This window comes from Streptomyces sp. NTD107 (assembly GCF_059510435.1).
Map to the genome: position 1 here is coordinate 1 of NZ_JCAJZV010000009.1, position 56347 is coordinate 56347.

The 56347-nt window shown below is 71.5% G+C and carries 52 protein-coding genes (1 of these 52 cut by a window edge); 28 read left to right on the top strand and 24 right to left on the bottom strand.

Going from position 1 to position 56347, the window contains the following annotated elements:
* Positions 1 to 159: 159 nt before the first annotated feature.
* Together AC5WRL_RS18775 and AC5WRL_RS18780 are read right to left on the bottom strand one after the other, a co-directional pair.
* A complete protein-coding gene (locus tag AC5WRL_RS18775) occupies positions 160 to 489 on the bottom strand; it encodes a hypothetical protein (RefSeq protein ID WP_496089745.1) in 330 nt (109 codons plus the stop codon).
* A complete protein-coding gene (locus tag AC5WRL_RS18780) occupies positions 437 to 1828 on the bottom strand; it encodes an MFS transporter (protein ID WP_496089746.1) in 1392 nt (463 codons plus the stop codon). The genes AC5WRL_RS18775 and AC5WRL_RS18780 overlap by 53 nt, the downstream gene beginning before the upstream one ends.
* Positions 1829 to 1902: 74 nt before the next feature.
* Here AC5WRL_RS18780 and AC5WRL_RS18785 point away from each other — a divergent pair, with 74 nt between their 5' ends.
* From AC5WRL_RS18785 to AC5WRL_RS18795, 3 genes are read left to right on the top strand one after another with little or no spacing between them, the layout of a single operon-like run.
* Positions 1903 to 2586, top strand: a complete 684-nt coding sequence (locus tag AC5WRL_RS18785) for a TetR/AcrR family transcriptional regulator (RefSeq protein ID WP_496089747.1) — start codon at positions 1903 to 1905, stop codon at positions 2584 to 2586.
* A gap of 51 nt (positions 2587 to 2637) precedes the next feature.
* Entirely contained in the window at positions 2638 to 4497 is a 1860-nt protein-coding gene (locus AC5WRL_RS18790) for an ABC transporter ATP-binding protein (RefSeq protein ID WP_496089748.1), read from the top strand.
* The gene (locus tag AC5WRL_RS18795) at positions 4494 to 6368 is read left to right on the top strand and encodes an ABC transporter ATP-binding protein (RefSeq protein WP_496089749.1); all 1875 of its coding nucleotides are present in this window, start codon (positions 4494 to 4496) and stop codon (positions 6366 to 6368) included. Before AC5WRL_RS18790 ends, AC5WRL_RS18795 begins: the two co-directional genes overlap by 4 nt.
* A gap of 178 nt (positions 6369 to 6546) precedes the next feature.
* Here the strand turns inward: AC5WRL_RS18795 and glgP are convergent, their stop codons facing one another.
* The 6 genes from glgP to AC5WRL_RS18825 all read right to left on the bottom strand — a co-directional run bounded on the left by glgP (position 6547) and on the right by AC5WRL_RS18825 (position 15082).
* On the bottom strand, positions 6547 to 9090 hold the full coding sequence (gene glgP, locus AC5WRL_RS18800; protein ID WP_496089750.1) for an alpha-glucan family phosphorylase: 2544 nt from the start codon (positions 9088 to 9090) through the stop codon (positions 6547 to 6549).
* A gap of 151 nt (positions 9091 to 9241) precedes the next feature.
* Positions 9242 to 10327, bottom strand: a complete 1086-nt coding sequence (locus AC5WRL_RS18805; RefSeq protein WP_496089751.1) for an ABC transporter ATP-binding protein — start codon at positions 10325 to 10327, stop codon at positions 9242 to 9244.
* Positions 10324 to 11346, bottom strand: a complete 1023-nt coding sequence (locus AC5WRL_RS18810) for an ABC transporter ATP-binding protein (protein ID WP_496089752.1) — start codon at positions 11344 to 11346, stop codon at positions 10324 to 10326. The genes AC5WRL_RS18805 and AC5WRL_RS18810 overlap by 4 nt, the downstream gene beginning before the upstream one ends.
* A 5-nt stretch (positions 11347 to 11351) precedes the next feature.
* Positions 11352 to 12302, bottom strand: a complete 951-nt coding sequence (locus AC5WRL_RS18815) for an ABC transporter permease (RefSeq protein ID WP_496089753.1) — start codon at positions 12300 to 12302, stop codon at positions 11352 to 11354.
* Complete coding sequence (locus AC5WRL_RS18820) at positions 12302 to 13306, bottom strand: ABC transporter permease (protein ID WP_496089754.1); 1005 nt, start codon at positions 13304 to 13306, stop codon at positions 12302 to 12304. The genes AC5WRL_RS18815 and AC5WRL_RS18820 overlap by 1 nt, the downstream gene beginning before the upstream one ends.
* A gap of 102 nt (positions 13307 to 13408) precedes the next feature.
* Complete coding sequence (locus tag AC5WRL_RS18825; protein WP_496089755.1) at positions 13409 to 15082, bottom strand: ABC transporter substrate-binding protein; 1674 nt, start codon at positions 15080 to 15082, stop codon at positions 13409 to 13411.
* Positions 15083 to 15338: 256 nt separating this feature from the next.
* On the opposite strand from AC5WRL_RS18825, the gene AC5WRL_RS18830 reads away from it, so the two are divergent.
* The 7 genes from AC5WRL_RS18830 to AC5WRL_RS18860 all read left to right on the top strand — a co-directional run bounded on the left by AC5WRL_RS18830 (position 15339) and on the right by AC5WRL_RS18860 (position 27048).
* Positions 15339 to 17384 carry an alpha-1,4-glucan--maltose-1-phosphate maltosyltransferase gene (locus AC5WRL_RS18830; RefSeq protein ID WP_496089756.1) on the top strand — a complete coding sequence of 682 codons (2046 nt, stop codon included), beginning with the start codon at positions 15339 to 15341 and terminating at the stop codon, positions 17382 to 17384.
* Positions 17371 to 19077, top strand: coding sequence for a maltose alpha-D-glucosyltransferase (gene treS / locus AC5WRL_RS18835; protein ID WP_496089757.1), 1707 nt, complete (start codon positions 17371 to 17373; stop codon positions 19075 to 19077). The genes AC5WRL_RS18830 and treS overlap by 14 nt, the downstream gene beginning before the upstream one ends.
* Before the next feature lie 202 nt (positions 19078 to 19279).
* A complete protein-coding gene (locus AC5WRL_RS18840) occupies positions 19280 to 20728 on the top strand; it encodes a maltokinase N-terminal cap-like domain-containing protein (RefSeq protein ID WP_496089758.1) in 1449 nt (482 codons plus the stop codon).
* 53 nt (positions 20729 to 20781) lie between these two features.
* Complete coding sequence (gene glgB / locus AC5WRL_RS18845; protein ID WP_496089759.1) at positions 20782 to 22956, top strand: 1,4-alpha-glucan branching enzyme; 2175 nt, start codon at positions 20782 to 20784, stop codon at positions 22954 to 22956.
* A 111-nt stretch (positions 22957 to 23067) separates the two neighbouring features.
* Entirely contained in the window at positions 23068 to 24636 is a 1569-nt protein-coding gene (locus AC5WRL_RS18850; RefSeq protein ID WP_496089760.1) for an SLC13 family permease, read from the top strand.
* A gap of 142 nt (positions 24637 to 24778) precedes the next feature.
* A complete protein-coding gene (locus AC5WRL_RS18855) occupies positions 24779 to 26368 on the top strand; it encodes a sensor histidine kinase (RefSeq protein ID WP_496089761.1) in 1590 nt (529 codons plus the stop codon).
* Positions 26365 to 27048, top strand: coding sequence for a response regulator (locus AC5WRL_RS18860; protein ID WP_496089762.1), 684 nt, complete (start codon positions 26365 to 26367; stop codon positions 27046 to 27048). Before AC5WRL_RS18855 ends, AC5WRL_RS18860 begins: the two co-directional genes overlap by 4 nt.
* A 7-nt stretch (positions 27049 to 27055) precedes the next feature.
* On the opposite strand, the gene AC5WRL_RS18865 is transcribed toward AC5WRL_RS18860, so the two are convergent.
* Positions 27056 to 28294, bottom strand: coding sequence for an epoxide hydrolase family protein (locus AC5WRL_RS18865; protein ID WP_496089763.1), 1239 nt, complete (start codon positions 28292 to 28294; stop codon positions 27056 to 27058).
* Positions 28291 to 28782 carry an ArsR/SmtB family transcription factor gene (locus AC5WRL_RS18870; protein WP_496089764.1) on the bottom strand — a complete coding sequence of 164 codons (492 nt, stop codon included), beginning with the start codon at positions 28780 to 28782 and terminating at the stop codon, positions 28291 to 28293. Before AC5WRL_RS18870 ends, AC5WRL_RS18865 begins: the two co-directional genes overlap by 4 nt.
* 68 nt (positions 28783 to 28850) lie before the next feature.
* Here AC5WRL_RS18870 and def point away from each other — a divergent pair, with 68 nt between their 5' ends.
* The 3 genes from def (at position 28851) to AC5WRL_RS18885 (ending at position 30443) form a co-directional block, all read left to right on the top strand.
* On the top strand, positions 28851 to 29456 hold the full coding sequence (gene def, locus AC5WRL_RS18875; protein WP_496089765.1) for a peptide deformylase: 606 nt from the start codon (positions 28851 to 28853) through the stop codon (positions 29454 to 29456).
* 320 nt (positions 29457 to 29776) lie between these two features.
* Positions 29777 to 30022, top strand: a complete 246-nt coding sequence (locus AC5WRL_RS18880; RefSeq protein WP_496089766.1) for a DUF7848 domain-containing protein — start codon at positions 29777 to 29779, stop codon at positions 30020 to 30022.
* 40 nt (positions 30023 to 30062) lie between these two features.
* A complete protein-coding gene (locus tag AC5WRL_RS18885) occupies positions 30063 to 30443 on the top strand; it encodes a VOC family protein (protein WP_496089767.1) in 381 nt (126 codons plus the stop codon).
* Here the strand turns inward: AC5WRL_RS18885 and AC5WRL_RS18890 are convergent.
* The 6 genes from AC5WRL_RS18890 to AC5WRL_RS18915 all read right to left on the bottom strand — a co-directional run bounded on the left by AC5WRL_RS18890 (position 30401) and on the right by AC5WRL_RS18915 (position 34494).
* Positions 30401 to 31309 (bottom strand): Vgb family protein, encoded by a 909-nt coding sequence (locus AC5WRL_RS18890; protein WP_496089768.1) that lies wholly within the window; start codon positions 31307 to 31309, stop codon positions 30401 to 30403. The genes AC5WRL_RS18885 and AC5WRL_RS18890 overlap by 43 nt on opposite strands.
* 90 nt (positions 31310 to 31399) lie before the next feature.
* A complete protein-coding gene (locus tag AC5WRL_RS18895) occupies positions 31400 to 31798 on the bottom strand; it encodes a PIN domain-containing protein (RefSeq protein WP_496089769.1) in 399 nt (132 codons plus the stop codon).
* The gene (locus AC5WRL_RS18900) at positions 31795 to 32097 is read right to left on the bottom strand and encodes a ribbon-helix-helix protein, CopG family (protein WP_496089770.1); all 303 of its coding nucleotides are present in this window, start codon (positions 32095 to 32097) and stop codon (positions 31795 to 31797) included. Before AC5WRL_RS18900 ends, AC5WRL_RS18895 begins: the two co-directional genes overlap by 4 nt.
* A 99-nt stretch (positions 32098 to 32196) precedes the next feature.
* The gene (locus AC5WRL_RS18905; protein WP_496089771.1) at positions 32197 to 33420 is read right to left on the bottom strand and encodes an amidohydrolase; all 1224 of its coding nucleotides are present in this window, start codon (positions 33418 to 33420) and stop codon (positions 32197 to 32199) included.
* An 88-nt stretch (positions 33421 to 33508) separates the two neighbouring features.
* Positions 33509 to 34126 carry a TetR/AcrR family transcriptional regulator gene (locus AC5WRL_RS18910; protein WP_496089772.1) on the bottom strand — a complete coding sequence of 206 codons (618 nt, stop codon included), beginning with the start codon at positions 34124 to 34126 and terminating at the stop codon, positions 33509 to 33511.
* Positions 34127 to 34197: 71 nt separating this feature from the next.
* Positions 34198 to 34494: an ArsR/SmtB family transcription factor gene (locus AC5WRL_RS18915; protein ID WP_496089773.1), complete on the bottom strand. Its 297-nt coding sequence runs from the start codon at positions 34492 to 34494 to the stop codon at positions 34198 to 34200.
* An 83-nt stretch (positions 34495 to 34577) separates the two neighbouring features.
* Between AC5WRL_RS18915 and AC5WRL_RS18920 the strand changes: the two genes are divergently transcribed.
* On the top strand, positions 34578 to 34955 hold the full coding sequence (locus AC5WRL_RS18920; protein WP_496089774.1) for a VOC family protein: 378 nt from the start codon (positions 34578 to 34580) through the stop codon (positions 34953 to 34955).
* A 117-nt stretch (positions 34956 to 35072) separates the two neighbouring features.
* Here the strand turns inward: AC5WRL_RS18920 and AC5WRL_RS18925 are convergent, their stop codons facing one another.
* Positions 35073 to 35750, bottom strand: coding sequence for an alpha/beta fold hydrolase (locus tag AC5WRL_RS18925; RefSeq protein ID WP_496089775.1), 678 nt, complete (start codon positions 35748 to 35750; stop codon positions 35073 to 35075).
* A 62-nt stretch (positions 35751 to 35812) separates the two neighbouring features.
* On the opposite strand from AC5WRL_RS18925, the gene AC5WRL_RS18930 reads away from it, so the two are divergent.
* Complete coding sequence (locus AC5WRL_RS18930; RefSeq protein ID WP_496089776.1) at positions 35813 to 36178, top strand: MerR family transcriptional regulator; 366 nt, start codon at positions 35813 to 35815, stop codon at positions 36176 to 36178.
* 19 nt (positions 36179 to 36197) lie between these two features.
* Here the strand turns inward: AC5WRL_RS18930 and AC5WRL_RS18935 are convergent, their stop codons facing one another.
* The 3 genes from AC5WRL_RS18935 to AC5WRL_RS18945 are packed head-to-tail and all read right to left on the bottom strand — an operon-like array spanning position 36198 to position 37446.
* On the bottom strand, positions 36198 to 36380 hold the full coding sequence (locus AC5WRL_RS18935) for a DUF397 domain-containing protein (RefSeq protein WP_496089777.1): 183 nt from the start codon (positions 36378 to 36380) through the stop codon (positions 36198 to 36200).
* A gap of 14 nt (positions 36381 to 36394) precedes the next feature.
* Positions 36395 to 36583: a DUF397 domain-containing protein gene (locus tag AC5WRL_RS18940; RefSeq protein ID WP_496089778.1), complete on the bottom strand. Its 189-nt coding sequence runs from the start codon at positions 36581 to 36583 to the stop codon at positions 36395 to 36397.
* A gap of 11 nt (positions 36584 to 36594) precedes the next feature.
* Positions 36595 to 37446 carry a helix-turn-helix domain-containing protein gene (locus AC5WRL_RS18945; protein ID WP_496089779.1) on the bottom strand — a complete coding sequence of 284 codons (852 nt, stop codon included), beginning with the start codon at positions 37444 to 37446 and terminating at the stop codon, positions 36595 to 36597.
* A 141-nt stretch (positions 37447 to 37587) separates the two neighbouring features.
* On the opposite strand from AC5WRL_RS18945, the gene AC5WRL_RS18950 reads away from it, so the two are divergent.
* From AC5WRL_RS18950 to AC5WRL_RS18990, 9 genes are all read left to right on the top strand, one after another.
* Positions 37588 to 37905 (top strand): hypothetical protein, encoded by a 318-nt coding sequence (locus AC5WRL_RS18950; protein WP_496089780.1) that lies wholly within the window; start codon positions 37588 to 37590, stop codon positions 37903 to 37905.
* 62 nt (positions 37906 to 37967) lie between these two features.
* Positions 37968 to 38198 carry a DUF397 domain-containing protein gene (locus tag AC5WRL_RS18955; protein WP_496089781.1) on the top strand — a complete coding sequence of 77 codons (231 nt, stop codon included), beginning with the start codon at positions 37968 to 37970 and terminating at the stop codon, positions 38196 to 38198.
* 92 nt (positions 38199 to 38290) lie between these two features.
* On the top strand, positions 38291 to 39187 hold the full coding sequence (locus tag AC5WRL_RS18960) for a JmjC domain-containing protein (protein ID WP_496089782.1): 897 nt from the start codon (positions 38291 to 38293) through the stop codon (positions 39185 to 39187).
* Between the two features lie 39 nt (positions 39188 to 39226).
* The gene (locus AC5WRL_RS18965) at positions 39227 to 39712 is read left to right on the top strand and encodes a hypothetical protein (RefSeq protein ID WP_496089783.1); all 486 of its coding nucleotides are present in this window, start codon (positions 39227 to 39229) and stop codon (positions 39710 to 39712) included.
* 86 nt (positions 39713 to 39798) lie between these two features.
* Positions 39799 to 40014, top strand: coding sequence for a hypothetical protein (locus AC5WRL_RS18970; protein WP_496089784.1), 216 nt, complete (start codon positions 39799 to 39801; stop codon positions 40012 to 40014).
* Positions 40004 to 40513, top strand: a complete 510-nt coding sequence (locus AC5WRL_RS18975) for a DUF6879 family protein (protein WP_496089785.1) — start codon at positions 40004 to 40006, stop codon at positions 40511 to 40513. Before AC5WRL_RS18970 ends, AC5WRL_RS18975 begins: the two co-directional genes overlap by 11 nt.
* A 4-nt stretch (positions 40514 to 40517) precedes the next feature.
* A complete protein-coding gene (locus tag AC5WRL_RS18980; protein ID WP_496089786.1) occupies positions 40518 to 41381 on the top strand; it encodes a helix-turn-helix domain-containing protein in 864 nt (287 codons plus the stop codon).
* A 97-nt stretch (positions 41382 to 41478) separates the two neighbouring features.
* Positions 41479 to 42447 carry an ATP-binding cassette domain-containing protein gene (locus tag AC5WRL_RS18985; protein ID WP_496089962.1) on the top strand — a complete coding sequence of 323 codons (969 nt, stop codon included), beginning with the start codon at positions 41479 to 41481 and terminating at the stop codon, positions 42445 to 42447.
* Complete coding sequence (locus tag AC5WRL_RS18990; RefSeq protein WP_496089787.1) at positions 42444 to 43217, top strand: ABC transporter permease; 774 nt, start codon at positions 42444 to 42446, stop codon at positions 43215 to 43217. The genes AC5WRL_RS18985 and AC5WRL_RS18990 overlap by 4 nt, the downstream gene beginning before the upstream one ends.
* Here the strand turns inward: AC5WRL_RS18990 and AC5WRL_RS18995 are convergent.
* The 3 genes from AC5WRL_RS18995 to AC5WRL_RS19005 all read right to left on the bottom strand — a co-directional run bounded on the left by AC5WRL_RS18995 (position 43155) and on the right by AC5WRL_RS19005 (position 49223).
* Positions 43155 to 46403, bottom strand: a complete 3249-nt coding sequence (locus tag AC5WRL_RS18995; RefSeq protein WP_496089963.1) for an ATP-binding protein — start codon at positions 46401 to 46403, stop codon at positions 43155 to 43157. The two genes, AC5WRL_RS18990 and AC5WRL_RS18995, sit on opposite strands and share 63 nt — an antisense overlap.
* Before the next feature lie 86 nt (positions 46404 to 46489).
* Positions 46490 to 48016, bottom strand: coding sequence for an alpha/beta hydrolase (locus tag AC5WRL_RS19000; RefSeq protein WP_496089788.1), 1527 nt, complete (start codon positions 48014 to 48016; stop codon positions 46490 to 46492).
* A 181-nt stretch (positions 48017 to 48197) separates the two neighbouring features.
* Positions 48198 to 49223 (bottom strand): 6-phosphofructokinase, encoded by a 1026-nt coding sequence (locus tag AC5WRL_RS19005; RefSeq protein ID WP_496089789.1) that lies wholly within the window; start codon positions 49221 to 49223, stop codon positions 48198 to 48200.
* A gap of 221 nt (positions 49224 to 49444) precedes the next feature.
* Here AC5WRL_RS19005 and pta point away from each other — a divergent pair, with 221 nt between their 5' ends.
* The 4 genes from pta to AC5WRL_RS19025 all read left to right on the top strand — a co-directional run bounded on the left by pta (position 49445) and on the right by AC5WRL_RS19025 (position 55708).
* Complete coding sequence (gene pta / locus AC5WRL_RS19010) at positions 49445 to 51589, top strand: phosphate acetyltransferase (RefSeq protein ID WP_496089790.1); 2145 nt, start codon at positions 49445 to 49447, stop codon at positions 51587 to 51589.
* A gap of 86 nt (positions 51590 to 51675) precedes the next feature.
* Positions 51676 to 52890, top strand: coding sequence for an acetate kinase (locus AC5WRL_RS19015; RefSeq protein ID WP_496089791.1), 1215 nt, complete (start codon positions 51676 to 51678; stop codon positions 52888 to 52890).
* 60 nt (positions 52891 to 52950) lie between these two features.
* The gene (pyk, locus tag AC5WRL_RS19020) at positions 52951 to 54381 is read left to right on the top strand and encodes a pyruvate kinase (protein WP_496089792.1); all 1431 of its coding nucleotides are present in this window, start codon (positions 52951 to 52953) and stop codon (positions 54379 to 54381) included.
* Positions 54382 to 54475: 94 nt separating this feature from the next.
* Complete coding sequence (locus tag AC5WRL_RS19025; protein ID WP_496089793.1) at positions 54476 to 55708, top strand: DUF418 domain-containing protein; 1233 nt, start codon at positions 54476 to 54478, stop codon at positions 55706 to 55708.
* A 39-nt stretch (positions 55709 to 55747) separates the two neighbouring features.
* Here the strand turns inward: AC5WRL_RS19025 and AC5WRL_RS19030 are convergent, their stop codons facing one another.
* On the bottom strand, positions 55748 to 56347 hold the 3' portion of the coding sequence (locus AC5WRL_RS19030; RefSeq protein WP_496089794.1) for a hypothetical protein. 840 nt of this gene lie beyond the right edge of the window; the window shows 600 of its 1440 coding nt (coding positions 841–1440); its start codon lies off the right edge, out of view; its stop codon occupies positions 55748 to 55750.

Sequence of the window (56347 nt, forward strand, 5' to 3'; positions counted from 1 at the left end):
GGACCTGCCGGACGGCGCACGCCGGTACGGTGCGGACGCCGTCGCAACGCACCGCTGGGCCGCGGCCTCCCGGAAGAGCGGAGCGCGCGCGAGCATGCCGGCTCCCCCAACGGACAGCCACCGCGCGGCCGGATGGCGTACCCGGGGCGGTGTCGCCGGTCAGGCGCGGCCCGGGGCGGGGGTGGGGGTCGGGGGGCGGCGGCGGGTGGCGGCCCGGCGGCGGCGGTCGTTGCACAGCAGGCACTTGCCCCAGCCCGGCGGCAGCGGGTCGTCGCGGTCCCCGTGCAGCGGATCGACCGCGCCACGCGGATGCTCGCGGCAGCCCGTCTCGCCCGGGCCGTCCGTCAGCGACTGCGCCGCCGTCAGCGCCCGGCGCAGCGCGTCGACCAGCACCTCGGCCTGCTCGCCAGCCGGGCTCTCCTGGTCGAAGGCGATGTCATTCGCGGTGCGCAGCGCCGCTTGCAGCTCCCGGACTTCGATTCGGCTCATGCCCGCCACCGTAGCGGTCGCCACTGACAGGGACGGCCCGCACCAGCGGCACCGCCCCCGCCGCCAGCGCCGCGAACACCGTGAAGGCCAGCGCATAGCCGTGCTCCGCTCCCCCGGCCACCACCAGCGCGGTGGCCAGCTGCGCCCCGATCGCGCCGCCGACCGTGCGGGCGACGGTGTTCACGCCGCCCGCCGCGCCGGTCTCGGCCGGTGTCACCGCCTCGACCACCAGCGCGCCGAGCGCCGCGAACGCCAGCCCGTAGGCCACGCCGGTCAGCGCCCCGGCCAGGACGAGCTGCCACACCCGCTCGTGGGCCACGGCGAGCAGCGCCAGGGTGAACGCCGCCAGCGCCACGCCAGCCGTCAGCGGCGCCCGGGCGCCGTACCGGCCGCGCAGTCGCGGCGCGAGCGGGGTCACGAGCACCGTCAGCAGCACGGTCGGGATCATCATCAGCCCCGTCTCGGTCGGCGAGGCGCCGACGGTCCCGCTCTGCGCGAGCACCGGGACCAGGGTGATAGCGCCGAACATCGCGGCGCCGATCACCACCGCTGACGCGTGGGTGAGCGCCACCGCGCGCCGCCCGTGCAGCGCGAAGTCGACCAACGGCTCCCGTACCCGGTGTTCGGTCAGCACGAACGCCGCCGCCAGGGCCACCGCGCCGGCCGCGACGCCGAGGGTGGCGGGCGCGGTCCAGCCCCAGGCGCGGCCCTGGCTGATCACCAGCAGTCCGCCCACCAGCGCGCCGGCCAGCAGCAGCGCGCCGCCGATGTCCACCCGCCCGCCGGCCGGTGCGGTGGTACGGGGCAGCCCGGCGGCGAGCAGCAGCGCGAGGGCGGCGAACGGCAGCAGCGGCCAGAACAGCCCGGCCGCGCCCCAGCTCCCGGCCAGCGGCCCGGAGATCACCATGCCCAGCGCGCCGCCCATGCCGGTGAGCGCCGACATCAGGGCGATCGCCCGTGGCAGCCGCTGGGCGGGCAGCGCCGCCCGGGCCATGCCGAAGGTGAGCGGAAAGGCACCGCAGCCCAGGCCGGCCAGTGCCCGCCCGGCGAGCAGCAGCGGGTACGAACCGGCACCGGCGCCGAGCGCGCACAGCAGGGTGCCGGCGGCGAAGGCGGTCAGGCACGCCAGCAGGGTCCGCCGGTAGCCGAACATGTCGCCGAGCCGGCCGGCGATGGGGGTGGTGATCGCCCCGGTCAGCATGAAGACGGTCAGTGTCCAGGTGGCCGCCGAGGGGGTGATTCCCAGTTCGGTGCCGAGCACCGGCAGCGCGGAGATCACCACGGTCTGCGCCGTGGCCACCGTCAGCGCGCCGGTGAACAGTCGTCCGGTCACGGACATGGCATGCCCCTTTCCTGGTCGGGCAGGGCCACCCTAGACACTTGCGGACACTGTCCGCAAGTACGGTCGGCGCCATGACCTCCACCCCGCAACGCCGCCCCTGGGGCAGCCTGGACCGCGCCCGGATCATCACCGCGGCCCTCGAACTGGCCCGCGCCGAAGGGATCGACGCCGTCACCATCCGCCGCCTGGCCGCCGAGGTCGGCGCCTCCCGAATGGCCCTCTACCGCCACATCCCGGACAAGGACACCCTGCTGGAGCTGATCAGCGGCGCCGTCATCGAGCAGGAACTGCTCCCGGCCGCCGACCTCACCGGCCCCTGGCAGCACCGGCTGCGCTCCCTCGCCGCCGCCATGCGCGCCACGCTCGTCGCCTATCCCGGCCTGTCCGAGAGGACCATCGGCCGCCCCAACACCGGCCGCCGCGGCGGACTGCTGCTCGCCGAAACCCTGCTCGCCACCCTCGGTGAGGCCGGCCTGGACGAACCCGCCACCGCCACCTGGTACCTGGTCTTCATCGACCTCGTGCAGGGCCGCGCCCGCAGCGAGTCCGCACGCGGCGCCGGCGGCGATCCCACCACCCCCGAGCGCAACGCCCAGCTCTTCGCCGCCGCCGCCCGCCCCGGCAGCGAGGCAGCCCGGCTGCGCGCGCTCGCGCCGCTGATCGACGCCATCGGCCCGGAACAGGTCTTCGAGGCGGAGATCGCCATGCTGATCAGCGCGATCGAGGCCCAGGCCGCGCTCCGCCCCCGGTCGTAGGACCAAAAACCGGGTGGGAAGTGTCAGTGCCTGAACGTAGGCTCGATCCTGATGTCTGCCACCGCCCCCGCCCCCGCCCAGGCCGCGCCTGCCGCCAAACGTTCCGTCGTCCGTTCACTGCTGCGGCTGTGGCCCTATGTACGGCCGGTACGGGTCCGGGTCTTCGGCGCCGCCGCCGTGGCCATCGCGGCGGCCTCGCTGGGGCTGAGCATGCCGCTCATCCTCAAGTGGATCGTGGACGGCCCGGTCGCCGACGGCGACACCGGCGGAGTGTGGATCGGCGGCACCGTGCTGCTGGTGGTGGGGCTGTTCGAGGCCCTGCTGTTCGGGCTGCGACGCTGGCTGGTGGCCCGCCCCCTCACCCGCGTCGAGGCCGGGATGCGCGCGGACCTCTACCAGCACGTCCAGCGGCTGCCGGTCGCCTTCCACGACCGGTGGGCCACCGGCCAGCTGCTCTCCCGGGGCACCGGTGATCTCCAGCTGCTGCGCATGTGGCTGGCCTTCGGGCTCACCTTCCTCATCGTCAACAGCGCCACCATCCTCATCGGCTGCGTCATCCTGCTCTCCCAGCAGTGGGTGCTCGGCCTCATCCTGCTGGCGCCGGTGCCGGCGCTGATCATCCTGTGCATGGTCTTCGAGACCAGGTACTCGGTGGTCGCCCGCCGCGCCCAGGACCAGATGGGCGACCTGACGACCCTGGTGGAGGAGTCCATCCTCGGCATCCGGGTCATCAAGGGCTTCGGCCGGCACCGCAGCCAGGCGCAGGCGTTCCAGGCGCTCTCCCAGCGGCTGGTGGATACCGAGATCCGCAAGGCCAAGCTGCTGGCCTGGATCTGGACGTTCATCATGACGCTGCCCGAGCTGTTCATGGGCGCCGCCCTGGTGGTCGGGGTGCTCCAGGTCGCGGACGGCACGCTCACCGCCGGCACCCTGGTGGCGTTCATGGCCACCGCGATGGCGCTGCGCTGGCCGGTGGAGTCCATCGGCTTCCTGCTGGCCATGACCAATGACACGGCCGCCGCCACCGACCGGTTCTTCGAGGTGATGGACGTCAAGGCGCCGCCGGAGCGCATCCGCGAGGCCGGCCCCTCCGACGCCGCCGCCGGTACGGACGAGGGCATCCGCTTCGAGCAGGTGGTCTTCCGCTTCCCGGACTCCCCGCCCGACACCCCGGCCGTGCTGGACGGCATCGAGCTGCACATCCGCCCCGGCGAGACGATGGCCCTGGTCGGCGCCACCGGCAGCGGCAAGACCGCGCTGACCGCGCTGGTCCCCCGGCTGCACGAGGTGACCGCCGGGCGGATCACCCTGGACGGTACGGACATCGCCACCCTCCCGCTGCACGAGGTGCGCGAGCGGGTCGCGGTCGCCTTCGAGGAGCCGACCCTGTTCTCGGCCTCCGTGCGGGAGAACATCCTGATGGGCGCCCCGGACCACGGCACCCCGGACCACGGCGCCGACCCCGACGCCGAGCTGGTGCGGGCCCTGGGCATCAGCCAGGCGGACGGCTTCGTCGGCGCGCTGCCGCAGGGCGCCGGGACCGAGGTCGGCGAGCAGGGCCTGAGCCTGTCCGGCGGCCAGCGACAGCGGCTCGCGCTGGCCCGCGCCGTCGTCGGCCGGCCGCGCTTCCTGGTGCTGGACGATCCGCTCTCCGCCCTCGATGTGCACACCGAGGCCCGGGTGGAGGCCGCCCTGCGCGACGTACTGGCCACCACCACCGCGCTGGTGGTCGCCCACCGGCCCTCCACCGTCCAGCTGGCCGACCGGGTCGCGCTGCTCTCCGGCGGCCGGATCGCCGCCGTGGGCACCCACACCGAACTGCTGCGCGACAACGCCGAATACCGGCTGCTGATGACCGGCACGGCCCACAGCGGACCGTCCGAGGAGCCCGAAGAGGTCACCGTCCGATGAGCGCCACCAGCACCGCCACCAGCACCGCCGAAGAGACCGCCGGCGATCCGCAGCGGCGGCAGCAGTCGCCGCCCGCCCCCGACCCGATCGCCCAGGACAAGCTGCCCGCGCCGCGCGGCGCGTCCCGGCAGCTGCTGTTCTCGCTGCTGCGCCCGTACCGGGTACGGGTCGCGCTCGCCGCGCTCCTGCTGCTCGCCCAGCAGGCGGCGGTGCAGGGCACCCCGCTGCTGGTCGCGTACGCGATCGACCGGGGCGTCCCGGCCATCCGCGACCAGGACAACTACGGCCCGCTGATCGCGGTGGCCGTCGCGTACCTGCTGTGCGCGCTGGGCGGCGGCGCGCTCCAGCACGTCTTCATCCGGGTGGCGGCCCGGATCAGCCAGCGCGTCCTGCTGGAGCTGCGCGGCCGGATCTACCGGCACGCGCAGGCGCTCAGCCTGGACTTCCACGACCGCTACACCTCAGGGCGGCTGATCTCCCGCGCCACCACCGATGTGCAGTCGCTGCGCGAGCTTCTCGACGAGGGGCTCCAGGAGATGCTGATGGTGCTGGTGTCCGTGGTGTACATCGGGGCGCTGCTGTTCTATCTGGACCTGGGGCTCGGCGGGGCGGCGCTGCTGTCGTTCATTCCGCTGGTGTTCCTGGTGCAGAACTACCGGCGGCGGTCGGCCGAGCGGTTCAGCCGGCGGTCCACCGCGATCGCCAAGGTGATCGTGAAGTTCTCCGAGACGCTGAACGGCATCCGGCCGGTGAAGGCGTTCCGCCGTGAGGCGGTCAACGACGCCGGGTTCGACGCGATCAACCGGCAGCACGAGCGGGTCAACGGCGACACGATCCTGGAGATGGCGCGGTTCGTGCTGCTGTCCCGGCTGCTGGCCGCCACCGGGGTGGCGGCGATCGTGATGTGGGGCGCGTACCGGGTGGCGTCGGGCGAGCTGGAGCTGGGCGCGCTGGCGGCGGGTGCGCTGTACATCCGGCGGCTGTACGACCCGATCGACCGGTTCGCGATGATCCTGAACAACTACCAGTCGGCGGTGGCCTCGCTGGACAAGATCGCCGGGCTGCTGCACCAGCGGCCGGACGTACCGGAGCCGGAGCGTCCCGTGACGCCGGCGCAGCGGGCGGCCGGGCAGCCGGGGCGCGAGGTGGTGTTCGAGGGCGTGCGGTTCGCGTACCGCACCGGTGGCGAGGTGCTGCCCACCTTCGAGCTGACCTTGCCCGCCGGGCAGACGACGGCGCTGGTGGGGGCCACCGGGGCCGGGAAGTCGACGCTGGCGAAGCTGCTGGCGCGGTTCTACGACCCGACCGATGGCCGGGTGCTGCTGGACGGTACGGATCTGCGCGAGCTGAGTCCGGCGGAGCTGCGGCGCGGGGTGGTGATGGTGACCCAGGAGGCGTTCCTGTTCTCGGGCACCGTCGCGGAGAACATCGCGATCGGCAAGCCGGACGCCGACCGGGACGAGATCGAACGGGCGGCGAAGGCGATCGGCGCGCACGACTTCATCACGGCGCTGCCGGACGGCTACGACACGGATGTCCGCAAGCGCGGCGGCCGGATCTCGGCGGGGCAGCGGCAGTTGGTGGCGTTCGCCCGGGTGCTGCTGGCGGACCCCTCGGTGGTGATCCTGGACGAGGCCACCTCGTCGCTGGACATCCCCGGTGAGAAGGCGGTGCAGGACGCGATGGAGACGGTGCTGCGCGGCCGTACGGCGGTGGTGATCGCGCACCGTCTGTCCACGGTGGAGATCGCGGACCGGGTGCTGGTGATGGAGGCGGGAAGGATCGTGGAGGACGGCCCGCCGGCCGACCTGATCGCCGGTACCGGCCGCTTCGCGGACCTGCACCGGGCCTGGCGCGACAGCCTGGCCTGACCCGACCGGCGGCCGGAGGCGGAGGCCGCGGTGCCGAGGACAGGGCGGGGCGGGGTGCGGGGCACAAGCCCCGCACCCCGCCCCGGTGGACCCGGCCCCCATCGGGGTGGCGGCGTCACCACGACCGACCGGACCCCGGCCGCGGGCGCGGGCGCGGCCGGGGTCCGGTCGGTGTGGGTCAGCGCAGCAAAATGCCCGCTTCCTCGGTCCGGGCCTCGGACGGGAGGGCGGTCAGGCCCAGTTCGGCGGTGGTCGCCAGCAGGCGGTGGGTGGGCAGGACCCGGACCGTGTAGCCGAAGGGGCCCGGGTGGGGCAGCGGGAGGTCGGCCGTGTAGGTCCAGTGGCCCTCCAGGTCGGGGCCGCCGTCCGGTTTCAGGGTGACCGGCTCGGCGTCCAGCAGCCGGTCGCTCTCATCGACCCGGCCGGTGATCGCCTGGACCTCCACCTCGGCCGGCTCCAGCTCGCCGAGCCGGATCCTGGCCCGCAGCGGCAGCGCGCCGCCCAGCACCGGCGGTTCGTCGCCGGTCTCGACGTGGTCCACGCTCACCTTGGGCCACTCCCGCCGTACGCGCTCGGCGTACGCCGCGAGTTCGCCGGCCGCCGCCGCGTCCATCGCGCGGTGGGCGTGGGCGGCCGGCGTGTACAGGCCGGTCACATACTCCCGTACCATCCGCTCCGCCAGCACCTTCGGCCCCAGCCGCCCCAGGGTGGCCCGCACCATCTCCAGCCACCGGCCGCGCCCGCGCGTGTAGAAGCACGGCGCGACCTGCTCCTCCAGCAGCCGGTACAGCGCCGCCGCCTCCACCGTGTCGCGCCGCTCCGGGTCGCCGCCGGTGAGTCCGTCCGCCGTGGGGATCTCCCAGCCGAAGTCCGGCTCGCACCACTCGTCCCACCAGCCGTCGCGCACCGACAGGTTGAGGCCGCCGTTGAGCGCCGACTTCATGCCGGAGGTGCCGCACGCCTCCAGCGGGCGCAGCGGGTTGTTCAGCCACACGTCGCAGCCGGCGTACAGGCCGCGGGCCATCGCCATGCCGTAGTCGGGGAGGTACACGATCCGGTGCCGTACCTCCGGGTCGTCGGCGAACCGCACCAGGTCCTGGATCAGCCGCTTGCCGCCCTCGTCCGCCGGGTGCGCCTTGCCGGCGACCACCAGTTGGACGGGGCGTTCGGGGTGCAGCAGCAGCGCCTTGAAGCGTTCGGGGTCGCGCAGCATCAGGGTGAGCCGCTTGTACGAGGGGACGCGCCGTGCGAAGCCCAGCGTCAGCACGTCCGGGTCGAGGACCTCGTCGATCCAGCCCAGCTCGGCGTCGCCCGCGCCGCGCTGCCGCCAGGAGTGGCGCAGCCGGGCCCGTACCTCGTGCACCAGCGTCTCGCGCAGCCCGCGCCGCAGCTCCCACAGTTCGGCGTCGGTGAGCCGGCCGGGGTCCTCGGCGCGGGTGAGCGCGTCGGCGGTCCAGGTGGGGGCGTGCACGCCGTTGGTGACGGAGGTGATGGGCACCTCGCCGGGGTCGAAGCCGGGCCACAGTCCGGCGAACATCTCCCTGGCCACCGCCCCGTGCAGGGTGGAGACCCCGTTGGCGCGCTGCGCCGTGCGCAGCCCGAGCACGGCCATGTTGAACTGCGGCTGGTGCCCGGGCTCGGGCCCGTCCGGTTCGCGGCCCAGTGCCAGCAGCGCGCCGGTGTCCAGCGGCTCCAGTTCGCCGCCGGGGCCGAGGTGCCTGGCCACCAGTTCCTCCGGGAAGCGGTCGATGCCGGCCGGGACCGGGGTGTGGGTGGTGAAGACGGTGCCGGCCCGTACCATCCGGGCGGCGGCGTCGAAGCCGATGCCGAGGGCGTCGAGTTCGCGGATGCGTTCGGGGCCGAGGAATCCGGCGTGGCCCTCGTTCATGTGGAACACCTCGGGCTCGGGGTGCCCGGTGATGCGGCAGTAGGCGCGTACCGCCCGCATGCCGCCGATGCCCAGCAGCATCTCCTGGAGCAGCCGGTGTTCGCTGCCGCCGCCGTACAGCCGGTCGGTGACGTCGCGTTCGGCGGGGGCGTTGCCGTCGACGGCGGAGTCGAGCAGCAGCAGCGGGACGCGGCCGACCGCCGCCTGCCACACCCGGGCGGTGAGGGTGCGTCCGCCGGGCAGGGCGAGGGTGACGCGGACGGGGGTGCCGTCGGGGCCGGTCAGTTCGGTGAGCGGCAGTTCACGGGGGTCGAGCACGGGGTAGCTCTCGCACTGCCAGCCGTCCGCGTCCAGGGACTGCCGGAAGTAGCCGTGCCGGTAGAGCAGGCCCACCCCGATCAGCGGGGCGCCGAGGTCGCTGGCGGCCTTGAGGTGGTCGCCGGCGAGGATGCCGAGGCCGCCGGAGTACTGGGGCAGGGCGGCGGTGATGCCGAACTCGGGTGAGAAGTAGGCGATGGCGCGGGGCAGTTCGCCCTCGGCGTGCTGGTACCAGCGGGGTTCGGTGAGATAGTCGCGCAGATCGCCGGCGGCGACCTCCAGGCGGCGTACGAAGCCCCGGTCGGCGGCGAGGGCGGCGAGCCGGTCGGCGGTGACGGATGCCAGCAGCCGTACCGGGTCGGCGCCGGCCCGCCGCCAGCCGTCCGGGTCCACGGATCTCAGCAGCTCACGGGTGTCGGGGTGCCAGGACCAGCGCAGGTTGAACGCCAGTTCCCGCAGCGGTCGCAGCGGCTCGGGGAGGACGGCTGTCACGGAGAAACGACGGATGGCCTTCACGGATCCGAAGGTATCCGGGCAGGAGAGGCACAAGGGGTGGTTTCCGGCGCATGACGCAGGAAACCGTCACCAAACCACCCCCGGGGACCATCAGGAACGTGCGGGGGCCGCCGCGCCGGCGTGGCGCGGCGGCCCCGTGTCCCGGCCGCCGTCAGGAGACGGCGGCCGGTGTTTCCTCCCCTGGCTCCTTGGCCTGCTCCACCTCGACCAGCACCGGCGGCGCCAGCTGGGAGGTCGGCCGCAGCGAGCCGTCGGCGATCCCGGCCGCGAAGTGGCAGGCCACCCGGTGGCCGTCGCCGGTGTCGGTCAGCTCGGGCCGCTCCGTGTCGCACCGGGTCGGCTGCCGCCACGGGCAGCGGGTGTGGAACCGGCAGCCGGTGGGCGGGTTGGCCGGCGAGGGCAGATCGCCACGCAGCAGGATGCGTTCGCGCCGGTCCTCCACCTCCGGGTCGGGCACCGGCACCGCCGACATCAGGGCGCGGGTGTACGGGTGGCGCGGCTCGGCGTACAGCGCGTCCGAGGGCGCCTCCTCGACCAGCGCGCCCAGGTACATCACGCCGATGACATCGGAGATGTGCCGCACCACGGCCAGGTCGTGGGCGATGACCAGATAGGTCAGGCCCAGCGACTCCTGGAGTTCCTCCAGCAGATTGATGACCTGGGCCTGGATGGAGACGTCCAGCGCCGACACCGGCTCGTCGCAGATGATCACATCGGGTTCCAGGACCAGCGCCCGGGCGATGCCGATGCGCTGCCGCTGCCCGCCGGAGAACTCGTGCGGGTAGCGGGAGAGCGCGCTGTGCGGCAGCCCGACCCTGGTGAGGATCTCCTTGATCTTCTCGCGGCGCTCCGTCCGGTCGGCGCCGATGCCGTGCGCGGCCATGCCCTCGGCGAGGATCGACTCGATGTTCTGCCGGGGGTTGAGCGAGCCGAGCGGGTCCTGGAAGACCATCTGGAGCCGGCGCCTGGCGCGCCGCATCTCCTCCGCCGGCAGCTGTGCCAGGTCCGTACCGTCGAAGACGACCGAGCCCGAGGTGATGTCGGTCAGCCGCAGCACGGCCCGGCCCAGGGTGGTCTTGCCGCAGCCGGACTCGCCGACCAGGCCGTACGTCTGACCGGCGGTCACGGACAGCGAGACGCCGTCCACCGCGTACACGTGTCCCACGGTGCGGTCGAAGAGGACGCCGCGTTTGACGGGGAAGTGGACCTTCACGTCGTCGAGTTCGAGCAGGCTCACCGGTCCGCTCCTTCCTTGCCGAGCGTTACGGCGGGTACGGGGTGGACGCAGCGCACCCGGTGGCCGGCCGTGTGCGGTTCGGTCAGTTCGGGGGTGCCGCTCAGGCACTGCTCGGAGTAGAAGTCGCAGCGCGGCGCGAAGGCGCAGCCGTCCGCCCAGGCGATGGTGTCGCTGATGGAGCCGCGGATCGGGTTGAGCGGTTCGCCGCGCGGCGCGTCCAGGCGGGGGATGGAGCCGAGCAGGCCGTGCGCGTACGGGTGGGTGGGTGCGGCGAACAGCGGACGGCGCTCGGCCGCCTCGACGACCTTGCCCGCGTACAGCACATTGACCCGGTCGCACAGCCCGGCGACCACCCCCATGTCGTGGGTGATCATCAGCAGCGCGGTGCCCTGCTGGTCGACGAGTTCCTTCAGCAGTTCCAGGATCTGCGCCTGGATGGTGACGTCGAGTGCGGTGGTCGGCTCGTCCGCGATGAGCAGCCGGGGCGCACAGGCCACCGCCATGGCGATGAGCGCGCGCTGCCGCATGCCGCCGGAGAGCTGGTGCGGGTACTCCTTGAGCCGCCGGGTGGGGTCGGGGATGCCGACCCGTTCCAGCAGGGCGGCGGCCTCGGCGCGGGCGGCGGCGCCGCGCAGACCGCGGTGCCGGGTGAGGATCTCGGTGACCTGGAGGCCGATGGGGATGACCGGGTTGAGGGAGGACAGCGGGTCCTGGAAGATCATCGCCAGCTGGCTGCCGCGCAGGTCGCGCAGTTGGTCGCGGCCGAGGGTAAGCAGGTCGGTGCCTTCGAAGTGGGCGTGGCCGCCGACCCTCACGCCCTTCTTGGGCAGCAGCCCCATCAGGGCGAGGGAAGTGACGCTCTTTCCGCAGCCCGATTCGCCGACCAGGCCGGTGACCTGGCCCCGCGCCACCTCGAAGGAGACTCCGGAGACGGCCCGGACGTCGGTGCGACCGCGCCCGGTGAAGGTGACGGTGAGGTCTTCCACGCTCAGCAGTGGGGGTTCCGGTTGCCTGGGCATGGTCATCAGCTCCGCAGTTTCGGGTCGAGTGCTTCGCGCATCGCCTCGCCCAGCAGGGTGAAGCCCAGTGCGGTGATGATGATGCCGAGCGCCGGGTAGAGCGCCATCATCGGCGCCTGGTCGAAGTACGGCTGGGCCTGGACGAGCATGACGCCCCATTCGGGCTGGGCGGCGTCGGGGTTGCCCAGCCCCAGATAGGACAGGGCGGCGGCCTCGATGATGGCGGTGGCCAGCGCGAGGGTGCACTGCACGATCACCGGGCCCAGGGAGTTGGGCAGCACGTGCGCGGTAACGATGCGCCGCCGGCGCACGCCCAGCGAGCGGGCGGCCAGTACGTAGTCGGAGCCGGACTGGGCGAGCATGGAGCCGCGCAGCAGCCGGGCGAAGATGGGGATCTGGGCCACCCCGACCGCGATCATCACGGTGGTGAGGGACTGGCCGAGGATGGCGGCGACGGAGACGGCGAGCAGCAGCGAGGGCAGCGCCAGCACCATGTCGATGAAGCGCATCACGGCGGTGTCGATGCGCCGGCCGGTCTTGCCGCCGAAGGCGAGGGCGGCGCCGGACAGTCCGCCGATCAGGGCACCGGCGGTGAAGCCGAGCAGGGTGGCGATGATCCCGACCAGCAGCGTCTGGCGGGCGCCGACCAGCATCCGGGAGAGCTGGTCGCGGCCCAGGTGGTCCAGGCCCAGCCAGTTCCCCGAGCGGGAGCCGACGAAGGTGTTCTGGTTGGGGAACACCTCGCCGCGCCACTGCTGGATCGGGTTGTGCGGGGCGATCCAGGGGCCGATGATCGCCAGCACGATGAAGACGGCGATGATGACGCCGCCGATCAGGGCCATCTTGGAGGAGCGCAGCCGGCGCAGCGCCTCGGTCCACAGGCTGGCGCCGGTGGTGGATTCCCGCTGGGCGGTCAGCTCGGCGAGCCGGTCGATCTTCGTGGTCTTGGTACTCATCAGTGCACCCGCACCCTCGGGTCGATGAGGCTGTACGCCAGGTCGACCAGCAGATTGATGACGACGTAGAGCGTCGCGATGAACATGATGAAGCCCATGAGGACGGGGTAGTCACGACCGTCGATGGCGGAGCGCAGGAAGTGGCCGATGCCGTTGAAGGCGAAGACGGATTCGGTGAGCACCGCACCGGACAGCAGGGAGCCGGTGAGCAGGCCGATGGTGGTGACGACCGGCAGCAGGGCGTTGCGCAGGACGTGCCGGGCGCGTACCACCTGCCGCTTGAGCCCCTTGGACTCGGCGGTGCGGACGTAGTCCTCGCCCAGGACTTCCAGGACGGAGGCGCGGGTCATCCGGACGATGATCGCCAGCGGGATGGAGGCCAGGGCCGTGGCGGGCAGGATCAGATGGATGATCGCGTCCCAGGAGGCGTCGAACTCTCCGGTGAGCAGCCCGTCCAGGATGCGGAATCCGGTGATCTCGGTGGCATTGATGTCGTTGGACTGGCGTCCGACACTGGGCAGCCAGCCGAGCCGGACGGCGAAGACGGCCTTGAGGAGGAAGGCGAGGAAGAAGACGGGGATGCAGATGCCCAGCAGCGAGCCGGAGACGGCGCCGATGTCGAGCCAGGTGCCGCGCCGGGCGGCGGCCAGGTAGCCGAGCGGGATGCCGACGATGACGGCGATGAGCAGGGCGCTCAGGCCGAGTTCGACGGTGGCGGGGAAGCGGGTGGTGAACTCCTCCCACACCGGGCGGCCGGTCTGCACGGAGGTGCCGAGGTCGAGGGTGACGAGCCGGCGCAGGAAGCGGCCGTACTGTACGAGTACGGGCTGGTCCAGGCCGAGGGCCGCCTCGATCTGGCGGCGGTCGGCCTCGGTGGCCCGCTCGCCGAGGAGGGCGGCGGTGGGGCCGCCCGGCAGCCGGTTCAGCCACAGGAAGAGCAGCACCGACAGGCCCGCCAGCGTGGGTATGAGCTGGAGCAGCCGGCGCACGATGAGACGCAACACCTTTGGGTCAACGCCCCTTTCTTGCTTGTCGGACCACACCGCCGCCCGGCCACGGGGGGTGCCCCGGGGCCGGGCGGCGGGAGGATCCGGCTGTCGGGTCCCCTACTTGAAGGACGCTTCGGAGAATTTCTCCTGCGTCAGCGGGGAGACGGTGGGCGGGTTGACGTCGGGCGAGAAGGCGATGGACGGCGGCGAGGAGGAGATCGGCACGCCGGGCAGGAAGTCCATCACGAACTCATTGGCCTCCCGGTAGAGGGCGGTGCGGGTGTCGACGTCCGGCTCGGTGGAGGCGCGGTCCAGCAGGTCGAACAGCTCTTCGTTCTCGAAGCCCCACTCCTTCTGGTACTTGGCGAACCAGGTGCCCAGGAAGTTGTAGCCGTCGTTGAAGTCGCCGGTCCAGCCGAGCAGGTACAGGTTGCAGCCGCCGTCGCGGGTGACCTCGGTGTAGTCCGGGTTCCACTTGAGGGCCTTGGGCTCGACGGTGATGCCGACGGCCTCCAGGTCGGCGCGCAGCAGCTCGTACAGGTCCGCCGGGGAGGGCATGTACGGGCGGGTGACCTCGGTCGGGTAGCAGAAGGTGAACTTCAGGTCGTCCTCGCCGGAGTCGGCGAGCAACTGCTGGGCGAGTTCGGGGTCGTACGCGTAGGTGGTGACGTTCTCGGAGTAGCCGTCGACCGTGTCGGGCATGAACTGGGTCGCGACGACGCCGCCGGCGGGCAGCTGGCTGTCGACGAGGTTCTGCCGGTCCAGCGCGTGCGCGATGGCGGTACGGACCTCAAGGCTCTCCAGGGCCGGGTGGCTGTCCTGGGTGAACCCCAGATAGAAGATGTTGAAGACGTCCCGGGTGGGCACCTGGAATCCGGCGTCGGACAGGGTCTTCACATCGGCGGGGGCGACCAGGTCGTAGCCGTGGATGTCACCGCTCTGGAGTGCCTGGCGGCGGGCGGCTTCCTCGGGGATGGTCTGGAAGACGAGCTTCTCGACGCCCGCCTTCTCGCCCCAGTAGTCGTCGAAGCGGGTGAGGGTGACCTCGCCGTTGCCCTTGTTCCAGCCGGTGGCCCGGAAGGGGCCGCTGCCGGCGACGGTGCCGGCTTCCTGGCTGTACTTCGGGAAGGTGATGGAGTCGCCCCCGCCCCCTGCCTCGTCGGCGGCGTACGCCTCAAGGGCGGGGCCCGAGTGGATGCCGAAGGCGGCGAGGGAGAAGCCGCCGGGGTAGTTGGCGGAGGGCTTGACGACCTCGATGACGGCGGTCAGCTCGTCGGGGGCGGTGCAGCCGACGTAGTTCGGCTCGGCCGTCTCTTCGCTCTCGTTGTTGGCGAAGCCACCGAAAATCGTCTGCCAGTAATAGGACAGTGTGGTGTTCTGGTAGGCACCGGTCCAGTTGTACCAGCGGTCGAAGTTGGCACAGACGACTTCGCCGGTCAGGTCGGAGCCGTCGTGGAACGTCACCCCCTCCTGGAGATTGAACGTCCACTCGGTGCCCGCGTCGTTGCTCTCCCACGTCTTGGCGAGGCTGCCCTCCATCTCGGAGGTGCCGGACTTGTGGTCGATCAGCGTTTCAAAGACCTGCCGGGTGATCCGGAAGGACTCGCCATCACTGGCCAGCGAGGGGTCGAGGGAGGCGGGGTCGCCCGCGGCGCCGAAGACAAAGGTTTCCGTGGAGCCGGACCCCTTGGAGTCTCCGTTGTCGCGGTCGCTGGAGCAGCCGGTCGCGATCACGCTGATCGCGAATATGGCCGCAAGCATCCGCACGGCCTTGGGTCTTGCTATGGACATCGTCCACCTCGAAGGGTCGGTGGTGGTCTGGTGTTTCGGTGGACGGCACATTACTGCGCTGGTGCATAGCTGTGAACAGTGGAATGAACGGCGATACAGAGCTGAGACTTCACGTCCACTCACCCCCACACGGGTGAACGCGCCCCGGGGGCCACACCCGACAAACCCCTCAGTCAGTCGTGAAACATATAGAAAGGACAAAGTCACGAAGAGAACAGCAAATAGCCACCTCCGACGCCTATGAGGTGATCCGCACATGATCGGTCGAATTCCCGTTCTTGATGTCCAGCCGCGCATCGACTGCGGCCGGCGGCCCGTCAAGGCCGTGCCGGGCGAGACGTTCCAGGTCAGCGCCACCGTCTTCCGGGAGGGCGCCGGCGCCGTGGGGGCCAATGTGCTGCTGCGCGACCCGGCCGGGCGCGGCGGCCCGTGGATCCCGATGCGCGAACTGGCGCCCGGCTCCGACCGCTGGGGCGCGGACATCACCCCGGACGCGGAGGGCCGCTGGACGTACACCGTGGAGGCGTGGTCGGACCCGGTGGCCGGCTGGCGGCGCGTCGCGAAGATCAAGATCCCGGCCGGCATTGACACCGAGCTGACGTTGCTGGAGGGATCGGCGCTGCTGCGCGAGGCCGCCACCGGGGTACCCAAGAGCGAGGGCCGCGAGATCATCGCGGTGGCCGCCGACGCGCTGGCCGACACCACACTGCCCGGCGCGGCCCGGCTCGCCGCCGCGCTGGCCCCGGAGGTGACCGCCGTACTGGCCCGGCATCCGCTGCGCGAACTGCTCAGCTCGGCGCGCCCGATGCCGCTGATCGTGGAGCGCGAGCGGGCGCTGTACGGGGCGTGGTACGAGATGTTCCCGCGCTCGGAGGGCGCGGTGGTGCGCCGGCACGCGCCGCCGGTCTCGGGCACGCTGCGCAGCGCGGCGCGGCGGCTGCCGGACATCGCGGCGATGGGTTTCGACGTGGTGTATCTGCCGCCGGTGCATCCGATCGGCACGGCGTTCCGCAAGGGCGCGAACGGGGCGCTGACGGCGGGCACCGATGATGTCGGCTGTCCGTGGGCGATCGGTTCGGGGGACGGCGGGCACGACGCGATCCATCCGGAGCTCGGCTCGCTGGAGGATTTTGATCATTTCGTGGCCACGGCGCGCTCGCTGGACATGGAAGTGGCCCTGGATTTCGCACTCCAGTGCAGCCCTGATCATCCGTGGGTGAAGCAGCATCCGGAGTGGTTCGCCAAGCGGGCGGACGGCTCGATCGCGTTCGCCGAGAACCCGCCGAAGAAGTACCAGGACATCTATCCGATCTCCTTCGAACAGGATTTCCGCGGCCTGGTCACCGAGACGCTGCGGATTCTGCGGTTCTGGATGTCGCACGGGGTGCGGGTGTTCCGGGTGGACAATCCGCACACCAAGCCGGTGGTGTTCTGGGAGAAGGTCATCGCCGAGATCAACCGCACCGATCCGGATGTCATCTTCCTCGCCGAGGCGTTCACCCGGCCCGCCATGATGCGTACCCTCGCGCAGATCGGCTTCCAGCAGTCGTACACCTACTTCACCTGGCGCAACACCAAGGCGGAGCTGACCGAGTATCTGACCGAGCTGAGCGGCGAGTCGGCGCCGTACATGCGGCCCAATTTCTTTGTGAACACCCCGGACATCCTGCACGCCTATCTCCAGGAGGGCGGGCGCCCCGCCTTCGAGATCCGCGCCGTGCTGGCCGCCACGCTCTCCCCCTCCTGGGGGATGTACGCCGGCTATGAGCTGTGCGAAGGCACCGCCGCCGGTCCCGGCTCGGAGGAGTACGCGGACTCCGAGAAATACCAGCTGCGGCCCCGCGACTGGGCGGCGGCCCGTAAATCGGGCAACAGCATCATCGGCTTGATCGGCGCGCTCAATCGGCTGCGCCGCGCCCACCCCGCCCTGCGCCAACTGCGCGATCTGCACTTTCACCGCACCGACAACGAGCACATCCTGGCGTACTCCAAGCGCACCCGGACACCGCACGCCGACACCGTGATCATCGTGGTCAACCTCGATCCGCACCACACCCACGAGGCGACGGTCTCGTTGGACATGTCGGAACTCAAGGGGTGTGGCCTCACTTTCGCTCAGGAGAGTGGTGCCGAGCCCTTCCCGGTGTGCGACCAGCTCACCGGTGAGACCTATTACTGGGGCAGGGACAATTATGTGCGTCTCGGACCTGGCCGTGCGGACGCGCACACCTCGTCGGCGCACATTTTCGCCCTGCGACCGTCCTCACAGACCGGAGGGTCACCCAAACATGAGCGTCAATGAGCCGGTCCTCGACACCTTCGAGGACACGCCAGCCCGCGACCGGGACCCGCAGTGGTTCAAACGCGCGGTGTTCTACGAGGTCCTCGTCCGCTCCTTCCAGGACAGCAACGGGGACGGAGTCGGGGATCTCAAGGGCCTGACCTCGAAACTGGACTATCTCCAGTGGCTCGGGGTCGACTGCCTGTGGCTGCCGCCCTTCTTCGCATCACCGCTGCGCGACGGGGGCTATGACGTCTCCGACTACGGCGCGGTGCTGCCGGAGTTCGGCGACCTGGCGGACTTCGTGGAGTTCGTGGACGCGGCCCACAGCCGGGGCATGCGCGTCATCATCGACTTCGTCATGAACCACACCAGCGATCAGCACCGCTGGTTCCAGGAGTCGCGCCGCGACCCGCAGGGCCCGTACGGCGACTACTACATGTGGGCCGACGACGACAAGGGATATCCGGACGCCCGGATCATCTTCGTCGACACCGAGTCCTCCAACTGGGCCTTCGACCCGGTGCGCAAGCAGTACTACTTCCACCGCTTCTTCTCGCACCAGCCGGATCTCAACTACGAGAATCCGGCGGTGCGCAAGGAGATGATCGCGGCGCTGCGGTTCTGGCTCGACCTGGGCATCGACGGCTTCCGCCTGGACGCGGTGCCCTATCTGTACGCCGAGGAGGGCACCAACTGCGAGAATCTCCCGGCCTCGCACCACTTCCTCAAGGAACTGCGGGCCGAGATCGACCGGGACTACCCGGACACGGTGCTGCTGGCCGAGGCCAATCAGTGGCCGGAGGACGTCGTCGACTACTTCGGCGACTACGCGGCGGGCGGCGACGAATGCCACATGGCGTTCCACTTCCCGGTGATGCCGCGCATCTTCATGGCGGTGCGCCGCGAGTCCCGCTACCCGGTCTCGGAAATCCTGGCGAAGACCCCGCAGATCCCCGCCGGCTGCCAGTGGGGGATCTTTCTGCGCAACCACGACGAGCTGACCCTGGAAATGGTCACCGACGAGGAGCGCGACTACATGTACGCGGAGTACGCCAAGGACCCGCGGATGCGCGCCAACATCGGAATCCGGCGCCGGCTGGCCACCCTGCTGGACAACGACCGCAACCAGATCGAGCTGTTCACGGCGCTGCTGCTGTCGCTGCCCGGCTCGCCGATCCTCTACTACGGGGACGAGATCGGGATGGGGGACAACATCTGGCTGGGCGACCGGGACGCGGTGCGTACCCCCATGCAGTGGACGCCGGACCGCAACGCCGGCTTCTCCACCTGTGACCCGGGGCGGCTGTTCCTGCCGGCCATCATGGATCCGGTGCACGGGTATCAGGTCACCAATGTCGAGGCGGCGATGAGTTCGCCGTCCTCGCTGCTGCACTGGACGCGGCGGATGGTGGAGATCCGCAAGCAGAATCCGGCGTTCGGCCTGGGCACGTACGCCGAACTGCCCTCGTCCAACCCCGCGGTGCTGGCCTTCTTGCGCGAGCACGGGGACGACCTGGTGCTGTGTGTGCACAACTTTTCCCGCTTCTCGCAGCCCACCGAGCTGGATCTGGGGATGTGGCAGGGGCGGCATCCGGTGGAACTCATCGGCGGGGTGCGTTTCCCGGCGATCGGGGCGCTGCCGTATCTGCTGACCCTGGCGGGGCACGGCTTCTACTGGTTCCGGCTGCGGCAGGGGGCGGAGAGCGGCTGAGCCGGCGCCGATCGGGCGCTGATCCGGCCGAGCCGGGCCGTACGGGCGGGGGCGCGGTGCGTCTCCGCCCGGCGGCGGTTCTGGCACCCGCACGGCTGTTCCTTTCAGGTCCTTTCGCGACACGTCCCGCACCATCCCGGCAACAAACGCGTCAATACGGGACACTTCAGCACATAATCCAGTGTGCTCGGGGAAGGGACCCATGTCGGAAAGCTCCTCGCCCCGTGCCGCGTCGTTCCCCTTCGATCCCGGCTCGCTCCGGGACGATTCCCCGCAGGGCGGGGCGCTGCTGCGTTCGCTGACCGGGCCGCTGGCGCGCTGGCTGCCCAGGCAGCGCTGGTTCGCCGGCAAGGGAAGACCGCTGGCCGGGCTCAGCCTTCTGTCCGTCACCGAACTGCTGCCGTGCGACGCGCCGGGGTACGCGCCGGGGCTGCTGCATCTGCTGGTGCGCACCCGCCAGTCGGGGCCGATGGCGGCGGCCGGCGACTGCTATCAACTGCTGCTCGGGGTACGCGCGGCACTGCCCCCCGAACTGATGCCCGCGCTGGTGGGCCGCCCCACCGAGGGCCCGCTGGCGGACCGCGCGGTGTACGAGGCGCTGTACGATCCCCGGCTGGCCGCCGTGCTGCTGGAGCGGCTGCGGGCGCCGGGCCGGCTGGGCGCGCTGCGCTTCGACCGGGCGCCGGGCGTCCACATCCCGGCCGGGCTCAGCGCCCGGGCGCTCACCGGCGAACAGACCAACTCCTCGGTGGTGTACGGCGAGACCCACATCCTCAAGCTCTTCCGCCGGGTCTCCCCCGGGCTGCATCCCGATCTGGAGCTGCCGCGCGCGCTGGCGGCGGCAGGCTGTGCCCGGGTGCCGGCCCCCTCCGCGTGGTTCGAGGCGTCGTGGCCGGGGGACGACGCGGAGCCGGTCACCCTGGGGGTGCTCCAGCCGTATCTGGCCGGGTCGAGCGACGGCTGGCAGCTGGCGCTGCGGTCGCTCAGCGGTCGTGCCGACTTCAGCTCGGCGGCGCACGCGCTGGGGCGCGCGATGGCGGAGGTGCACACCGCGCTGGCGCAGACGCTGCCCACCTCGGTGCTGGACCGCGGGCAGTTGGAGCAGACCGCCACCGCGATGAGCGAGCGGCTGGCGGAGGCCGCGGCGGCGGTGCCGGCGCTGCGCCCGTACCGCACCGGGCTCGGGCGGGCGTACGACGCGCTGACGGCGTACGCCCGGCGCGGCGGCGACTGTGTGGCACAGCGGCTGCACGGCGATCTGCATCTGGGCCAGGTGCTGCGCCGCGCGGACGAGGCGCACTGGTCGGTCATCGACTTCGAGGGCGAGCCGGCCAGGCCGCTGGCGGACCGGCGGCGCCCGGGGCCGCCGGTGCGGGACATCGCGGGCATGCTGCGGTCCTTCGACTACGCGGCCTGCCAGCAGCCGGACGGCGGCTCGTGGGCGACGGACTGGTCGCGGGCCAGCCGGGGCGCGTTCTGCCGGGGTTACGCGGCGGCCAGCGGATCCGATCCGCTGAGCACTCCCGAACTGCTGCGCGCGTACGAGACGGACAAGGCCGTCTACGAGGTGCTGTACGAGGCCAGGCACCGTCCGCACTGGCTGCATGTGCCGATGACGGCGGTCCGCCGGCTGGCCGCGGTCACCCCTTGATCCCTGTGACCCTTTTCATCCCTTGATCCCGCTGTCTCGGAGGAGCACTCGCCGTGGAACGTGACCGCCTGCTGACCGGCGCGCACCATGATCCGCACGCGGTCCTGGGGGCGCACACGGCGCCTGGTGGGGTGGTGATCCGGGTGCTGTGCCCGGGCGCACGCGCGGTGACGGTCCTGGGGCCGGGGTTGCGCAACCTGCTGAAGGACACCGGTGGCGGCCTGTTCGAGGCGCTGCTGCCGCTGTCCGAGCCGCCCGCCTACCGGCTGCTGATCACCCCGGCGGGTGGCGGGCCGCCGGTGGAGAGGGAAGATCCCTACCGTTTTCTGCCCGCGCTCGGCGAGCTGGATCTGCATCTGATCGCCGAGGGCCGCCACGAGCGGCTGTGGGAGGCGCTGGGCGCCCGGGTGATGACGCATCAGGGGGTGCGCGGCACCCGGTTCACGGTGTGGGCGCCGCACGCCCGCGGGGTGCGGGTCGCCGCCGACTTCAACGGCTGGGACGGCACCGGGCATCCGTTGCGCTCGCTGGGCGCGAGCGGGGTGTGGGAGCTGTTCGTGCCGGGGGTGCGGGCCGGCAGCCGCTACAAGTTCGACATCTGCCGCCCGGACGGCGGGCACACGCTGCGCGCCGACCCGCTGGCGCGGCGCACCGAGTGCCCGCCGGCGAACGCCTCGGTGGTGCACGAGAGCCGCTATGTGTGGGGCGACGGCCGGTGGATGAAGCGCCGCGCCGGGCACGCGGCGCCCGGCGCGCCGATGTCCGTGTACGAGCTGCATCTGGGGTCGTGGCGGCCGGGTCTTTCGGCGCGGCAGCTGGCGGAGCAGCTGCCGGCGTATGTGAAGGACCTCGGCTTCACGCATGTGGAACTGATGCCGCCGGCCGAGCATCCGTACGGCCCCTCCTGGGGCTATCAGGTGACGGGCTATTACGCGCCGACCGCGCGGCTGGGTACGCCGGACGACTTCAAGCGGCTGGTGGACGCGCTGCACCGGGCGGGGATCGGGGTGCTGATGGACTGGGTGCCGGCGCACTTTCCCAAGGACGACTGGGCGCTGGCGGTCTTCGACGGGGAGCCGTGCTACGAGCATCCGGATCCGCAGCGGGCCGAGCATCCGGACTGGGGGACGCTGGAGTTCGACTACGGGCGGCGGGAGGTATGCAACTTTCTCGTGGCGAACGCCGTGTACTGGTGTGAAGAGTACCACATCGACGGGCTGCGGGTCGATGCGGTCGCTTCCATGCTGTATCTGGACTATTCACGCGGGGAGGGCGAATGGACACCCAACGAGAGCGGCGGGCGGGAGAATCCGGACGCCGTGGCGTTCCTCCAGGAGATGAACGCCGCGATCGGCCGGCACTGCCCGGGGGTGGTGACCGTCGCGGAGGAGTCCACCGCCTGGGACGGGGTCACCCGGGCCACCGATCAGATCGGGGAGTCCGGGTTCGGGGGGCTGGGCTTCGACTTCAAATGGAACATGGGGTGGATGCACGACTCGCTGCTCTACATGTCCAAGGACCCGGTGCACCGGGCCTATCACCACGACGAGATCACCTTCTCGATGGTCTACGCCTACGCCGAGAACTATGTGCTGCCGATCTCCCACGACGAGGTGGTGCACGGCAAGCGCGCCCTGGTCAACAAGATGCCGGGCGACTGGTGGCAGCGGCGGGCCGGCCATCGCGCGTATCTGGGCTTCATGTGGGCCCACCCGGGCAAGCAGCTGCTGTTCATGGGGCAGGAGTTCGCGCAGGGCGCGGAGTGGTCCCAGGACGAGGGTCCGCAGTGGTGGACGCTGGATCCCGGCTATGTGGCGGCCGGGGATCACGGTGGGGTGCGGGATCTGGTGCGCGAGCTGAACGGGGTCTACCGGGCGACGCCGGCGCTGTGGGAGCGGGACACCGATCCGGCGGGGTTCGCGTGGATCGAGGCGGGGGCGGCGGTGGACAACGTAGTGGCGCATCTGCGGTTCGCGGCCGACGGCGACCCGCTGATCTCGGTCAGCAACTTCTCCCCGGTGGTCCGCGAGGGCTATCGGCTGGGCGTGCCGGGGCACATTCCGGCCTGGTCGGAGGTGCTCAACACGGACGAGCGGCGGTTCGGCGGCAGCGGGGTGGTCAACACCGAGCCGCTGAAGGCGGAGGCGCTGCCGTGGCACGCCCGGGAGTCCAGCATCGCGCTCACCCTGCCGCCGCTGGCCACCGTCTGGCTGCGGCCGGCTCAGTAACAACACCGACAACTTTAAGAACAGATGTGCGTCAACTCCCGTGCGGTGGGGCACAGTCCCCTGCACGCGATCACAGCGGAGTGATCGTCGGCTGGTGTGGAGGGCTGAGGCATGACGGCGTCCGGTGAGGTCACGGCACCATCCGGCTCGGCTCCGGCCGGGCCGGGCGCGAAGACGGACAAGGGTACGGGCACCCCGCGCGGGGTGTGGATCGGCCGGTTCCTCGGCCCGTTGCTGGCGCTGCTGACGTATGCGCTGCTGTCCGGTGACGACTCGTTGCCCACCCCGGCGCGCACCACGGCGGCCGTGGTGGTGCTGGTGGCCACCTGGTGGATGTCGGAGGCGCTGCCGCTGCCGGTCACCTCGCTGGTGCCGATCGTGGCGTTCCCGCTGCTGGGGGTGCTGGAGGTCGGGCAGGCCACGGCACCCTTCGCGCATCCCACGGTCTTTCTCTATCTGGGCGGCTTCATCATCGCGCTGGCGATGCAGAAGTGGAATCTGCACAAACGCATCGCGCTGCTGACGATGCGGGCGATCGGCACCCAGCCGTCCCGGCTGATCCTGGGCGTGATGGTCGCCACCGCGTTCATCAGCATGTGGGTCAACAACACCGCCACCGCGCTGATGATGCTGCCGATCGGCATCAGCGTGCTGTCCATGGTGATGGCGCAGAACGACGACGGCGATGAGCAGGCCGCCAGGGACCGGGCCAACTTCGCCACCGCGCTGATGCTGTCGATCGCCTACTCGGCCTCCATCGGCGGGCTCGCCACCCTGGTCGGCAGCCTGCCCAACATGATCCTCAAGGGTTTTGTCGAGCAGACCTACGGCATCGAGATCGGCTTCGTGGACTGGATGAAGGTCGGCGTTCCGGTCACCGTGCTCTTCCTCATCTTCACCTGGATCTATCTCACCAAGATCGCCTTCCGGGTGAAGCTGAGCAATGTGGCCGGCGGGCGGGACGCCGTCCGGGAGGAGCTGGCGAAGCTCGGGCCGATGTCGCGCGGCGAGTGGTCGGTGCTGGTGGTGTTCGGGTGCACCGTACTGCTGTGGCTCTTCCGGGATCAGCTGACCGACTGGACCGCGCTGCACGAGGTGCTGCCGTTCATGGCGCATCTGACGGACGAGGGCATCGCGATCACGGCCGCCGTGGCGCTGTTCCTGATCCCGGTCGAGCCGCGCACCGGCGAGCAGGCCATGGACTGGCGCCGGGTGCAGGAGGGCATCCCGTGGGGCGTGCTGCTGCTGTTCGGCGGCGGTCTTTCGCTGGCGCTGGCGGTGCAGGAGACCGGGCTGAGCGCGTACATCGGCGACCAGCTGAACGGCCTGGAGGTGCTGCCGACCGTGCTGCTGGTCGGCGCGGTGTGCGGGATCGTGCTGGCGGTGACCGAGTTCACCAGCAACACCGCCACCGCCTCCACCTTCCTGCCGGTGATCGGCGGGGTGGCGGTGTCCATCGGCGTCGATCCGCTGCTGCTGCTCGTCCCCGCCGCCCTGGCCTGCACCTGTGCCTTCATGCTGCCGGTCGGCACCCCGCCGAACGCCATCGTCTTCGGCTCCGGCTACATCACCATTCCGCAGATGGTCAGGGCCGGCATCTGGCTGAACATCTTCGGGGTGGTGATGATCACCGCGATGATCCTGCTGGTGGGCCCCTGGGCCATGGGCATCCAGCTGTAGGGCCGCGTCCGGCGGCCGGGCCGGGTGCCCGCCCGGCCGCCGGGCGGGCACGGATGGGTGAATCCCTGCCTACACTCATTCGGAGGTTCGCTATTTCGGCAGGTGCACCACCATGCGCGTTTCCCGTGCCAGACGCTCACGGATGAGCCTGGCGCGACAGCTGTTCACGCTACAGATCGTGCTGATCCTGCTGCTGGTGGTCACCAGCGCGGCCCTCGTCTTCCTCCAGGTGCGCAACGACAACCGCACCGACACCGAGCACCAGGTGGCCACGCTGGCCGCCGGGCTGGCCGAGCTGCCCGAGGTCAAGCGGGCGGTGGTGAGCGATGACCCCTCCGCGTCGCTCCAGCCGCTGGCCGAGGCGGTGCGGAAGTCCACGGACACCAATTTCATTGTGTTCATGGCGCCCGACCGCACCCGCTACTCGCACACCGACCCGACCGTCATCGGAGGCAAGTTCCTGGGCAACATCGACCGGGCGCTGGCCGGCCGGCCCTTCACCGAGAGCTACGAGGGCACCCTGGGCCCGTCCATCCGGGCCGTGGTCCCCATCACCGACGACCGGGGCGAGGTCACCGCGCTGGTGTCGGTCGGGGTACTCCAGAAGGAGATCGGCGCCGAGCTGCGCCGCCGGCTGACCCCCGTCGTCCCCATCTCGGTCGGCGCCCTGATGCTCGCCGGCGCCGGCTCCTGGGCGATCAGCCGCCGGCTCGACCGGCAGACCCTGGGCCTGGGGGCCGAGGAGATCACCCGGCTGTACGAGCACCACGACGCCGTGCTGCGCACCGTACGCGAGGGGCTGCTGATCGTCTCCCCGCGCGGGAAGCTGATCCTGGTCAACGACCACGCCCGGCAGTTGCTGGGGCTGCCCGCCGATGCCGAGGGCCGGCCGGTGCGGGAGCTGGCGCTGCCCTCCCCCGTCGGCCCGCTGCTGACCTCCGGATCCCCGGTCAGCGACCGGCTGTGCGTGCACGGCGATCGGGTGCTGGTGCTCAGCCAGGAGCGGATCGAGAAGAACGGCCGCTGGCTGGGCACCGTGACCACGCTGCGCGACCACACCGAGCTGGAGGAGCTGGCCGGCGAGCTGGACTCGGCACGCGGCTTCGCCGAGGCGCTGCGCTCCCAGGCGCACGAGTCGGCGAACCGGCTGCACACCGTCGTCACCATGATCGAGCTGGGCCAGCCCGAGCGGGCGGTGGAGTTCGCCACCGTGGAGCTGGCCTCCGCGCAGGCGCTGGCCGACCGGCTCACCAGCGAGGTCCAGGAGCCCGCGCTGGCCGCGCTGCTGCTGGGCAAGGCGGCGCAGGCGGCGGAGAAGGGCGTCGAGCTGGAGATCACCGACGACACCGCCGTCACCGAGGCCGGCTTCGCGCCGCGCGACCTGGTGACGCTGGTGGGTAATCTCGTGGACAACGCCATCGACGCGGCGCTGGCCGCCCCGCCGCCGCGCCGGGTCACCGTGACCGCCAGGACCGAGGGTGACACCCTGCTGGTGCGGGTCTCCGATTCGGGCGCCGGCCTGGACGGGGCGGCGCTGGAGTCCATGTTCACCCGTGGCTGGACCACCAAGCCGGCCAGCGGCGCGCGCGGGCAGGGCCTGGGGCTCGCCCTGGTGCGTCAGGTCATCGACCGGTACGGCGGGGACGTCGAGGTCAGCGGCGACGCCGGGGCGGTCTTCACCGTACGTCTGTACCGAGGAATCACCGGAACCACAGGAACCACATCATCATGATCAGCACCCTCGTCGTCGAGGACGACCCCCGTATCGCGGACGCGCACACCCAGTTCGTGGCGCGGGTGCCGGGCTTCGCGGTGGCCGGCACCGTACACCGGGGGTCGGAGGCGCTGGACTTCGCGGAGCGGCACCCGGTGGATCTGGTGCTGCTGGACTTCTATCTGCCGGACATGACCGGCCTGGATGTGTGCCGGGGACTGCGGGCGCACGGGCAGCTGGCGGACATCATCGCGGTGACCTCGGCGCGCGATGTGCAGATCGTCCGGTCGGCGCTGGCGTACGGGGTGGTGCAGTATCTGCTCAAGCCGTTCACCTTCGCGGCGTTCCGCGACAAGCTGGAGCGGTACGCGGAGTACCGCCGGCAGTTGGTGGGGCACGGGCGGACCACGGCGCAGCAGGATCTGGACCGGGCGTTCGGGGCGCTGCGCGGTTCGGTGGGCGGGCCGCTGCCGAAGGGGATGAGCAATCAGACGCTGTCGGCGGTGGTGGACGCGCTGCGCGAGCACGCGCCGCGCGGGCTGACGGCGTCCGAGACGGCGGACCGGCTGGGGATGGCCCGGGTGACGACCCGCCGCTATCTGGAACACCTGGCGGATCAGGGCCTGGTCACCCGGCACCCGCGCTACGGGACGCAGGGCCGTCCCGAGCACGTGTACCACTGGAGCGAGTCCGCCTAGGAACCGCTCATCGGGGCCGGCGGTCGTGGAAGGTGCGGCGCAGGTCGCCGACCCAGGCGTCGGGGTTCTCCCAGGGGATGAAGTGGCCGCCGTGGTCGTGGGCGTTGACGTTGACGTGGTGGAACCAGGCGCCCTGCGGGCCGTTCTTGAACGCCTGGACGCGTTCGTCGGCGGTGTGGATGCCGGGCGGGTTCTCGTGGGTGACGAGGGTGAGGCCGACCGGGGCCTGGACGACCGGGGTGCGGTCGTGGGCGGGGGTCCAGGGGTAGCGGTTGGCGTTGGCGTAGTAGCGCATGGAGGTGGCGATGGAGTTGTTCACCCAGTAGATCGTGGCGTGGGTGAGCAGGTCGTCCTTGGTGAAGACGGATTCGAGGTCGCCGCCGTTGTCGCTCCAGGCGTTCCAGCGTTCCAGCAGCCAGGCGAGGAGTCCGGCGGGTGAGTCGCTGAGCCCGTGGGCGAGGGTGGCGCCGTCGAGCATGTGCACGGTGAGGTGGGACGCGAAGCGGTGGTCCTGGTCGATGACGCGGGCGCGGATGTCGGCCGGCTGGTCGTCGGTGAGGGGCCGGTTGCGGGCGAAGTCCCAGGCGCGGGGCCCGTTGAAGAAGTTGAGCGGCAGCCCGGAGCCGATGTGGATGCCGTACAGCTCGTCGGGGTACTTGTGGCCGAGCTGGCTGGAGACGATGCCGCCGATGTCGCAGCCGCCGGCGGCGTACTTCTCGTACCCCAGGGTCTGGGTCATGAGGGTGTGCCAGAGGTCGGAGACCTTCCAGAAGTTGACGTCGGGAAAGCCGGTGAGCGGGCCGGGGAAGCCGAAGCCGGGCAGGGACGGCACGATGACGTCGAACGCGTCGGCGGGGTCGCCGCCGTGCGCGGCCGGGTCGGCGAGCGGGTCGATCACCTTCGACCAGTGCCAGAACGTCCAGGGCCAGCCGTGGGTGAGGATCAGCGGGATGGGGCGGGGGCCGCGGCCGGGCTTGCGCATGAAGTGCACGGGGACGCCGGCGACATCGACCCGGTAGTGCTCGTAGGCGTTGATGGCGGCCTCGGCCGCGCGCCAGTCGTAGCCGTCCCGCCAGTGGGCGACCAGTTCGCCGAGATAGCCGGCCGGTACGCCGTAGGACCAGTCCTCGTTGCCCTCGTCCAGGGGCGGGCGGGTCAGGGTGAGCCGGGTGCGCAGGTCGTCGAGGGTCTCGTCCGGGACGTGGAGCGGGGAGGGCTCCAGCGGGAAGGCGGGCAGGGTGGTCATGGCGCGGTTCCTTGCCGGGTGTGGGCGGGCGGGGCCGGTGGTGCCGTCCAGCACAGGGCGGCGGTGAGGGGGACGGCGGCGGCGGGCCGGCCGCGCGGGTCCTGGTACGGGGCGAGGAGGGCGCGTATCCGCGCGGTCAGCTCCCGGGTCTCCTCGGGGGTCACATGGACGAGGGTACTGAGCGCGTCCTTGTCCTCATCCGGGACCACCTGGGGGAACCCCTCCCAGTTCTCCCAGCGCAACCGCCAGGGCCGGGCCCGGCCGCCGGTGTGCGGGGCCTCCTCGATCAGCCCGTAGCGGGCGAGCTGCCGCAGATGGAACGAGCACAACCCCGAGCTGTGGCCGAGGCGGTGGGCGGCCTCGGTGGAGGTGAGGGTGCCGGCTTCGGCCAGCAGGTCGAGCAGGGCGATCCGTACCGGGTGGTCGGGGAGGGGCGAGGCGGGAAGCGGGGAGGCGGCGGGGTGCCGGCCGTTGTCACTGGTGCTCACTTTGCAAAGTCTGCTACTTTGCAAAGTCCTGGGTCAAGTCATCGGACGGCGAAGGGGAATGACCTGCCATGACAGGGAGAACGGTGCGCAGGATCACGGTGCTCGGCGAGGAGATCCTGCGCCGCGCCTGCCGGGAGGCCACCACCGAGTTCGGCACACCGGAGCTGGACCGGCTGATCGAGGACATGTTCGCCACCCTGGAGGTGGCCGAGGGCGCCGGGCTGGCGGCCAATCAGGTCGACGTGGATCTGCGGCTGTTCATCTGGGACATGGAGGACGAGTGGGGCACCCGGCACCGGGGCCACATCCTCAACCCCGTACTCGCTCACCTGCCGGCCGCCCGGCGGCGGCTCGCCGAGGAGCCCGAGGGCTGCCTGTCGGTGCCCGGCCCCTACATGACGGTCGCCCGGCCCGATCTCGCCACCGTGCACGGCAAGGACAAGAACGGCGACGCGCTGACGGTCGAGGGGCGCGGCTACTTCGCCCGCTGCCTCCAGCACGAGAGCGATCATCTGTCCGGCCGGCTGTATGTGGACCGGCTCTCCCAGCGGGAGCGCAAGCGGGCGCTGCGCGCGATGGCGGAGCAGCGCGAGGGCGTATTCGCCCGCCGGGCGGCGCGGGAGGCGGCATTGCGGGCGGAAGGGCGCACTCAGGAGGGGCGGACGCACACATAACAGCGCCCCCACACGCCCCCTCTTCACAACCTGTTCGCCACCAAACGGCTCCCGCGCTTCGTACGGTCGCGGTACGGTTGCTGAGCGCCACCACACATGGCGCCCTCGCGAGGCCGCTTCCCCCCGCTCAACCGGAGAAGGGCACCCCACCGCATGACCCCCGCACCAACCCCACCCCCCGCATCGCCTCCGGCCGCACCCCCGGCCGCTCCCCCTGCCCACCCCCGTACCGTGACCGCCTCCGACAAGCTGCGGGCCGAGGTGCGGAAGGCCAACGCCCTCAGCGCCGCCAACCGGCTGAGCAAGGAGGGCGGTGCCAAGTGACCCGTGCCCTGTTCCAGTTCCAGGCGTGGACCGTCGCCCCGGACGAGGAGCCCGACGCCGAGCCCATCACCTTCGGGGCGCAGTGCGCGGTGTGCCTGCGCGTCTCGCCGCGGTCCACCCTCCAGGAGGACGTGGCGGTCTGGGTACGCGGGCACGCCGGCCGCAACCCGTCCCACCACAGCTACCGGGAGCTGATCCAGCGCCCGCTGCGCGCCTGGATGCCGGACGCCGTCAACCCCTGACGCCCTGGACGGGTGCGGGTGGCGCTGTCAGGCTGACCCGATGCTGCTGCGACTCACCGCCACCGTCCTTGAGGCTCCCGACGCCAATGAACTGGCGGCGTTCTACCGCCGGTTGCTGGGGTGGGAGACGGCGCAGGAGGAGCCCGGCTGGGTCCGGCTGGTGCCGCCGGGAGGCGGCGCCGGGATCTCCTTCAACTCCGACCCCGACTTCGTACGGCCGGTGTGGCCGGCGGCGGCCGGGGATCAGCGGATGACCCAGCATCTGGACATCGAGGTGGACGACCTGGACGCCGCGGGGGCGCACGCCCGCTCCTGCGGCGCGGTGCCGGCCGAGTATCAGCCGCAGGACGACGTACGCGTCTACTTCGACCCCTCGGGTCACCCCTTCTGTCTCTGGGTGGAGCACAGCCGGGCCAGCTGACCGCTCTCCAGGGCGACCCAGATGTCGCCGCCGGGGGCGGCGGTGAGACCGTGCGGCTCGGACGCCCGGTCGGGCAGCGGGTGGTGGCGGAAGTGCCCGGTGAGATCGATGTGTCCGATCCGCCCGGCGCCCCACTCGGTGAACCAGCATCCCCGGCCGGCGGGGTCGGCGATGATGGCGTGCGGCTTGGCGCCGGGATCGGGCAGCGGGAACTCGGTGATCTCCCCGCCGGTGCCGATCCGGCCGATCCGGCCGGCGGCGATCTCGCAGAACCACAGCGCGCCGTCGGGCCCGGCGGTGATCCCGACGGGGCCGGCGGCGGGGGTGGGCAGCGGGTAGCGGGTGACGGCGCCGTGGGTGGTGATCCGGGCGATGGCGTTGTCCTGGTTGAGGGTGCACCACAGCGCGCCGTCCGGCCCCGCGGTGAGGGCGGAGGGGTAGCCGCCACGGGTGCCGAGGGGGTACTCGGTGAGCTGACCCTCGGTGGTGATCCGGCCGATCAGATCGGCGTTCATGGCGGTGAACCACAGCGCCCCGTCCGGGCCGGCGGCGATCCCGTACGGTCCGCGGTCGGGGGCGGGCAGGGCGTACGAGGTGGCCTCGCCGCCGGTGGTGATCCGGCCGATGCGATGGTCCCGGCCCCGGCTGAACCAGAGCGCGCCGTCCGGCCCGGGCGTGATGATCATCGGCCCGGAGGCGGCGGAGTCGAGCGGATGGCGGACGAGTTCGCCGGTGCCCGGATGGTAGCGGGCGATCTCCCCACTCCCGGCGAGCGTCACCCACAGCGCGCCGTCCGGCCCGGCGGTGATCCCGTACGGCGCGGTGCCGGCGAGGCCGAGGTCGAACTCCTCAACGGGCCCAGACATGCACGATCCTCGGACGACGGCCGCGAGCGGCGACGGAAAGGACAACCACCGCCGCACCCTCCCCCGCCCACCCCACCCACCGCAACCGCATTACGCCCGGGCGGCCCCCGGGGGGATGGGCAGGACCGGGACGCCGTACCCCCGGTACTCCCCCGGCTCCGTGGTCGCGATCTCCCAGCCGGAGGTGAGGCTCGCGGCGACCGCGTGCAGCTCCGGCCAGGCGGGAACGGGCTGCGGGAGGGCCGCCGCCAGCCGGCCCATGGTGTCGGCGGAGATCCGGTCCTGGGCCGCCACTTCCACCGCGGGAAGATGTGCGAGGTGGGTCGATATGCCGGCACGGTGCCGGACCGCCTCGGCCATGCACAGCGCGGGAACGCTCAGGGTGAACAGCGGATCCTCCTGCGCCGCCACCACGAACCCCGACAGCTGACGGTGCCCCCGGCCCAGGGTGAGCAGCGCGTGGTGGTCGAAGACGATGCCGTGGCTCACGCGGCCGACGCCCCCGACGCGCGACGGGCGGCGGCCCGCGCCCGGACGGCGGCCAGCATGCCCCGCCCCTCGATGAGCTCCCGCTCGGAGAGCGGCTCGCCACCGAGCAACTGCTCCTCGACGTACTCCCGCGCCTGCCGCGCCTGCCGCCGCCGTTCGATGCGGCTGCGCAGCGTCTCGTTGATCACGCTGGAGAGCGAGGACGCCTCGCCGGCCTCGATGAGCTTCTGCAACTCATCGAGCACTTCGGCATCGAGCGTGACGGAAATGGGCTTCTTATTCGCCTTTTTGGGAGCCACGATGCGATGCTATCGCATCCGAATGCGAGGAGATCACAGCAAAAAGGCCGCCCCGGGACCCCGGCCCGAAGGCCGGAATCCCGGGGCGGCCCACCGGGCTCAGGCCGTGGCCGGCTCGCGGTAGTAGGGGTCGGTGACCGTGCCCGTCGAGGTGGTCTCGTCGTACGAGTAGACCTCGCGGCCCTCGATGAAGACCCGCTGGGCGCGGCTCAGGACGTCCAGGGGGTCGCCCGACCAGATCACCACGTCGCCGTCCAGGCCAGGGGTGAGCGAGCCGATGCGGTCGTCCAGGCCCAGGATCTCCGCCGGGTGGGTGGTGATGGTGCGCAGCGCCGTCTCCCGCGCCAGGCCCTCCTTGACGCACAGGGTCACCTGGTGCACCAGAAAGTTGATCGGCACCACCGGGTGGTCCGTGGTGATCGCGACCTTCACGCCGGCCCGCTCCATGATGCCGGGGCCGGCCAGCGTACGGTGGCGCAGCTCGACCTTGCTGCGGGTGGTGAACAGCGGGCCGGTGATCACCGGGACGTCGCGGCGGGCGATCTCGTCGGCGATGAGGTGGCCCTCGGTGGCGTGGTTGATGACGACCTTGTAGCCGAACTCGTCCGCCAGCCGCAGCGCGGTCATGATGTCGTCGGCGCGGTGCGAGTGCTGGTCCCAGGGCAGTTCGCCGTCCAGGACGCGGGCCAGGATCTCCAGGGTCGGGTCGCGGTCGAAGGGCGTCCCCTCGGCCTGCGCGTGCGCGCGCTTGGCGGCGTAGTCCTGCGCCTTGGTGAAGGCGTCCCGGATGACGGCGGCGACGCCCTGCCGGGTGGAGGGCAGCTGCTTCTTCTCGCCGTAGACCCGCTTGGGGTTCTCGCCCAGCGCGCTCTTGACGCTGACCGGCTCGCGGATCAGCATCTCCTCCACGGTGCGGCCCCAGGACTTGAGGGCGACGGTCTGGCCGCCTATCGGGTTGCCCGAACCCGGCTTGATGACGGCGCTGGTGACGCCGCCCGCGAGGGCGTCGGCGAAGCCGGTGTCGGCCGGGTTGATGGCGTCCAGGGCGCGCAGCCGGGCGCCGTTGGGGTCGGTCATCTCGTTGGTGTCCTGGCCGGCCCAGCCCTCGGCCTCCTCGTGGACGCCGAGGTGGCCGTGCGCCTCGACGAAGCCGGGCAGCACCCAGGAGCCGGCCGCGTCGACGGTGGGGACGCCCTCGGGGACGGTCACTTCGGCGTCGGGGCCCACGGCGGCGATCTTGCCGTCGATGATGAGTACGGTGCCGCCTTCGATGGGCTCGGCGGCGACGGGGACGACGTATCCGGATCTGATCGCGATATCCATGGGTCATGAACCTATCTCATGGGGCAAGCGTCTCCGGGCCGCGAGGATGAGCAGGTCAGGACGGTACGGGGCGGGGTGGCGTGGGGCGTCAGATCATGGCGCGCCGGTCCACGAGCAGTTCCACGAGGAGTTCCACTCGCCGCTCGGCGTACCGGGGTGGCTGCCGTCCCGCCCGGGTCAGGGTCGCCAGCCCGTGCAGCGCCGCCCAGAACACCTCGGTGAACAGTGCCGGTTGGGTACCCTCCCCGGCCACCTCACCGAGGCATTCCAGCAGGGCGGCGAAGGCGTCCTTCAGCGGCTCCGGGGCGTCCTCCCGCGACGCGAACGCCAGGCCGCCGTCGAGCTGGAACATGGCGTCGTAGACCGCCGGGTTGCGCTCGGCGAAGCCGAGGTAGGCACGGGCGAGGGCGGCGACCTGGGCGCGGGGGCCGTCCGCTGCGGCGGTCGCGGCGGCGGTCGCGGCGTCGGTCGCGGCCCGCAGCGCGGCGGCCATCTCGGCGGCTCCTTCGAGCGCGACGGCGCCGATGATCTCGCGCTTGCCGCGGAAATGGCTGTAGAGGACGGGCTGGCTGTACTCGATGCGCTCGGCGAGCCGGCGGGTGGTGACCGCGTCCCAGCCCTGCTGCTCGGCGAGTTCGCGGGCGGTCGCCACGATCAGGCGCTCGCGACCCGCCCGTTCACGCTGCTTGCGTTCCTGTACCGACATGACCCGGATTCTAGCGTCGCTAGATAATCAAGCGGCAGCAGGACAGCTGCCGGGAGGGCCTTGCCCATGGCTCACCGCCCGCCTTCGGCCAACACGGCCGCCAGGAGTCCCGGGAAGCGGGCGTCGAGATCAGCGCGGCGCAGAACCATCAGACGAGCCTTCCCCAGCCGGCGGGTCCGAGTGATTCCGGCTTCGCGCAGAATCCGCCAATGGTTGGACAGCGTCGATCTGGGCACGTCCACGCCGTCCGGGCTGCATGCGCTCTCGCCCTCCTCGGCCATCCGGCGGACCAGCGCCAGCCGAACCGGATCACCCAGGGCATGCAGCACCACTGCCAAGTCCAGGTCCGCATGGTCAAGCTGCCCCACTGGCCCTCCTCATCCTCACCCACATCACACACGTAGTATGCAGATCACTTCGACGTTTCGGGAAAGTCGAAATGATCTAGGAGATGACTGTGTCCGTACTCGCCACCCTCGCCCGCGTCTACGTCGACGACCTGGACACGGCACTGCCCACCTTCGTCGGGCTCACCGGAGAACAGCCACGACTCCGCTTCACCTACCGCGACCTGAACCTCGCGAGCATCGGCGGCTATCTGCTGCTCGCAGGTTCGGAAGAAGCCCTCGCCCCGTACCGCGGCACCCACGCCACCACGATCGTCGAGTCCCTCGACCAGGTCCTGCGGCTCACCGGGCAACACGGCGGAGAGATCCTCGACGGCCCCAACGAGGTCCCCACCGGCCGCAACATGACCGTGCGGCACCCCGGCGGCGCGACCATCGAGTACGTGCAATTCAACGCAACCGCACGATCAGCACTCGCATGAGTCGACCAGCCGCCCAACCGCCGCCCAGGCTTGTCGACAACCCCTGTCGCGAGAGAAGAACGAAGCCGGCGCGGGGGCCGGCGACCGCGCTCTCGCCCGGCAGGACCACCCCCGGTGTCATATGCGCTCCTTGTGCCGTTCCAGGAAGGAGATCACCGTCTTGAGCCAGCCCTGCGGATCTTCCACCATGACGACGTGATCGGTGGCCAGCTCGGCGTACTCGGCGCCGGGGATACCGGCCGCCAGCACGCCGGAGTTGGCGGGCAGCACCATGCCGTCCCGGGTGGCGGCGATCACCAGCGTGGGGACGGTGACGCGGGGCAGGTCGGCGGTGGTGTCCAGGGAGGGGATGAGATCGACGTGCGGGCGCAGCTGCGGCGGCTCGGCGGCGCGCCAGTCGGGCAGCAGCCCCAGCAGATGATCGTCGGCACGGGCCAGCCCGGCGGTCAGCACCAGGGCGCTCACGCGGTGCGGGTGCCGGACGGCGGCCCGTACGGCGACGGTGGTGCCGAGCGAGAAGCCGAGGACGGCGAACCGCTCCGCGCCCCGGCTCACCGCCGCCTCGACCACGGCGTCGGTGAGGGAGTCGAGGTCGAGGGGTGTGGGGGCGGGCTCGGTGTCGCCGGAGCCCGGGAAGTCCGGGGCGATGACGGTGTGGGCGGCGGCCAGCGCCGGGATGACCGGCGCGAAGTTCCCGGCGATGGAACCGGTCGCACCGTGCGCCAGCAGCAGGGCCGGGCCGTGGCCGGTGACGGAGGTGGACAGCCGGGGGAAGGCGGGGAAGGAATCGCTCATGTGGATACGTTGACTCCTGACATCAGTGTCAATGTCAAGGAGCGAGGAGGGGCGGGGCCGCCATGCTGATCGGGGAACTGTCACGCCGCACGGGGGTGCCGGCCCGGCTGCTGCGCTACTACGAACAGCGCGGCCTGCTGGAGTCCAGGCGGGACACCAACAACTACCGGCAGTACGCGGCGGACGCGCCCCGTACGGTCCTGCGGATCCGCGAGATGCTCGACGCCGGACTGCCCACCGAGGCGATCCGCGCGCTGCTGCCCTGCACGGACGGCGCGGACACCGGGGCGGACCCGTGCCCCGAGGTGCTGCGCACCATCGCCGCCGAGCTGGACCGGATGGAGACCACGATGGCCACCCTGCACGACCGCTACACGGCCCTGACCGCCTTCCGCACGGCGTCCCTGAACCGGGCCCCGGCGGACTGACCGGCCCGGCCACCAGCGCTTATCGCGGCAGGGGGCCGCGGTCGCTCTTGATCGCCAGCAGAAGGCTACGGAGCGTGGCGGGGTGTGCGGCGAGGACGGTGCCCGGGTCGGTGCTCTCGCGCAGCCGGAGGAGGCCGTCCGCTGCGGCGGCGATGTTGACGCAGTTGGCGCCCTGGGCGCTGTAGGACGACTTTTGCCACATACTCTCCTCCTGGCTCAGAGCTGGAGACGGCCGGTCTTGATCGCTATCAGCAGCCGGGCCAGACGGTCCGGCCCGGCCGTCAGGATCTCCTCGGGAACAGTGCTCTCCCGCAACCGCAACAGGCCATCCGATGCGGCGACGACACTGACGCAGTTGGCGCCCTCGGCACTATAGGACGACTTCTGCCACTCACACGCCTTCAAGCGAACTCCTGTCATACATCTTTGGCAATGCGTCGCAGTGCGTCTCGGCTCCGCTTGGGGCTGAGAGCACAGCTCTCCATCCGATCGAGTACCGAACGGTACTTCGCCAGCTGCGCCTCGGCATCAAGAAAATCACACCCGTAGTCCGAGTCGAGAATGACTGTGTCGAGTTGCGGAACTGGGCCCTGCACGTACGTGATCGGCTGTCCCGAGGCCGGGAAATCAGCGACACCGAACGGCACAACGAGAACGGTCACATTGTCCCTCTCGCTCATGGTGAGCAGATGCTCCAACTGTCCGCGCGCAACCCTTGAACCGCCGCCTCCCATCCGGAGGGCAGCCTCATGCACAGTGACCGCGTACGGCACGGGAGGCTCCCGGTAAAGGATCTCCTGCCGCTTGATACGAAAGGAAACACGGTGCTCGATTTCGTGAGGCAGCAGCGCCGGGGTCGACTGACCGAACGTGGCCCGCGCTTGATCAAGAGTCTGGAGCAAACCGGGCATGGCCACCACTACCGCGACCCGTAGGGCTGTCGCGTGGTGCTCGGTCTCCGCGACATCGACGAATGAAGTGGGCAACCGCTCCCGGTACTCGTCCCACCAACCACGAGACCGCCCACCCGTCAATCCGGCCAGCGCTTCCACCAGGTCGGAGTCATCGCACGTGTACACGCGGGCCATGGCCCGCACCCGCTCCGCGCTCACCCGGTAGCGCCCGCCCTCGATCATGCTGATGCGGGCCTGCGGAACGCCGATCTCGGCAGCCGCCGCCGTTGAGGAAAGGCCCGATCGCTCGCGGAGTTTGCGGAGTTCGGCCCCGAGTCGTTTCTGACGCAGAGTCGGCGTCTGCGCTGCGGCCATGGTTTTCGTCTCCCGTCCACGGAGGACACCGGCGTGTCACCCACACCAGCGAATCCTCTGCTTCCCTCTTGCATGAGGGTAGTTCTACCCCTCACAGTGATGAGCGGATACCTTCCAGCCGTTCAGAGCAGGAGGCTCATCATGACTACCGTATCGCTGCACAAAGCAATCGATCTGCCACGACCGGAGTACTTCGAGCCAGAAGTGAAGGCCCTGGTCCAGGGCTTCGCGCCCAGGATCTACGCCTTGGTGGAGGAGTTCGCCACCGAGTCCGGGGAGTTGGATGCCGAGATCGCCGGGTGGGGGCTGGCGTTCGAAGAGGGGCCGACGCAGGTGATCCGCGAAGGGAGCGTCAACGTCACCGTCGCACAGTCACCGGAGTCCGCCGCGCGGATGTACTCGATGCTGCGGCGCAATCCGGTGCGGGTGGTCTGGCCGGACGACAAGGCGGTCGAGTGAATCCGCACAAGTCCCCGCAAGTTCGTTGAGGGCGCGCTCCGCCGATCCCTACCGTGCTGGCCATGTCAGAGCAAGAGAACCTGTATGACCAGGCCATCGCCGGTCCGTTCCACGCGTTGTGCGGGGGCGGCGACGACAACGACGGGACCATGGAGGACTGCCTCACCGTCGCCGAACTGGCCGGCGGCGGGTACGCCGTCCGCGACACCAAGCTCGGGGCGGAAAGCCCGGAGCTGCGGTTCACCAAGGCCGAACTGATCGCGGCGGCCCAGCGGCTCGCCACCCTCGACTGACAGCCGTCATGGCAGCGGGAGGGGATGTCCCCGTTAGAGGCAGGGACATCCCCTCCCGGAGAGTACCGCCCTTCTCACTCCGGAGTGCTCCCATGGCCCTGGCGGACCTTGTCGACGATGCCGAGAAACATCTCGGTGCCTGGCCCACCACACCCCACCTCAGCCACCGCCCGCCGGACGGTTTCCGCTCCCTGCTCACCCGGGAGGAGGTGGACGGCCTCATCGACCACGACTGCCTGAGCCTGCGGCACATCGCGCTGCTCAAGGAGAACCGGCCGGTCGAGCCGTACCGGTACGCGGACGGGGACGGGGACGCCCCGCGACGCGGCCTGCTGCGGCAGCACCTCGACGAGGGCGGCACCCTCTCGCTGCGCCGGCTGGAACGGCTCAAACCGTCCCTCGCGGCGCTGCGCCGCGAACTGGTGGAAGAGACCGGGTACGCGGTCCATCTGAACGCCTACTACACCCCGGCGGGCGGGCAGGGGCTGAAGTACCACTACGACCCGTATCTGACCCTGATTCTCCAGCTCTCCGGCAGCAAGGCATGGCCCACCCACCGCCCGTTCGTCGCCCATCCGGTGCGCGAGCATCTGAGCTTCCACCAGGTGGGGTTCACCCCCGAGCAGCGGCACTACCTGGAACACACCCCGCCCGAGCGGACGTACACCCTGCGGCCCGGCGATGTGCTGTGGCTGCCCCGGGGGTACGTCCACTCGCCGCACACCATCGGCGACGAGCCCTCGCTCCACCTGACCATCGCGCTGAAGGAACGCACCTGGCACTGGGTGGCCGGGCAACTGGCCGGTGCGGTGCTGGACCGGGCGCTGTACGACCCGGCGATGCGGGCCGCCGTCGCGCCGAAGGAGATCACCGGGGATCCCGCGCGGGCGGTGCGGGAGATGCGCGCCTATCTGATCGGGGCGCTGCTGACGCTCGACCAGGACGCCATGGCCGAGGTCATACGCGAGGCCGCGCTGCGTACCGACTGACCTCCCCACGACGAATGAGAAAGCTGAGCGGCCTCCCCGATGAACCGCGTTGACATCGACTGGCGTGCCCTCCTGCACGGCGGCCCACCGGCCGACCGGCCGGGGCTGCACTGGCACGGCTACCACTGGATCGGCAACGGCAACGATCTGTTCTCCTACAAGCGGCAGCCGGAACGGACGGCCGGAACGGAGGAGTTCCGTACCTCCGCACTGCCACCGGAGACCACCGCGCACTATCTGCTCAAGACTCAACTCCTCAAAGGCACGTGGACGACGGCAGCCGCCGCCGCGGACTGGATGCGGCGGCAGTGGGACGCGAACACCCCGTCCGTCACCCACGAGGACCCGGACAACCGCCGCCAGTACAGCGAGGTCACCCTCTCCCACGGCGAGGACGACGTATGGCGCTGGTGGCATCCGACCCCGCCCGGGCCGGGGATGGTCCATGTCGCCGTCGTCTGCTGCCCGCACAAGTCGGCGGCGGGGCGGGCCATCCCCTGCCCGCAGGATCCGTCGAACATGTAGAAGTCCGCGCAAGTAGCTGGACCTGGAAGGATGACACAACGCAAGATCGTGCCTACCAATCGTCACTTGGCGCAGTGGAGGGAATCATGGCCTTGCGCATGCTGGGCAAGGATCCGGAGAGTCCCGACGGCGGATCTCCCACGGTGTACATGGATGAGGAGAGCGGGAACTACATCCTTCAAGGCTGGCGGGTCGTTGACGCCAATCGGCTCGCGCAACTGGACATCCCCAGTCACGAGACGGTGATCGAGTTCCCGAAACGCATGATGAGGTTCTTCCCGGAGGTGAGCGGTGACCGCTGAGCCGTCCATTGAAAAGCTGCTGAACAACGCTCAGCACAGCGCTTACCACCTGGAGATGCGCGACGGCTACATGCTGAACGCGGACTACAGAGATTGGACGGAAGGCCGTCGGTACGACCCGGCGGAGCGCTGGTCCGCGTGGTTCGACCTGGTGAGCAGCACGGTGGCCCGGGGGGTGGAGGTACAGCGGGCGCGGATCGTTTCCGAACCGGTCTCCAGCTACATCCGGTTCGAGTACGAGGTCACCCAGGGACTCAACGTAAACGCCGGTGAAGCCGTGCGCTGGCTGCCGCGCGAGCAGGCATCCGGCATCGCCCTGCCGGGGAATGACTTCTGGCTGTTCGACGGGACCACGCTGCTCATCAACCACTTCGACGGGGAGGGGAACATGACCGGTACGGAGCTGGTCGCGGACCCCGGCACAGTGACCCTGTGCGCCGAAGCGTTCGCCGCCGTGTGGCGGCACGCGACTCCGCACCAGGAGTATCGGCCAGACTGACCGCGTGACCACATCAGCGAACGCTCGGCAGGCCCGTGCGGCATTGGCGCAGCGGCTGCGGGAGATCCGGAAGGATGCCGGTCTCACCGCGCGCGAGCTTGCCGGGCGGGCCGGCTGGCACGAGTCCAAGTGCAGCCGCCTCGAAAACGGGCGCACCCTGCCATCCGACAGCGATCTGCGGGTGTGGGCTCTGCACTGTGACGCCGTGGATCTGACCGCCGATCTCATCGCCGCATCGCGCAATGTCGAAGGCGCGTATGTGGAATGGCAGCGGTTCGAGCGATCGGGGCTGCGCCGGGCTCAGGAGTCGGTGCTGCCGTTGTGGGAGCGGACCCGGCGTTTTCGCACCTACTCGTCCTCGCTCTTTCCGGGTCTGCTCCAGACCCGTGCTTACACCGAGGCTGTGCTGAGGTCGATCAAGGAGCAGCGGGTCCCCATCGATGATGTTGACGCGGCTGTGCAGGTGCGCATGGACAAACAGCGCCTTCTGCACGAAGGTCCTCGGCGATTCGCCTTTCTGCTGGAGGAAAGCGTCCTTCGGCACCGCATCGGTGAGCCCGCCGCCATGGCGGAGCAGCTCGGACATCTGTCGCGGTCGGCGAAGCTTCCGAATCTCAGCCTGGGAGTGATTCCGCTGGAAGCGGACCGTACCGGCAGGTGGCCGGTCGAGAGCTTCTGGCTCTTCGACGATGCCCAGGTGAACGTCGAGCTGGTCGCCGCGTATCTCACGGTCACCCAGCCGAACGAGGTCGCCGCCTACGCCCGTACCTTCGCCGGTCTGGCGGATCTCGCCGTGCACGGGGCCGCCGCGCGGGAGCTGATCGAGCGGGCCGTCGGGGCCCTGGCAGGGGATCGTCAGGTGCGCTGACAGCCCGCTGTGCGCCGGCTGACAGGTCCTGGCGGCACTGTCCTGGGGGTGGGCGGGGAATCGCCGGCCACAGGGAGGAGTCCATGTCATGACCGATGTGAGCCATGCCATCGAGGCACATGGCCTGGTCAAGCACTTCGGCGGGACCAAGGCGCTGGACGGGGTCGATCTGGTGGCCCGGCGGGGGACGGTGCTGGGGGTGCTGGGGCCCAACGGTGCCGGGAAGACCACGGCGGTGCGGGTGCTGGCCACGCTGCTGCGGGCGGACGCGGGGGTGGCCCGGGTGGCCGGGTACGACGTGGTGCGGCGGCCGGAGGAGGTGCGGCGGCGGATCGGGCTGACCGGGCAGTACGCGTCGGTGGACGAGGATCTGACCGGTACCGAGAACCTGGTGATGATCGGGCGGCTGCTCGACCTGTCGCGGGCCGCGGCCCGGAGCAGGGCGGTGGAGCTGCTGGAGCAGTTCGATCTGATCGAGGCGGCCGGCCGGCGGGCCGGGACGTACTCGGGCGGGATGCGGCGCCGGCTGGATCTGGCGGCCGGTCTGGTGGCGCGGCCCGAGGTGGTGTTTCTGGACGAGCCGACCACCGGGCTCGATCCCGCCAAGCGCGACGAGGTGTGGTCGATCGTGCGCCGGCAGGTGGCGGAGGGGGTCACGGTGCTGCTGACCACCCAGTATCTGGAGGAGGCGGACGCGCTCGCCGATGACATCGCCGTCATTGATCACGGCCACGTCATCGCGCAGGGCACCCCGGGTGAGCTGAAGGCCGTGGTGGGGGGCCAGACCCTGGTGGTACGGCCTGCCGATCCGGCGCGGATCGGGGCGACCGCCGCCGTACTGGAGCAGGTGACCGGGTACCGGACCGCCTCGCCCGGCCGGGATGTGGTCAGTGTGCAGGCGGACGACGGGGACGCGGTGCTGGCCGCCGTCGTGGCACGGCTGCGGGAGGCGGGGGTGGAGGTGCTGGAGCTGGCGCTGCGGCAGCCCAGCCTGGACGAGGTGTTCCACACCCTCACCCGGCAGGGATCGGGTCGGGAGCGGCGCGGGACGGGGGTGGCGGCATGAGGGCCGGCACCGCTCCCGCCGTCCTGCGGCACAGTGGGACGCTCGCCCGGCGCAGCCTGGTCAAGACCGCCCGCTCGCCGGAACAGCTCATCGATGTGACGCTGCAACCCATCATCTTCGTGGTGATGTTCGTCTATCTGCTGGGCGGCGCCGTGGCCGGCGACACCACCGTCTATCTGACGTTCCTGCTGCCGGCGATCATGGTGCAGACGGTGATGTTCGCGTCGGTGGCCACCGGCGTCAATCTCAACTCCGATCTGAAGAAGGGGGTGTTCGACCGGTTCCGCTCACTGCCGATCGCCCGGTCGGCGCCACTGCTGGGCTCGGTGCTGGGTGATCTGATCCGCTATGCGGTGTGCATGGCGGTGCTGCTCGGCTTCGGGTACGCCATCGGGTACCGCGTCGGGACCGATCCGCTGTCCGCGCTGGCGGCCTGTGCGCTGGTGATGGTGTTCGCTTTCGCGCTCACCTGGATCGGGGTGCTGCTCGGCGTCACGTTGCGCGAGCCGGGGAGCGTGCAGGGGATCGTGTTTCTGGCGATGTTCCCGCTGACGTTCGGCACCAACATGATCACCCCCACCGAGACCCTGCCCGGCTGGCTCCAGGCGTGGGTGCGGGCCAACCCGGTCACCGAGGTGATGGCCGCGGCGCGGGGGCTGCTCAACGGCGGCGCGGTGGCCGGTCCGGTCACCCACAGTCTGCTGTGGTCAGCCGGGATCTTCGCGGTGTTCTTCCCGCTGGCCGTCCGCGCCTACCGCCGCAAGGCGTAGCGTCTCGATCGCCGCGGCCCGGGGCAGTGCGCCGCCCCGGGCGGCGGCGGTGGCGTAGCCGGTGTCGCCCAGCCGGGCGCGCAGCCGGCCCGCGAGCCGGGCGACGTCCGGGTCGGCGTCGGCGGGCATGCCGCGTACCGAGGCCGCCGCGCCCAGGACGGTGGCGGCGCGCGCCGGCTGGTCGCGGGCCGCGCACAGCGCGGCCAGGGCCACCCCGACCTGGGCGAGGACCGGCATGTCCTTGACCTGGGCGGCCAGTGCCAGGGCGCGGGACAGTTCCCCGGCGGCCGTCTTGTCGTTGTCACCGAGGTCGAGGGCGGCCAGGGCGAGGCCCGCTCGGGTGATCGCCTCCAGCTGCGGCTGGCTCGGCCGGCGGTGCCGCAGCGCGCCGCCGGCCCGCTCGTACCACTGGTGGGCCTCGACGGGCCGCTCCCCGTAGAGCCGCAGCACCTCTCCGACGGCGAGCGCGGTGAGGGTGACCAGATGGACGTTGCCGTCGCGTTCGGCGTGCGCCGCCGCCTCGTACAGCTCGGTCAGGGCGCCGGCCGGGTCGCCCTCCTGCGCGGTCAGCCGGGCGAGCCGGACCCTCAGATGCCGGGCGTCGGTGTCGGCGTGCAGGGTCCGCATCAGCCGCAGGGATTCCTCCAGCGCGGCGCGGGCCCGGGCGAGTTCGCCGGCCGACCGGTACAGGTCCGCGAGCGTGGTCAGCGCGGTGGCCTGCCCCCAGCTCTCGCCGATCTCGCGGAAGCCGGTCACCGCGGCCTCCAGTTCGGTACGGGTGCCGGCCGGGTCGCCGGCGTTCTCGTACACGGCGCCGCGCAGCAGCCGCAGTGCGGCGCGGGTCCAGGGCTCGGCGGCGGGCAGCGCGAGGGTGGCCCCCGCCAGGGCCCGCTCCTCGTCGTCGTCGATCAGCGCCAGGCCCGGCTCCAACAGCGCCAGCACCGGATGGCCGAGGGCCCATCGCCCGCCGTGCGCGGCCACCAGCGGGATCAGTTCCGCGCCGCTCGCCGCCGCCTCCTCCGGCTCGCCGGCCGCGCCGGCGTTGAGGACGCGGCACATCAGGGCCACCGCGCGGGGCTCGGTCGGCACCTCGTCCTGCCCGGGCAGGGTGAGGGCGGTACGCAGCCAGTGCGCGGCGTCCGCGTGGTCGCCGCGCATGGTCCAGTAGAGGCCGAGGGCGGCGGCCATCCGCACGGCGCCGTGGGCGTCGCCGGTGCCGGTGTAGTGGTGCAGCGCGGCCAGCAGATTGTCGTGCTCGGCGGAGAGCCGTTCGATCCAGCGGACCTGGTGCGGGCCGCGCAGCTGCGGCTCGGCACGTTCGGCGAGCCGCAGGAAGTACGCGGCGTGGTCGCGCCGGGCGGCGGCCAGCGTGCCGTCGTCGGCCAGCCGTCTGCGGCCGTACTCGCGCAGTGTCTCCAGCATCCGGAACCGGGGCTCGCCGTCCGGGCCCTCCACGGGGTGCAGCAGTGACTTGTCGGCCAGCGCGGTCAGCAGGTCCAGGCCCTCGCCTGGCGGTACGCCGCAGCCGCCCTCGACCGCCTCGGGGGCGGCGCCGCCGGCGAAGACCGCCAGCCGGTCGGCGAGCCGTCGCTCGGGCGGGGTGAGCTGTTCCCAGCTCCAGGCCACCACCGCCAGCAGGGTGCGGTGCCGGGCGTCGGCGGTGCGGCTGCCGCCGGTCAGCAGGCGGAACCGGTCGTCGTCCAGCCGGTCGGCGAGGTAGCCGAGCGGCAGGGTGCGCAGCCGGGCGGCGGCCAGCTCGATGGCGAGTGGCAGCCCGTCCAGGCGGCGGCAGATCTCGGTGACCGGGCCGGCGGTGGTGTCGTCCAGGACGAACCCGGGGCGGGCGGCGGCGGCCCGGTCGGCGAACAGTCGTACGGCGGGGTGGGTCAGGGCCTGCGCCGCGCTCGCGCCGGGCGGGGGCAGGCTCAGCGACGGCAGGGGGGACAGCGCCTCGCCGGTGATGCCCAGCGGCTCCCGGCTGGTGGCCAGCACCCGCAGCGCGGGGCGGTGCGCCAGCAGTTGCCCGGTGAGTGCGGCGGCGGCCTCCACCAGGTGTTCGCAGTTGTCGAGGATCAGCAGGGTGCCGGTGGTGGGCACCGCCTCGATCAGCCGGGTCATGGTGGACCGGCGGGTGGCTGGTGCGCGGCGCCGGTCCAGGTGGGCGTCGCCGGTGCGGCGCAGCGCGCCGAGGACGGCCTGCGGCAGGTCGGCGGGGTCGGTGACGGCGGCGAGTTCGGCCAGCCACACGCCGCCGGGCAGTTCGGCGGCGTGGTCGCGGGCGGCGCGGGCGCCGGCGGTGACCGCGAGCCGGGTCTTGCCCGCTCCGCCGGGGCCGGTGAGGGTGACCAGGCGGGCCTGTTGGAGTTGGCTGCCGATCAGGTCCAGCTCCGCCTGGCGGCCGACGAAGCTGGTCAGGGCGGCGGGGAGGTTGCCGGGGGCGGTGTGCGCGGTGGGGGCCGGGTCGATGGGGTGCGCGCTCGGGCCCGGCGCGCCGCGCAGCACCTCCAGGTGGAGGGCGCGCAGTTCCGGGGAGGGGTCAAGGCCCAGTTCGTCGGCGAGGAGTTCGCGGTAGCCGGTGTAGACGGCCAGCGCGTCGGACTGCCGGCCGGCCCCGTACAGGGCGCGGATCAGCGCGGCGCGGAAGCGTTCGCGGCGCGGATGGGCGGCGACCAGCGGTTCCAGTTCGGCGACGGCCGCGGCGTGCCGGCCGGCCGCCACCTCCGCCGCGTACAGCTCCTCCAGGGCGGTCAGCCGCAGCTCTTCGAGCCGGGCGGCGGGCGCGGCGGCGAACGGCGCGTCCAGCGCGTCGGCCAGTGCCGGGCCGCGCCACAGGGCAAGTGCTTCGCGGAGTCGGGTGGCGGATCCAGAAGCGGTACGCGCGAGCCGTTCGAAGTACAGCGCGTCGACCGCGTCCGCGGGCAGTGCCAGCTGATATCCGCCGGGGAGCGACCGTACGATGCCAGGTTCCGGCAGGGCGCGGCGCAGTCGGGAGATCAGCGACTGGAGCGCGTTGGCCTGGTCGCCGGGCACCTCGCCGGCCCACAGCGCGTCGATCAGTGTCCGGGTGGGCACCGGCCGGCCGGCGTCCAGGGCCAGCCGGATCAGCAGCGCCCGCACCCGGGGGCCGCCGACGGCGACCGGCCGGCCCTGCTCGGTGGCCACGTCCAGCGGGCCGAGTATCCCCATCCGCACGGTCCCAGTCTCGCACCGCGCCCGGTGGTGGGCGGTGGGGCGGGGCGGGCGCCTCGCGGGGGTCCGCGAGGCGCCCCGGATCAGGCGTAGCAGCTGATGTCGTCGTCCGGGAGGACGCCGGTGCGCCAGTAGTCGTTGACGAGGTCGTCGACGCAGGCGCTGCCGTAGTCGCCGTACACCGCGTGGTGGGCGATGTTCTCCAGGGTGATCAGCTTCGAGCTGGGCCACTCCTGGCGCATCTGCACGGTGCCCTCGTAGGGGGTGCGGGTGTCCCCGGTGGCGGCGACCAGCAGGGCGGGGACGTCGTTGGTCAGCACGGTCGGCGGTTCGGCCGGGGCGTCCCAGAATTCGCAGGGGGTGAGGTTGCGGGTCAGCGGCGTGGTGAACGGCGAGTGCGCCGAGTCGCGGCGGATGTCGCGCCAGTAGCTCGCCAGCCCGCGCCGCTGGGCCACGTCGCCGCAGATGATCGCCATCTGCGGGCTGGTCCAGGGTGATCCGGCGGCGGTGGTCAGGGATTCCAGCTCCAGCGCGAGGTCGGGGTCCAGGACCACCGGTTGTCCCTCGGCGGCGCGCACCAGCAGTGCGGTAACGGTGGCCAGCCGGTCGCGGGCCTCCTCGCGGCCCGAGCCGAGCCCGCCCACGAAGACGACCGGCAGCTCGTAGTGGTTGAGGGTGTAGGCGCCCACCCGCAGCGGCTCGCGGTAGGCGGCGGCGAGCAGGCCGTCGACGGTGGCCAGCACCGCCGCCCGGTCGGCGCCGAGGCCGTAGCGGTGGTCGCGTTCGGCGGCCCACTGCGCCCAGCCGGACAGCGCGGCGTCGCCGGCCCGCTCCGTACCGCCCAGGATGGTGGCGCGGTAGCGGCTGGGATGGATGACGCCGTCCAGCACCATCCGGTCGGTGCGGCCGGGGAAGAGCTGGGTGTAGACCTCGCCCAGGTAGGTGCCGTAGGACCAGCCGAAGTACGAGATCCGGTCCTCGCCGAGGGCCGCGCGCAGGATGTCCATGTCGCGGGCGGTGTTGCGGGTGGTGACGTACGGCAGGATGTCGCCCTGCGTGGTGCGGCAGCGTTCGGCGAGGTCGCGCTGGATGGCGGCGCCGCGCAGGTAGCTGTGCCAGGTGGGGCCCGCGGAGCGGATTCCGGTACCGGTGGGCCAGCCGCAGTCGAGCGGGGTGCTGAGGCCGACGAAGCGCGGGTCGAAGCCGATGAGGTCGTACTGGGCGCCGGCCTCGCCCATGACCTGCTCCAGGAGGAGCGGCATGGTCAGGCCGGGGCCGCCGGGGCCGCCGGGGTTGGACAGCAGGATGCCGATCCGCTGGTCGGGGTCGGGGTGGGTGGCGCCGATCCGGGAGACGGCGACCCGGAGGGTGGCGCCGCCGGGGTCGGTGTAGTCGAGCGGGACGGTGAGCCAGGCGCATTGGGCGTCGGCGGCGGTCAGGGTCCGGGCGTCCCCCGTGTCTTCCGCGTCCGCCGCGTCCGCCGCGCTCCGTGCCATCGCGGCGTCGGCGGCGGTGCAACTCGTCCAGTCCAGGGTCTGCCCGTGGTACGCGGCGAGCGCGTCGTCGTCCGCCGCCGCCGGCGCGGGCGCCGGTAAGCGGTCACTCGCCACGGCGGGTGCGGTGAGGAGCGCGGCGCACGCCGCGGCTCCGGCGCCGGCCGCCACTGCCCTCTTCCATAGTGATATGAGATGCATGGTCGGTCACGCTAGGGCGTGACCGACCGCGCCGTAAGCGCCCCGGTCCCCCATCTTCCCCTGAGAAAAAGGGGGGTTTGAGAACGGGGTTCGCGGCTCAGAACACCGCTTCCGTCTCGTCCATCCGGAACTGCGGCACCCGCTTGAGATCGGCGGTCGCGTTGGCCAGCGGCGCCATCACGATCTCGGTGCCGCGCAGCGCCGTCATCTTGCCGAACTCGCCCGCGTGCGCCGCCTCCACCGCGTGCCAGCCGAACCGGGTGGCCAGCACCCTGTCGTACGCGGTGGGGGTGCCGCCACGCTGGATGTGGCCCAGGATCACCGGGCGGGCCTCCTTGCCCAGCCGCTGTTCCAGCTCGATGGCCAGCCGGTTGCCGATGCCGGCGAACCGCTCGTGGCCGTACGGGTCGATCTCGCCCTTCTCGTACGGCATGGAGCCCTCGGCCGGGCGGGCGCCCTCGGCGACACAGATCACCGCGAACTTCTTGCCGCGCGCGAAACGTTCCTCGACCATTTTGCACAGATCATCGACTTGGAAGGGCCGCTCTGGAATACAGATACCGTGCGCTCCACCTGCCATGCCGGACTCCAGGGCGATCCAGCCCGCGTGCCGGCCCATGACCTCGACCACCATCACCCGCTGGTGCGATTCGGCCGTGGTCTTCAGACGGTCTATGGCCTCCGTCGCCACGCCGACCGCCGTGTCGAAACCGAAGGTGCGATCGGTGGCGGAGATGTCGTTGTCGATCGTCTTGGGGACGCCGACCACCGGGATGCCGGCCTCCGCCAGCATCCGGGCGGCGGTCAGGGTGCCCTCGCCGCCGATCGGGATCAGGGCGTCGAGGCCGAGCTTCTGGCGGAACGCCTCGGCGTTGTCGCACGCCTCGCGCAGCCGGGCGCGCTCCAGCCGGCTGGAGCCGAGGATGGTGCCGCCACGGGCGAGGATGCCGGAGACGGCGTTGATGTCCAGCTCGCGGTAGCGGCCTTCCAGCAGGCCCTTGAAGCCGTCCTCGAATCCGATCACCTGGTCGCCGCGGTCGACGACGGCCCGGTGGACGACCGAGCGGATCACGGCGTTGAGGCCAGGGCAGTCACCGCCCGCGGTGAGAACTCCGATACGCATGGGGATGCTCTCCTCTTCGGGGATCGGGAGGGTGGCGCGGGGCCGCTTCGTCGGGGCCGCCCGAATTGTTTCACGCCCGGGGACCCCACCCGCCTCCCCCGCTCACATGGTGAACGGTCCGGCCACCCCGACCCGCCCCGTGGATTACTCAGCGTCATAGGTATTGTCAAGACCATAGTCAAAAACGATTGGGTGACGATGAGGACGGCAGTGATGGCCCGATGACCCGCAGCGTGTACGTGACCGGCATCGGCCGCGGCGACGGCCGGCAGGTGATCGAACTGGGGGTCATGGAACTGCTGACCCGCCAGGTGGACCGGGTCGGCGTCTTCCGCCCGCTCGCCCACCCCGGACCCGACCCCGTCTTCGAGCTGCTGCGCGGTCGCTACCGGCTCTCCCAGCCCCGCGAGGACGCCCGCGGCATGGCATACGCCGAGGCCGCCGCGCTCCAGGCCGAGCGCGGCATGGACGAACTGGTCACCGCGCTCGTCGAGCGCTACCACAACGTGGCCCGCGACTACGAGGCTGTGCTCGTCCTGGGCACCGACTACGCCGACACCCAGCTGCCCGCCGAGCTGACCCTCAACGCCCGGCTGGCCAACGAGTTCGGCTCCGTCGTCCTCCCGGTCGTCGCCGGTCTCGACCAGAGCGCCGAATCCGTCGTCGCCGAGGTCCGCAACGCCCACCACGCCTTCACCTCCCTGGGCTGCGAGGTGATCGCCACCATCGCCAACCGGGTCCGCGACTCGCACGCCGCCGCAGCCGCCCGCCAGCTGGGCACCCACCTCCCCGAGCCGGTGTACGTCATCCCCGAGGAGCCCGCGCTCGCCGCGCCCACCGTCGCGCAGATCGTCGAGGCCCTGGACGCCGAGGTGCTGCTCGGCGACCGCACCGGGCTGGCCCGCGACGTACGCGACTACGTCATCGGCGGCGCCATGCTGCCCACCTTCCTCACCGCGCTGCGCGAGCACTCACTGATCGTCACCCCCGGCGACCGCGCCGACCTGGTGGTCGGCGCCCTCGCCGCGCACTCCGCCGGCGCCCCGCCCATCGCCGGCGTGCTGCTCACTCTCGGCGAGCACCCCGGTGCCGAGACGATGGCGCTCGCCGCCCGCCTCGCGCCCGGCACCCCGGTGCTGTCCGTGCCCGGCGGCTCCTTCCACACCGCCGCCGAGCTGTCGGGCCTTGAGGGCAAGCTGACCGCCGCCACCCCGCGCAAGGCGGAGATCGCGCTCGGCCTGTTCGAGACGCATGTGGACACCGCGCAGCTCACCGAGCGGCTTTCGGTGGTGCGCAGCGAGCGGGTCACCCCGATGATGTTCGAGCACGAGCTGATCGAACGGTCCCGCTCCGGCCGCCGCCATGTGGTGCTCCCCGAGGGCACCGAGGAGCGGGTGCTGCGCGCCGCCGAGGTGCTGCTGCGCCGCAATGTGTGCGACCTCACGCTGCTGGGCGAGGAGGGCGCGGTACGCAAGCGGGCCGCCGATCTCGGCATCGATCTGCGGCTGCACGGCGCGGCGGACCCCGTCGACCTCGGCCCGGACGCGAGCGCCACCGCCACTCCGTGCGTGGCCCGGGTGGTGGACCCGCACTCCTCCCCGCTGCGGGAACGTTTCGCCGAGCTGTACGCGAAGCTCCGCGCGCACAAGGGCGTCACCTACGAGCTGGCGTACGACGTGGTGAGCGACGTGTCCTACTTCGGCACGCTCATGGTCCAGGAGGGCCTGGCCGACGGCATGGTCTCCGGCGCGGTGCACTCCACCGCCGCCACCATCCGCCCCGCCTTCGAGGTGATCAAGACCAAGCCGGACGCGGCGATCGTCTCCTCGGTCTTCTTCATGTGCCTGGCCGACAAGGTGCTGGTGTACGGCGACTGCGCCGTCAACCCCGACCCGAACGCCGAGCAGCTGGCCGACATCGCCATCCAGTCGGCGGCCACCGCCGCCCAGTTCGGGGTGGTGCCCCGGATCGCGATGCTGTCGTACTCCACCGGCACCTCCGGGTCCGGCGCGGATGTCGACAAGGTACGGGCGGCCACCGAGCTGGTACGGCAGCGGCGGCCGGATCTGCTGGTGGAGGGGCCGATCCAGTACGACGCGGCGGTGGAGCCCTCGGTCGCCGCCACCAAGCTGCCCGGCTCGAAGGTCGCCGGCCAGGCGACCGTGCTGGTCTTCCCCGATCTCAACACCGGTAACAACACGTACAAGGCCGTACAGCGCTCGGCGGGCGCCGTCGCGGTCGGCCCGGTGCTCCAGGGGCTGCGCAAGCCGGTCAACGACCTGTCGCGCGGCGCCCTGGTGCAGGACATCGTCAACACCGTCGCCATCACCGCCATCCAGGCCCAGCAGCAGAAGGTGAACGCGTGAGCGACGCACGCGGGGCCACCGGGCCGCACCTCACCACCCCACCCGCACCTTCGCCCGGCGGGCGGAGAAGCCAACAGGAAGCAACCGTGACCAACGTTCCCTCCCGCGTCCTCGTGCTGAACTCCGGTTCTTCCTCGGTGAAGTACCAGCTGTTCGACATGACAGAGCATTCCCGGCTCGCCGCCGGCCTGGTGGAGCGCATCGGCGAGGCGGGCGCCCGGCTGGTGCACACCCGGGCCGACGGCGAGCGGCGCGAGCTGACCGGCGCCGGCACCCCGCTGTCCGATCACGCCGCGGCCCTGCGGGCGGCGGCGCGCGAGCTGGCGGCGGACGGCTACCCGCTGGATGACCCGTCGCTCGCCGCCATCGGCCACCGGGTGGTGCACGGCGGGCGGCGGTTCACCGCGCCGACGGTCATCGACGCCGAGGTGATCGAGGAGATCGAGCGCCTGGTGCCGCTCGCCCCGCTGCACAACCCGGCCAATCTCACCGGCATCCGCACCGCCCTCGAACTGAACCCGGACGTGCCGCAGATCGCGGTGTTCGACACGGCGTTCCACACCACCATGCCGGAGCACGCCGCCCGCTACGCGATCGACACCGCCACCGCCGACGCGCACCGGGTGCGGCGGTACGGCTTCCACGGCACGTCGCACGCGTACGTCTCGCGGCGCACCGCCGAGCTGCTCGGCAAGGACGTCGCCGACGTCAACGTCATCGTGCTGCACCTGGGCAACGGCGCCTCCGCCTCGGCCGTGGCGGGCGGGCGGTGCGTGGACACCTCGATGGGGCTGACCCCGCTGGAGGGCCTGGTGATGGGCACCCGGTCCGGCGACATCGACCCGGCGGTGATCTTCCATCTCTCCCGGGTGGCGGGCATGTCGGTGGACGAGATCGACGCCCTGCTGAACAAGCGCTCCGGGCTGGTCGGACTGTGCGGGGACAACGATCTGCGGGAGATCACCCGCCGGATGGCGGAGGGCGACGACGCGGCGCGGCTGGCGTTCGAGATCTACACCTACCGGCTGAAGAAGTACATCGGCGCCTACTACGCGGTGCTCGGCCGGGTCGACGCGATCGCGTTCACCGCCGGGGTCGGGGAGAACGCCGCCAACGTACGGGCCGCCGCCGTCGACGGCCTGGTCGGCTTCGGGGTGGTCGTCGACGAGAAGCTGAACACGACGCCCGGCAGCCGGCCGCGGTTCATCTCACCGCAGTACGCTTCCGTCGCGGTCGCCGTGGTCCCCACCGATGAGGAACTGGAGATCGCCGGCCAGGCGTTCGCGCTGGTCAGCCCCTGACCTGGCGGGCAGCGGGGCCGCCATTATTCCGCTTCGGAACAAAACGATAGGATCGTCGGCATGCGCCGTTCCAAAATCGTCTGCACCCTGGGCCCCGCTGTCGACTCCTATGAGCAGCTCAAGGCGCTCATCGACGCCGGCATGAATGTGGCCCGTTTCAACTTCAGCCACGGGACCCACCAGGAGCACGAGGAGCGGTACCACCGCCTGCGGAAGGCCAGTGAGGACACCGGCGTGGCCGTCGGGGTGCTCGCCGACCTCCAGGGCCCCAAGATCCGCCTGGAGACCTTCGCGGACGGCCCCGTGGAGCTGGAGCGCGGCGACGAGTTCACCATCACCACCGATGACGTCCCCGGCGACAAGCACATCTGCGGCACCACCTACAAGGGTCTGCCGGGCGATGTCGCCAAGGGCGAGACCATCCTCATCAACGACGGCAACGTCTCCCTCCAGGTGCTGGAGGTGGACGGCCCGCGGGTGAAGACCATCGTCATCGAGGGCGGGGTGATCTCCGACCACAAGGGGATCAACCTGCCGGGCATCGCGGTCAACGTTCCGGCGCTCTCCGAGAAGGACGTCGAGGACCTGGAGTTCGCGCTGCGGCTGGGCGCCGACATGGTGGCGCTGTCCTTCGTGCGCGACGCCGACGACGTGCGGGACGTCCACGAGGTCATGGACCGGGTGGGCCGCCGGGTGCCGGTGATCGCCAAGGTGGAGAAGCCGCAGGCGGTGGAGAACATGGAGGCGGTCGTCCTCGCCTTCGACGCCGTGATGGTGGCGCGCGGCGACCTCGCCGTGGAGTACCCGCTGGAGAAGGTGCCGCTGGTGCAGAAGCGGCTGATCGAGATGTGCCGGCGCAACGCCAAGCCGGTGATCGTGGCGACCCAGATGATGGAGTCGATGATCACCAACTCGCGGCCGACCCGGGCGGAGGCGTCGGATGTCGCCAACGCGATCCTGGACGGCGCGGACGCGGTGATGCTGTCGGCGGAGTCCTCGGTCGGGCGGTATCCGATCGAGACGGTCAAGACGATGTCGAAGATCGCGATCGCGGCCGAGGAGCAGTTGCTGGCCCGTGGCCTTCAGCCGCTGGTGCCCGGCAAGAAGCCCCGTACCCAGGGTGGTTCGGTGGCGCGCGCGGCGTGCGAGATGGCGGACTTCCTGGACGGCAAGTCGCTGGTGGCGTTCACCAAGTCGGGCGACACCGCGCGCCGGCTGTCCCGTTACCGGGCCGCCCAGCCGATCCTGGCCTTCACCACCGAGCCCTCGACCCGTAATCAGCTGACGCTGACCTGGGGCGTGGAGACCTTTGTGGTGCCGTGGGTGAGCCACACGGACGAGATGGTGGAGCTGGTGGACGCGGAGCTGCTGAAGCTGAACCGCTACCACCGCGGCGACACCATGATCATCACCGCCGGTTCGCCTCCCGGGGTGGCCGGCACCACCAACATGGTGCGGGTGCACCACCTGGGCGGTCAGCAGGGCGTGTAGCGCCCGCCTCGCCGGAGTCCGGCGGGAGGCAGGGGGCGGGAGCGGGAGCGGGGGCGGGGGAAGCCCACCGTCAACGGTCATAAAAAATGACCTCGTGACTGCATCCGTCGACATACCCCCCGTCCCCCGCCCCACACCACCGAGCCCGCCGCTGTCCACCGCCCGCCTCGTCGGAGTGGATCTCGCGCGCGGGCTCGCGGTGTTCGGAATGTACGCCGCACACGTCGGCGCCGACCCGGCCGAGGGTGGGGTGCTCGGCTTCCTCATGGAGCTCACCCACGGCCGGTCCTCCGCGCTCTTCGCACTGCTGGCCGGCTTCTCCATCGTCCTCATCATGGGCCGCAGCACGCCGCGCACCGGCCGGCAGGGGCGGCGGGCAGCCGCCAGGGTCCTGATCCGCGCCGTGCTCCTGCTGGCCGCCGGCACCGCGCTCACCATGGCCGACACCCCCGTGGCGGTCATCCTCGCCTACTACGGGCTGTACTTCGTCCTCGTACTCCCGCTGTACCGGCTGTCCGCCCGCACCCTGGCCCTCATCGCCGCGGCCGGCGCGCTCCTGCTGCCCCAGCTGCTGTTCCCGCTCCGCGAGTCGGCGTGGGCCTCGATGTGGGACAGCGGCGGCTGGGCCGAACGCGTCACCACCCTCGACCCGCTGGCCCGCGTCAGCGACACCGGCGGCTTCCTCGACCTGCTGCTCACCGGTACCTACCCCGCGCTGACCTGGCTGCCGTTCGTGGTGGCCGGCATGGCGGTGGCCCGGCTGGACCTCAGCGCCACCCGGGTACGCGCCCGGCTCGCCGCGCTCGGCGCCGGCCTCGTGGTGCTCGGGCACGGCGGCTCCTGGCTCGCGCTGCGGCTGCCCGGCGTCATGGACCAGCTGATCGAGTCCTCCTGGCCGCAGGAGGAAGGCATCAGCTCCCTGTGGTGGTCGGACGTCGGCGGCACCCCGGCCGGCGGCACCCGCGCCTGGCAGCTGGTGGCCTCGCCGCACAGCGACACCACCTTCGCCATCCTGGGCAGCACCGGCGTCGCCCTGCTGGTCCTGACGGCCTGCCTGGCGGCGACGGCCGCCCCGGCGCCGTGGCCGCGCCGGATCGCCCACCCGGTGATCGCCGTCGGTTCGATGTCCCTGACCGTGTACGTCGGGCACATCGCGGCGATCTGGCTGCTGGACATCGAGGATCTGCCGGGCTCCCCGCTGTGGGTCCTGGCCGCCTTCGTCGCGGCGGCCGGGGCCTTCGCGACGCTGTGGTCCAGGTTCTTCGCCCGGGGCCCGCTGGAGTACCTGCTGCACACGGCGACCCGGGTCTCCCGTCACGTGCGATGACGCGCGGGCGGCAGGAGCCCGGCGCGCCGGTGCCGCTGATCAGCCGCCGGTCATGTACTGGCGCATCCCGGTCATGGTCAGGGTGCCGCCGAACTGCGCGGCCTGGGTGAGGTTCACTCCGGTGAAGTGGGCGTACGGAATGTCCAGTGGTGGCTGGTGCTCGGGGTCGTACTCCACCGGAATCACCCCGAACAACAGGCCCTGTAGATGCTCGGTGTACATCGTGACCGTGCCGCCCCGGAAGGTGGAGGTGCTGCCGGGCGCGGTGGCCACATGGTGCAGCAGCCCGTCGGCACCGTCCACGATCTGGTGCAGATCGCCGATGTCCACCTCGCGCGCGGTGAACTTGAGCGCCTGCTTGACGGTGCCGTTGGCGGTGGTGACGTTGACCACGCCGTGGTACTCCAGGCCGCGCAGGGTCAGCGTCGTGGCCTCCAGCCGCCAGGGGTTGTCGGCAATGACGACCGGGGTGCGCTCATCGGAGCCGGGCACCCGCAGTTCCACCGGGCAGGGCAGGCCCGGCTTGCCGTCCCCGGCCGCCGGGTCGTGCACCACCTCACGCTCGGGCTCCCCGGCGTTCTCCTGCTCCGCCGTGGCGTCGGAAGCGTCGTCCGCCGGCTCGTCCGCCGCCTCCCGCGA

Excerpts from the sequence above, each read along its gene's own strand:
- AC5WRL_RS18775 (WP_496089745.1), bottom strand. The coding sequence starts at position 489 with ATGAGCCGAATCGAAGTCCGGGAGCTGCAAGCGGCGCTGCGCACCGCG.
- AC5WRL_RS18780 (WP_496089746.1), bottom strand. The coding sequence starts at position 1,828 with ATGTCCGTGACCGGACGACTGTTCACCGGCGCGCTGACGGTGGCCACG.
- AC5WRL_RS18785 (WP_496089747.1), top strand. The coding sequence starts at position 1,903 with ATGACCTCCACCCCGCAACGCCGCCCCTGGGGCAGCCTGGACCGCGCC.
- AC5WRL_RS18790 (WP_496089748.1), top strand. The coding sequence starts at position 2,638 with ATGTCTGCCACCGCCCCCGCCCCCGCCCAGGCCGCGCCTGCCGCCAAA.
- AC5WRL_RS18795 (WP_496089749.1), top strand. The coding sequence starts at position 4,494 with ATGAGCGCCACCAGCACCGCCACCAGCACCGCCGAAGAGACCGCCGGC.
- AC5WRL_RS18810 (WP_496089752.1), bottom strand. The coding sequence starts at position 11,346 with ATGCCCAGGCAACCGGAACCCCCACTGCTGAGCGTGGAAGACCTCACC.
- AC5WRL_RS18815 (WP_496089753.1), bottom strand. The coding sequence starts at position 12,302 with ATGAGTACCAAGACCACGAAGATCGACCGGCTCGCCGAGCTGACCGCC.
- AC5WRL_RS18825 (WP_496089755.1), bottom strand. The coding sequence starts at position 15,082 with ATGTCCATAGCAAGACCCAAGGCCGTGCGGATGCTTGCGGCCATATTC.
- AC5WRL_RS18830 (WP_496089756.1), top strand. The coding sequence starts at position 15,339 with ATGATCGGTCGAATTCCCGTTCTTGATGTCCAGCCGCGCATCGACTGC.
- treS (WP_496089757.1), top strand. The coding sequence starts at position 17,371 with ATGAGCGTCAATGAGCCGGTCCTCGACACCTTCGAGGACACGCCAGCC.
- AC5WRL_RS18840 (WP_496089758.1), top strand. The coding sequence starts at position 19,280 with ATGTCGGAAAGCTCCTCGCCCCGTGCCGCGTCGTTCCCCTTCGATCCC.
- AC5WRL_RS18850 (WP_496089760.1), top strand. The coding sequence starts at position 23,068 with ATGACGGCGTCCGGTGAGGTCACGGCACCATCCGGCTCGGCTCCGGCC.
- AC5WRL_RS18855 (WP_496089761.1), top strand. The coding sequence starts at position 24,779 with ATGAGCCTGGCGCGACAGCTGTTCACGCTACAGATCGTGCTGATCCTG.
- AC5WRL_RS18860 (WP_496089762.1), top strand. The coding sequence starts at position 26,365 with ATGATCAGCACCCTCGTCGTCGAGGACGACCCCCGTATCGCGGACGCG.
- AC5WRL_RS18865 (WP_496089763.1), bottom strand. The coding sequence starts at position 28,294 with ATGACCACCCTGCCCGCCTTCCCGCTGGAGCCCTCCCCGCTCCACGTC.
- def (WP_496089765.1), top strand. The coding sequence starts at position 28,851 with ATGACAGGGAGAACGGTGCGCAGGATCACGGTGCTCGGCGAGGAGATC.
- AC5WRL_RS18885 (WP_496089767.1), top strand. The coding sequence starts at position 30,063 with ATGCTGCTGCGACTCACCGCCACCGTCCTTGAGGCTCCCGACGCCAAT.
- AC5WRL_RS18890 (WP_496089768.1), bottom strand. The coding sequence starts at position 31,309 with ATGTCTGGGCCCGTTGAGGAGTTCGACCTCGGCCTCGCCGGCACCGCG.
- AC5WRL_RS18905 (WP_496089771.1), bottom strand. The coding sequence starts at position 33,420 with ATGGATATCGCGATCAGATCCGGATACGTCGTCCCCGTCGCCGCCGAG.
- AC5WRL_RS18910 (WP_496089772.1), bottom strand. The coding sequence starts at position 34,126 with ATGTCGGTACAGGAACGCAAGCAGCGTGAACGGGCGGGTCGCGAGCGC.
- AC5WRL_RS18920 (WP_496089774.1), top strand. The coding sequence starts at position 34,578 with ATGACTGTGTCCGTACTCGCCACCCTCGCCCGCGTCTACGTCGACGAC.
- AC5WRL_RS18925 (WP_496089775.1), bottom strand. The coding sequence starts at position 35,750 with ATGAGCGATTCCTTCCCCGCCTTCCCCCGGCTGTCCACCTCCGTCACC.
- AC5WRL_RS18930 (WP_496089776.1), top strand. The coding sequence starts at position 35,813 with ATGCTGATCGGGGAACTGTCACGCCGCACGGGGGTGCCGGCCCGGCTG.
- AC5WRL_RS18935 (WP_496089777.1), bottom strand. The coding sequence starts at position 36,380 with ATGTGGCAAAAGTCGTCCTACAGCGCCCAGGGCGCCAACTGCGTCAAC.
- AC5WRL_RS18945 (WP_496089779.1), bottom strand. The coding sequence starts at position 37,446 with ATGGCCGCAGCGCAGACGCCGACTCTGCGTCAGAAACGACTCGGGGCC.
- AC5WRL_RS18950 (WP_496089780.1), top strand. The coding sequence starts at position 37,588 with ATGACTACCGTATCGCTGCACAAAGCAATCGATCTGCCACGACCGGAG.
- AC5WRL_RS18955 (WP_496089781.1), top strand. The coding sequence starts at position 37,968 with ATGTCAGAGCAAGAGAACCTGTATGACCAGGCCATCGCCGGTCCGTTC.
- AC5WRL_RS18960 (WP_496089782.1), top strand. The coding sequence starts at position 38,291 with ATGGCCCTGGCGGACCTTGTCGACGATGCCGAGAAACATCTCGGTGCC.
- AC5WRL_RS18965 (WP_496089783.1), top strand. The coding sequence starts at position 39,227 with ATGAACCGCGTTGACATCGACTGGCGTGCCCTCCTGCACGGCGGCCCA.
- AC5WRL_RS18970 (WP_496089784.1), top strand. The coding sequence starts at position 39,799 with ATGGCCTTGCGCATGCTGGGCAAGGATCCGGAGAGTCCCGACGGCGGA.
- AC5WRL_RS18990 (WP_496089787.1), top strand. The coding sequence starts at position 42,444 with ATGAGGGCCGGCACCGCTCCCGCCGTCCTGCGGCACAGTGGGACGCTC.
- AC5WRL_RS18995 (WP_496089963.1), bottom strand. The coding sequence starts at position 46,403 with ATGGGGATACTCGGCCCGCTGGACGTGGCCACCGAGCAGGGCCGGCCG.
- AC5WRL_RS19005 (WP_496089789.1), bottom strand. The coding sequence starts at position 49,223 with ATGCGTATCGGAGTTCTCACCGCGGGCGGTGACTGCCCTGGCCTCAAC.
- pta (WP_496089790.1), top strand. The coding sequence starts at position 49,445 with ATGACCCGCAGCGTGTACGTGACCGGCATCGGCCGCGGCGACGGCCGG.
- pyk (WP_496089792.1), top strand. The coding sequence starts at position 52,951 with ATGCGCCGTTCCAAAATCGTCTGCACCCTGGGCCCCGCTGTCGACTCC.